This window comes from Saccharopolyspora hattusasensis (assembly GCF_050972075.1).
GTDB classification, from domain to species: domain Bacteria; phylum Actinomycetota; class Actinomycetes; order Mycobacteriales; family Pseudonocardiaceae; genus Saccharopolyspora; species Saccharopolyspora hattusasensis.
On the sequence record NZ_JBPCDC010000001.1, the window covers coordinates 3,168,789 to 3,226,459 of the forward strand.

51 protein-coding genes and 3 pseudogenes (1 of these 54 only partly in view) are annotated in these 57,671 nt (G+C 70.0%); 22 read left to right on the forward strand and 32 right to left on the reverse strand.

From position 1 onward, the window contains the following. The 3 genes from ACRXBZ_RS14345 to istA all read right to left on the reverse strand — a co-directional run. Window positions 1-48 carry the 5' portion of an IS110 family RNA-guided transposase gene (locus tag ACRXBZ_RS14345; protein WP_433879553.1) on the reverse strand. It extends 903 nt beyond the left edge of the window, so 48 of the gene's 951 nt are visible here — the first part of the coding sequence; its start codon is at window positions 46-48; its stop codon lies beyond the left edge, outside the window. A 468-nt stretch (window positions 49-516) separates the two neighbouring features. Next, on the reverse strand, window positions 517-1,290 hold the full coding sequence (gene istB, locus ACRXBZ_RS14350) for an IS21-like element helper ATPase IstB (RefSeq protein WP_433879554.1): 774 nt from the start codon (window positions 1,288-1,290) through the stop codon (window positions 517-519). Continuing rightward, a complete protein-coding gene (gene istA / locus ACRXBZ_RS14355) occupies window positions 1,287-2,759 on the reverse strand; it encodes an IS21 family transposase (protein ID WP_433883877.1) in 1,473 nt (490 codons plus the stop codon). The genes istB and istA overlap by 4 nt, the downstream gene beginning before the upstream one ends. A 387-nt stretch (window positions 2,760-3,146) precedes the next feature. Here istA and ACRXBZ_RS14360 point away from each other — a divergent pair, with 387 nt between their 5' ends. After that, on the forward strand, window positions 3,147-3,503 hold the full coding sequence (locus ACRXBZ_RS14360; protein WP_433879555.1) for an Rv3235 family protein: 357 nt from the start codon (window positions 3,147-3,149) through the stop codon (window positions 3,501-3,503). On the opposite strand, the gene secA is transcribed toward ACRXBZ_RS14360, so the two are convergent. From secA to ACRXBZ_RS14395, 7 genes are all read right to left on the reverse strand, one after another. After that, window positions 3,504-6,389: a preprotein translocase subunit SecA gene (gene secA / locus ACRXBZ_RS14365; protein ID WP_433879556.1), complete on the reverse strand. Its 2,886-nt coding sequence runs from the start codon at window positions 6,387-6,389 to the stop codon at window positions 3,504-3,506. A gap of 183 nt (window positions 6,390-6,572) precedes the next feature. After that, window positions 6,573-7,250: a ribosome hibernation-promoting factor, HPF/YfiA family gene (gene hpf / locus ACRXBZ_RS14370; RefSeq protein ID WP_433879557.1), complete on the reverse strand. Its 678-nt coding sequence runs from the start codon at window positions 7,248-7,250 to the stop codon at window positions 6,573-6,575. Window positions 7,251-7,667: 417 nt separating this feature from the next. Then, window positions 7,668-8,354, reverse strand: coding sequence for a ComF family protein (locus tag ACRXBZ_RS14375; protein ID WP_433879558.1), 687 nt, complete (start codon window positions 8,352-8,354; stop codon window positions 7,668-7,670). A 55-nt stretch (window positions 8,355-8,409) separates the two neighbouring features. After that, window positions 8,410-10,140: an LpqB family beta-propeller domain-containing protein gene (locus tag ACRXBZ_RS14380; protein ID WP_433879559.1), complete on the reverse strand. Its 1,731-nt coding sequence runs from the start codon at window positions 10,138-10,140 to the stop codon at window positions 8,410-8,412. Next, window positions 10,137-11,897, reverse strand: a complete 1,761-nt coding sequence (gene mtrB / locus ACRXBZ_RS14385; RefSeq protein WP_433879560.1) for an MtrAB system histidine kinase MtrB — start codon at window positions 11,895-11,897, stop codon at window positions 10,137-10,139. The genes ACRXBZ_RS14380 and mtrB overlap by 4 nt, the downstream gene beginning before the upstream one ends. Window positions 11,898-12,188: 291 nt before the next feature. After that, a complete protein-coding gene (mtrA, locus tag ACRXBZ_RS14390) occupies window positions 12,189-12,866 on the reverse strand; it encodes an MtrAB system response regulator MtrA (protein ID WP_433883878.1) in 678 nt (225 codons plus the stop codon). A 258-nt stretch (window positions 12,867-13,124) separates the two neighbouring features. Beyond that, window positions 13,125-13,772, reverse strand: a complete 648-nt coding sequence (locus tag ACRXBZ_RS14395) for a dTMP kinase (protein ID WP_433883879.1) — start codon at window positions 13,770-13,772, stop codon at window positions 13,125-13,127. 318 nt (window positions 13,773-14,090) lie between these two features. Between ACRXBZ_RS14395 and ACRXBZ_RS14400 the strand changes: the two genes are divergently transcribed. Both ACRXBZ_RS14400 and ACRXBZ_RS14405 read left to right on the forward strand, forming a co-directional pair. Continuing rightward, entirely contained in the window at window positions 14,091-14,354 is a 264-nt protein-coding gene (locus ACRXBZ_RS14400; RefSeq protein ID WP_433879561.1) for an OsmC family protein, read from the forward strand. 382 nt (window positions 14,355-14,736) lie between these two features. Then, window positions 14,737-17,490, forward strand: coding sequence for an alpha/beta hydrolase family protein (locus ACRXBZ_RS14405; protein ID WP_433879562.1), 2,754 nt, complete (start codon window positions 14,737-14,739; stop codon window positions 17,488-17,490). Between the two features lie 404 nt (window positions 17,491-17,894). Here the strand turns inward: ACRXBZ_RS14405 and ACRXBZ_RS14410 are convergent, their stop codons facing one another. The 7 genes from ACRXBZ_RS14410 to ACRXBZ_RS14440 form a co-directional block, all read right to left on the reverse strand. Continuing rightward, the gene (locus ACRXBZ_RS14410) at window positions 17,895-19,433 is read right to left on the reverse strand and encodes an amino acid permease (RefSeq protein WP_433879563.1); all 1,539 of its coding nucleotides are present in this window, start codon (window positions 19,431-19,433) and stop codon (window positions 17,895-17,897) included. A gap of 134 nt (window positions 19,434-19,567) precedes the next feature. Continuing rightward, window positions 19,568-20,491, reverse strand: coding sequence for a cation diffusion facilitator family transporter (locus ACRXBZ_RS14415; RefSeq protein WP_433879564.1), 924 nt, complete (start codon window positions 20,489-20,491; stop codon window positions 19,568-19,570). Window positions 20,492-20,602: 111 nt separating this feature from the next. Continuing rightward, window positions 20,603-21,859: a mannose-6-phosphate isomerase, class I gene (gene manA / locus ACRXBZ_RS14420; protein ID WP_433879565.1), complete on the reverse strand. Its 1,257-nt coding sequence runs from the start codon at window positions 21,857-21,859 to the stop codon at window positions 20,603-20,605. A 106-nt stretch (window positions 21,860-21,965) separates the two neighbouring features. Beyond that, window positions 21,966-23,045, reverse strand: a complete 1,080-nt coding sequence (locus ACRXBZ_RS14425; protein WP_433879566.1) for a hypothetical protein — start codon at window positions 23,043-23,045, stop codon at window positions 21,966-21,968. A gap of 5 nt (window positions 23,046-23,050) precedes the next feature. Next, window positions 23,051-23,266, reverse strand: coding sequence for a Trm112 family protein (locus ACRXBZ_RS14430; RefSeq protein WP_168585255.1), 216 nt, complete (start codon window positions 23,264-23,266; stop codon window positions 23,051-23,053). 59 nt (window positions 23,267-23,325) lie between these two features. Beyond that, complete coding sequence (locus tag ACRXBZ_RS14435; RefSeq protein WP_433879567.1) at window positions 23,326-24,675, reverse strand: phosphomannomutase/phosphoglucomutase; 1,350 nt, start codon at window positions 24,673-24,675, stop codon at window positions 23,326-23,328. A gap of 107 nt (window positions 24,676-24,782) precedes the next feature. Further along, window positions 24,783-25,142, reverse strand: coding sequence for a DUF3499 domain-containing protein (locus ACRXBZ_RS14440; protein WP_083822372.1), 360 nt, complete (start codon window positions 25,140-25,142; stop codon window positions 24,783-24,785). A gap of 320 nt (window positions 25,143-25,462) precedes the next feature. Between ACRXBZ_RS14440 and ACRXBZ_RS14445 the strand changes: the two genes are divergently transcribed. Then, entirely contained in the window at window positions 25,463-25,936 is a 474-nt protein-coding gene (locus tag ACRXBZ_RS14445; protein WP_168585257.1) for a metallopeptidase family protein, read from the forward strand. 461 nt (window positions 25,937-26,397) lie between these two features. On the opposite strand, the gene ACRXBZ_RS14450 is transcribed toward ACRXBZ_RS14445, so the two are convergent. Then, the gene (locus ACRXBZ_RS14450) at window positions 26,398-26,706 is read right to left on the reverse strand and encodes a hypothetical protein (RefSeq protein WP_433884145.1); all 309 of its coding nucleotides are present in this window, start codon (window positions 26,704-26,706) and stop codon (window positions 26,398-26,400) included. 769 nt (window positions 26,707-27,475) lie between these two features. After that, window positions 27,476-27,730, reverse strand: a pseudogene (locus ACRXBZ_RS14455) (GntR family transcriptional regulator); the annotation flags it as partial. 122 nt (window positions 27,731-27,852) lie between these two features. On the opposite strand from ACRXBZ_RS14455, the pseudogene ACRXBZ_RS14460 reads away from it, so the two are divergent. Continuing rightward, window positions 27,853-27,903 (forward strand): annotated as a pseudogene (locus ACRXBZ_RS14460) (carboxymuconolactone decarboxylase family protein); the annotation flags it as partial. A gap of 225 nt (window positions 27,904-28,128) precedes the next feature. On the opposite strand, the gene ACRXBZ_RS14465 reads toward ACRXBZ_RS14460, so the two are convergent. Both ACRXBZ_RS14465 and ACRXBZ_RS14470 read right to left on the reverse strand, forming a co-directional pair. Continuing rightward, entirely contained in the window at window positions 28,129-31,224 is a 3,096-nt protein-coding gene (locus tag ACRXBZ_RS14465) for a glycosyltransferase family 2 protein (RefSeq protein ID WP_433879568.1), read from the reverse strand. A 140-nt stretch (window positions 31,225-31,364) separates the two neighbouring features. Continuing rightward, complete coding sequence (locus tag ACRXBZ_RS14470) at window positions 31,365-31,679, reverse strand: WhiB family transcriptional regulator (RefSeq protein ID WP_223839945.1); 315 nt, start codon at window positions 31,677-31,679, stop codon at window positions 31,365-31,367. A gap of 490 nt (window positions 31,680-32,169) precedes the next feature. Here ACRXBZ_RS14470 and ACRXBZ_RS14475 point away from each other — a divergent pair, with 490 nt between their 5' ends. The 4 genes from ACRXBZ_RS14475 (at window position 32,170) to ACRXBZ_RS14490 (ending at window position 35,882) form a co-directional block, all read left to right on the forward strand. Then, entirely contained in the window at window positions 32,170-32,931 is a 762-nt protein-coding gene (locus ACRXBZ_RS14475) for a site-2 protease family protein (RefSeq protein WP_168585259.1), read from the forward strand. Between the two features lie 85 nt (window positions 32,932-33,016). After that, a complete protein-coding gene (gene cofD / locus ACRXBZ_RS14480; protein WP_168585260.1) occupies window positions 33,017-34,009 on the forward strand; it encodes a 2-phospho-L-lactate transferase in 993 nt (330 codons plus the stop codon). Next, a complete protein-coding gene (locus tag ACRXBZ_RS14485) occupies window positions 34,006-35,349 on the forward strand; it encodes a coenzyme F420-0:L-glutamate ligase (RefSeq protein WP_433879569.1) in 1,344 nt (447 codons plus the stop codon). The genes cofD and ACRXBZ_RS14485 overlap by 4 nt, the downstream gene beginning before the upstream one ends. Continuing rightward, window positions 35,346-35,882, forward strand: a complete 537-nt coding sequence (locus ACRXBZ_RS14490; protein ID WP_168585262.1) for an NUDIX hydrolase — start codon at window positions 35,346-35,348, stop codon at window positions 35,880-35,882. Before ACRXBZ_RS14485 ends, ACRXBZ_RS14490 begins: the two co-directional genes overlap by 4 nt. A 266-nt stretch (window positions 35,883-36,148) precedes the next feature. Here the strand turns inward: ACRXBZ_RS14490 and ACRXBZ_RS14495 are convergent, their stop codons facing one another. Both ACRXBZ_RS14495 and manB read right to left on the reverse strand, forming a co-directional pair. Then, entirely contained in the window at window positions 36,149-37,060 is a 912-nt protein-coding gene (locus ACRXBZ_RS14495) for a DNA-3-methyladenine glycosylase family protein (protein WP_433879570.1), read from the reverse strand. Window positions 37,061-37,080: 20 nt separating this feature from the next. After that, complete coding sequence (gene manB, locus ACRXBZ_RS14500) at window positions 37,081-38,178, reverse strand: mannose-1-phosphate guanylyltransferase (protein ID WP_433879571.1); 1,098 nt, start codon at window positions 38,176-38,178, stop codon at window positions 37,081-37,083. A 171-nt stretch (window positions 38,179-38,349) separates the two neighbouring features. On the opposite strand from manB, the gene ACRXBZ_RS14505 reads away from it, so the two are divergent. Continuing rightward, entirely contained in the window at window positions 38,350-38,715 is a 366-nt protein-coding gene (locus tag ACRXBZ_RS14505) for a hypothetical protein (RefSeq protein ID WP_433879572.1), read from the forward strand. Window positions 38,716-38,775: 60 nt separating this feature from the next. Here ACRXBZ_RS14505 and ACRXBZ_RS14510 read toward each other — a convergent pair whose 3' ends face one another. The 3 genes from ACRXBZ_RS14510 to ACRXBZ_RS14520 form a co-directional block, all read right to left on the reverse strand. After that, window positions 38,776-39,636 carry a glycosyltransferase family 2 protein gene (locus ACRXBZ_RS14510; protein WP_433879573.1) on the reverse strand — a complete coding sequence of 287 codons (861 nt, stop codon included), beginning with the start codon at window positions 39,634-39,636 and terminating at the stop codon, window positions 38,776-38,778. 170 nt (window positions 39,637-39,806) lie between these two features. Then, on the reverse strand, window positions 39,807-40,937 hold the full coding sequence (locus ACRXBZ_RS14515) for a glycosyltransferase family 4 protein (protein WP_433883880.1): 1,131 nt from the start codon (window positions 40,935-40,937) through the stop codon (window positions 39,807-39,809). 129 nt (window positions 40,938-41,066) lie between these two features. Further along, window positions 41,067-42,161: a glycosyltransferase family 4 protein gene (locus tag ACRXBZ_RS14520; RefSeq protein ID WP_433879574.1), complete on the reverse strand. Its 1,095-nt coding sequence runs from the start codon at window positions 42,159-42,161 to the stop codon at window positions 41,067-41,069. A 177-nt stretch (window positions 42,162-42,338) separates the two neighbouring features. Between ACRXBZ_RS14520 and ACRXBZ_RS14525 the strand changes: the two genes are divergently transcribed. The 3 genes from ACRXBZ_RS14525 (at window position 42,339) to ACRXBZ_RS14535 (ending at window position 47,063) form a co-directional block, all read left to right on the forward strand. Continuing rightward, window positions 42,339-43,286: a glycosyltransferase family 2 protein gene (locus tag ACRXBZ_RS14525; RefSeq protein ID WP_433879575.1), complete on the forward strand. Its 948-nt coding sequence runs from the start codon at window positions 42,339-42,341 to the stop codon at window positions 43,284-43,286. A gap of 218 nt (window positions 43,287-43,504) precedes the next feature. Next, window positions 43,505-46,015, forward strand: coding sequence for a glycosyltransferase (locus tag ACRXBZ_RS14530; protein WP_433879576.1), 2,511 nt, complete (start codon window positions 43,505-43,507; stop codon window positions 46,013-46,015). Then, window positions 46,005-47,063: a glycosyltransferase family 4 protein gene (locus ACRXBZ_RS14535; RefSeq protein WP_433879577.1), complete on the forward strand. Its 1,059-nt coding sequence runs from the start codon at window positions 46,005-46,007 to the stop codon at window positions 47,061-47,063. The genes ACRXBZ_RS14530 and ACRXBZ_RS14535 overlap by 11 nt, the downstream gene beginning before the upstream one ends. A gap of 173 nt (window positions 47,064-47,236) precedes the next feature. Here the strand turns inward: ACRXBZ_RS14535 and rfbD are convergent, their stop codons facing one another. Both rfbD and rfbB read right to left on the reverse strand, forming a co-directional pair. Next, window positions 47,237-48,154 (reverse strand): dTDP-4-dehydrorhamnose reductase, encoded by a 918-nt coding sequence (gene rfbD / locus ACRXBZ_RS14540; protein ID WP_433879578.1) that lies wholly within the window; start codon window positions 48,152-48,154, stop codon window positions 47,237-47,239. Further along, on the reverse strand, window positions 48,151-49,140 hold the full coding sequence (gene rfbB / locus ACRXBZ_RS14545) for a dTDP-glucose 4,6-dehydratase (RefSeq protein WP_433879579.1): 990 nt from the start codon (window positions 49,138-49,140) through the stop codon (window positions 48,151-48,153). Before rfbB ends, rfbD begins: the two co-directional genes overlap by 4 nt. Before the next feature lie 250 nt (window positions 49,141-49,390). On the opposite strand from rfbB, the gene ACRXBZ_RS14550 reads away from it, so the two are divergent. Together ACRXBZ_RS14550 and ACRXBZ_RS14555 are read left to right on the forward strand one after the other, a co-directional pair. After that, window positions 49,391-51,109, forward strand: a complete 1,719-nt coding sequence (locus ACRXBZ_RS14550; protein ID WP_433879580.1) for an LCP family protein — start codon at window positions 49,391-49,393, stop codon at window positions 51,107-51,109. A gap of 136 nt (window positions 51,110-51,245) precedes the next feature. Continuing rightward, window positions 51,246-52,427, forward strand: a complete 1,182-nt coding sequence (locus ACRXBZ_RS14555; RefSeq protein ID WP_433879581.1) for an LCP family protein — start codon at window positions 51,246-51,248, stop codon at window positions 52,425-52,427. Window positions 52,428-52,636: 209 nt separating this feature from the next. Here the strand turns inward: ACRXBZ_RS14555 and ACRXBZ_RS14560 are convergent, their stop codons facing one another. Together ACRXBZ_RS14560 and ACRXBZ_RS14565 are read right to left on the reverse strand one after the other, a co-directional pair. After that, window positions 52,637-52,846, reverse strand: a complete 210-nt coding sequence (locus ACRXBZ_RS14560; RefSeq protein WP_433879582.1) for a hypothetical protein — start codon at window positions 52,844-52,846, stop codon at window positions 52,637-52,639. Then, the gene (locus tag ACRXBZ_RS14565) at window positions 52,843-53,010 is read right to left on the reverse strand and encodes a hypothetical protein (protein WP_433879583.1); all 168 of its coding nucleotides are present in this window, start codon (window positions 53,008-53,010) and stop codon (window positions 52,843-52,845) included. Before ACRXBZ_RS14565 ends, ACRXBZ_RS14560 begins: the two co-directional genes overlap by 4 nt. A 154-nt stretch (window positions 53,011-53,164) precedes the next feature. Here ACRXBZ_RS14565 and ACRXBZ_RS14570 point away from each other — a divergent pair, with 154 nt between their 5' ends. From ACRXBZ_RS14570 to ACRXBZ_RS14585, 4 genes are all read left to right on the forward strand, one after another. After that, window positions 53,165-53,368: a DUF4158 domain-containing protein gene (locus ACRXBZ_RS14570; protein ID WP_433879584.1), complete on the forward strand. Its 204-nt coding sequence runs from the start codon at window positions 53,165-53,167 to the stop codon at window positions 53,366-53,368. Continuing rightward, window positions 53,361-53,585, forward strand: coding sequence for a DUF4158 domain-containing protein (locus tag ACRXBZ_RS14575; RefSeq protein WP_433879585.1), 225 nt, complete (start codon window positions 53,361-53,363; stop codon window positions 53,583-53,585). Before ACRXBZ_RS14570 ends, ACRXBZ_RS14575 begins: the two co-directional genes overlap by 8 nt. Window positions 53,586-53,696: 111 nt before the next feature. Next, entirely contained in the window at window positions 53,697-54,143 is a 447-nt protein-coding gene (locus ACRXBZ_RS14580) for a hypothetical protein (protein ID WP_433879586.1), read from the forward strand. Beyond that, window positions 54,112-55,392, forward strand: coding sequence for an ATP-binding protein (locus ACRXBZ_RS14585; protein WP_433879587.1), 1,281 nt, complete (start codon window positions 54,112-54,114; stop codon window positions 55,390-55,392). The genes ACRXBZ_RS14580 and ACRXBZ_RS14585 overlap by 32 nt, the downstream gene beginning before the upstream one ends. A 107-nt stretch (window positions 55,393-55,499) precedes the next feature. Here the strand turns inward: ACRXBZ_RS14585 and ACRXBZ_RS14590 are convergent. Both ACRXBZ_RS14590 and ACRXBZ_RS14595 read right to left on the reverse strand, forming a co-directional pair. Further along, window positions 55,500-55,601 (reverse strand): annotated as a pseudogene (locus ACRXBZ_RS14590) (VOC family protein); the annotation flags it as partial. Window positions 55,602-55,798: 197 nt separating this feature from the next. Continuing rightward, complete coding sequence (locus ACRXBZ_RS14595; protein ID WP_433879588.1) at window positions 55,799-56,545, reverse strand: DUF1990 family protein; 747 nt, start codon at window positions 56,543-56,545, stop codon at window positions 55,799-55,801. Window positions 56,546-56,630: 85 nt separating this feature from the next. Here ACRXBZ_RS14595 and ACRXBZ_RS14600 point away from each other — a divergent pair, with 85 nt between their 5' ends. Genes ACRXBZ_RS14600 through ACRXBZ_RS14610 form a run of 3 tightly spaced genes read left to right on the forward strand, consistent with a single transcriptional unit; the run spans window position 56,631 to window position 57,606 of the window. Continuing rightward, window positions 56,631-56,828, forward strand: coding sequence for a hypothetical protein (locus ACRXBZ_RS14600; protein WP_433879589.1), 198 nt, complete (start codon window positions 56,631-56,633; stop codon window positions 56,826-56,828). A gap of 48 nt (window positions 56,829-56,876) precedes the next feature. Beyond that, window positions 56,877-57,275, forward strand: a complete 399-nt coding sequence (locus ACRXBZ_RS14605) for a hypothetical protein (protein ID WP_433879590.1) — start codon at window positions 56,877-56,879, stop codon at window positions 57,273-57,275. 10 nt (window positions 57,276-57,285) lie between these two features. Further along, entirely contained in the window at window positions 57,286-57,606 is a 321-nt protein-coding gene (locus ACRXBZ_RS14610) for a DUF5994 family protein (protein WP_433879591.1), read from the forward strand. Window positions 57,607-57,671: the final 65 nt, after the last annotated feature.

A 57,671-nucleotide genomic window follows, 5' to 3' on the forward strand; every position in this document is an offset into this window, starting at 1 on the left:
ATCCAGTGCCGCGACCCGCTGCACGATCTCCAGGGGCTGCTCAGTCATCTCGTCCACACAACTCACTCCACTCCAGCTCGGCCTACCAGGTGGCCACTCGGGCAGCTGCGGGCATAGCAAGAGTCGGACTCACGTGCTCAAAGCAACAAGGCAGGGCCCCTCAACCAGCTGCCAGCGTCAGGCTGTTGCACGGTCTCCGCGCACCAAGGCTCTACGACGTCGGCGAGCGACCAGCCCCGATTTTCCGCCCGACACGAGCGTCTGGTGAAGACCTCGATGGCTGTTGGCGAATGGTCTGGGTAGGTGGTCGCTTAGCGGAACCTGAGAGGCTCCCCGGACTGCGGGTGCCCCTCCTGACGTATGACCAATACACGGCGGAGGGGCCGTCCTCACCAGAAAACCTCTCAGAACCCGCTGTCAACGGACGTTTGGTAGTCCGGATGGGTGGACAGTTGGCCCCCGGGGTGGTGGACATCGGTGTTCCGGGTTGATGGACAGCGGTTCTCCGGGGGGTGGTCAGTTCAACGGGATCACCCCCTTGCCGGCGAGTGCTTCGGCGAGTCGGTGGGAGTCGCCCTTGGTGGTGACGAGGTGTGCGTGGTGCAGTAGCCGGTCGACTGTCGCGGTGGCGAGGGTTTTGGGCAGGATCGAGTCGAAGCCGCTGGGGTGGATGTTGCTGGTGACTGCGATGGAGCGGCGTTCGTAGGCGGCGTCGGTGATCCGGTAGAACGCTTCGGCGGCGTCTTGCCCGGTGGGCAGCATGCCGATGTCGTCGATGACGATGAGGTCGCAGCCGCAGATCTTGCTGATGGCGCGCGCTATGGTGCCGTCGACTTTGGCTTTGCCGACCGCGGTGGTCAGGGTTTCCAGGGTGAACCACGCGACGCGCATGTCGTTTTCGATGGCCGCGTGTGCCAGGGCCTCGACGAAGTGGCTCTTGCCCGTGCCGGAAGGTCCCGCGACCGCAAGATTCTCTTGCCTGCCAACCCATTCCAGAGTGGACAGGGCGTTCTGGGTGGCCTCGGGAATCGAGGATTTCTCGGGCCGCCAGGAGGAGAACGTCTTGCCGGTGGGGAAGTTCGCGGTCTTGCGGCGTTGCCTGCGGGTGGCCGAGGCTCGCCCGGTGACTTCTTCGTCGAGCAGGACACGCAGGACTTCAGCGGGATCCCAGCGCTGGGCGCGGGCGGTGGCGAGCACGTCGGGTGCGGCTTTGCGCAGGTAGGGCAGCCGCATCCGGCGCAGGATACGATCCAGCTCGTCGGGGATGGCGGGTGCTTTGGGGCTGCTCATGCGCCGAACACCTCCCACCCCCGGGTGCCGGGCTGGACCGAGTGGTTCTCGTCGGCCCGGATGACCGTCTCGGCCGGTCCGCGGGCGGTGATGTGGTCACAGATCGAGGCGAGGTCGTCCTCGGCGAACCTGCCGGCGATCGCGGCCAGCCCCAGCGCCTCGTCGACGCGGTCGGTGCCGAGCAGGGCGGCGAGCTCGACCGCCCGGGCCATCTTGGCGCGGATGCGGGTCACGCCGGTCGCAGCCGCCTCGACCAGCCAGCGTCTGGCCCCTTCGCCCACAGCGAGGAACGCGACCTCTTCCGGGGTGCGGGCGCGCACCTTGGGCGTGCGGGGCAGGTTCCCGCCCGGATGGTGCGGGTAGTGGGCGTCGGCGATGCGCGGGTTGCCCGGGGTGGACAGCTCGTGCCGGGCGATCTCGGCCGGCCCGGCCGGGCTCCGGCCGGTGATGACCAGCTCGTCGCCGGTCACCCGGACCCATACCTTGCTGCCCTGATATCCGTCCGGGGTGGAGTAGCGCACCGACCCGAACCGGATCGTCTGATCGGTGTCCACCAGACGTTCCTCGCCCAGCGCGATCGCGTGTGGTTCGGCGGGTAGGACATGCAAATGCTGCCGTTCGGCCGCCAGCCGCTGCACCGGTGCCGTCCCGGTCTCCCGGTGCGGGCGGGCGTTGACGCGTTCACACCACTCAAAGCACGCATCCGCGAGTTCGGTGAACGAGGAGTAGTCCGGCAGCAGGTTCGCCGTCGTGGGCACCAGGTCCGCTTTAGCGATCTTCACCGTGTGTTCTGAGCCGCCTTTGGACTCCGGGTCGAACGGCTCGCATGTCTCGACCTTGCAGCCGTAGTGCCGGCCCGCGGCGACGATGTCGGGATGCCGCACCGGTACCCCGGCCACCCTGTCAATCGTCACCGTCCTCGGATTGTCGGTGAGCAGATAGGTTGGTGCGCCACCGATCCTGCGGAGCATCATGTCCACACAGGACACCAGGGTGCCCAGAGTCTGGTCCCACACCGGCAGCACCACCCGGTATCGTGACCACGACAGCCACGCGCAGAACAACTGAGTACGGCGGCCACCGACCCGCGGGCCTTCGCCCCAGTCGAACTGGCACCACATGCCCGGCTCGGGCACCCACGGCCGGTACTTGCGCCGGTGCCCGGCCCGAAACGCCGCTTTCGCCTCGGCCACCGCACGCCGCGTGGAGCGGTCGGTGCCGGTGAACCCCATCGCCACCAGACGCTGGTGCACCACATCCGCGCGCACCCTGCCCTGGGATGCCTCCACCAGCTCCTCGAGCTTGCCCACAAACGGGTCGATCGAGCGAGCCCGGCGAGTTCGCACCAGCGGATCCCGCCCGGCATCGCGGATCGCGACGTAACGCGTCACGGTCTTCTCATCCACCCCAGCCAACTGGGCAGCGGAGTGCGCGCAGCGGGTGAGGTCGAACGCTTCCAAAATCTCCATGATCTCCCTGTCAGACTTGGTCACGGGATCCCTCCAGGACGACGTCGGCATTGATCAGCAATCAGAGCCAACCCCGCCGGAGGGATCCCTCCCCGCATTACTGCTCAGGCGTGTCCCGGAGATCACACGTCCGCACACCCGGAAATCTCATGTCCGCCGATCCGGACCAAACTGTCCACCCACCCAGATTTTTCCGTGTCCGCTGACACCCGCCAACGGTCGTCCTGGCAAGGTGAACGCAAGCGGCTACGCCGCTTCCAAAGGCGCAGACGGCATTCGCCGACAGGCTCTCACACGATAGAAGTGTTCCGGGGCCGAAGGTGACCGGATCCGCAGCGCAAGTTCCTCAGTTAAGCGGGGGCAGTCCGCCGAACGCCCGGAGGTGCCATGACCGCAGTGTTGACGATCGAGACGCCGCTGGCCGAGACGGTGGCCGGTAGCAGCGCTTCCGCCGTCGCCGAGTTCATCGGCGAGCAGGTCTTCGAAGTGCTGTCCGGGCGCCGGGCCATGCAGGAGGTACGCGAGCACGTCTCGCGGGAAGTGGCCGGGCTGCTGCTGACGACCCGGCTGCACGCGACACAAGTCCCGGACTACCGGCTGCGTTCCGTTCACGCCTGCCTGGTCACCGGGTTCACGGTGGAGGCCTGCATGATCGTCGGAACGCGCTACCGGGTCCGGGCCCTGGTCATGCGCGTCGAACAGGACGACGGGCGCTGGGTTTGCACCCTGTTGTCCCTGGTCTGATCAGCGCTTCTTCTGCTTCTTCGACTCGGCTCGGGCGGCCGCCCGGCGCTCGCGACGGGTGCCGCCGCGCGCCTCCGGGCCCTGGTCCGTGTCGCTGCTGGTCTCCACGCCGCCGGTCTCGTCCGGCCCGGAGTAGCTCAGCCCGTGCTGCTGCGGCGAACCGAGGCCCTTGCCGCGCAGCGCGGACGGGACCTGCTCGCCGTCTCCCGCCGGCGCGAGCTGGCTCAACGCGGGGCCGGCGGACGCATGCCGGGCCCGCTTGGGCCGCGGTTGCGCGGCCTGCTGCGGGGCCGGTTGCGTCGGCTGCGGGGTCTGGGGCACGTCCGGAGTGCCGCTGCCGACCTGGCTCACCGACACCGGCACCGCCGGGGCATCCGGCGCGGGCTGCGGCTCGGCCGCCTCGACCTGGACGTTGAACAGGAATCCGACAGACTCCTCCTTGAGCGCCTCCAGCATCGCCCCGAACATGTCGAAGCCCTCGCGGCGGTACTCGATCAACGGGTCGCGCTGCGCCATCGCACGCAGCCCGATGCCCTCCTTGAGGTAGTCCATCTCGTAGAGGTGTTCGCGCCACTTGCGGTCCAGGACGCTGAGCACCACCCGGCGCTCGAGCTCGCGCATCGCGCCCGGCCCGACCTTGCCGTCGACCTCCGCCTCGCGCTTCGCGTACCCGTCGCGCGCGTCCTCCAGGACGAGTTCCAGCAGGCGCTCCTTGGACAGGTCCTCCTCATCCTCGACGAGCGCTTCCCAGCCGATCGACACCGGGTAGAGGGCCTTCAGCGCGGTCCAGAGCTTCTCGAAGTCCCAGTCCTCGGCGTAGCCCTCGGCGGTCTCCGCGTCGACGTAGGCGGTCACCACGTCGGTGAGCATGTGCATTACCTGCTCGTGCAGGTCCTCACCGGCCAGCACGCGGTGCCGCTCGTCGTAGATGACGGTCCGCTGCTGGTTCATGACCTCGTCGTACTTGAGGACGTTCTTGCGGATCTCCATGTTCTGCTGCTCGACCTGGGTCTGCGCGCTGCGGATGGCGCGGCTGACCATCTTGTGCTCGATCGGCACGTCGTCGGGCACCTTGAGCCGGGTCATCACGGTCTCGACCATCGCGGCGTTGAAGCGCCGCATCAGCTCGTCGCCCAGCGACAGGTAGAACCGAGACTCGCCGGGGTCGCCCTGCCGTCCGGAACGGCCGCGGAGCTGGTTGTCGATGCGCCGCGACTCGTGCCGCTCGGTACCCAGCACGTAGAGGCCGCCGACCTCGCGGATCTCCTCGCCCTCGGCCTTGGCCTGCGCGGTGATCTTTTCAACCACCGCAGGCCATTCGGCTTCGTACTGCTCGCGGTTCTCCACCGGGTCGAGGCCGCGGCTGCGCAGTTCGGCGTCGGCGAGGTGGTCGATGTTGCCGCCGAGCACGATGTCGGTACCGCGACCGGCCATGTTGGTGGCGACCGTGACCGCGCCCTTGCGGCCCGCCTCGGCAATGATCGCGGCTTCCCGCGCGTGGTTCTTCGCGTTCAGCACGTTGTGCGGGATGCCCTTTTGGGTGAGCAGCTTCGACAGGTACTCGGAGCGCTCCACGCTGGTGGTGCCCACCAGGACCGGCTGGCCCGCCTGGTACCGCTCCTCGATGTCCTCGGCGACCGCTTCGAACTTCGCCGGCTCGGTCTTGTAGACCAGGTCCGGCTGGTCGGCACGGGCCATCGGCTTGTTGGTCGGGATCGGCACCACGCCGAGCTTGTAGGTGGTGTGGAACTCGGCAGCCTCGGTCTCGGCCGTACCGGTCATGCCGGCCAGCTTGTCGTAGAGGCGGAAGTAGTTCTGCAGCGTGATCGTGGCCAGAGTCTGGTTCTCGGCCTTGATCTCGACGCCTTCCTTGGCCTCGATCGCCTGGTGCATGCCCTCGTTGTAGCGGCGCCCGGCCAGGATGCGGCCGGTGAACTCGTCGACGATCAGCACCTCGCCGTCGCGGACGATGTAGTCCTTGTCACACTTGTAGAGCTCTTTGGCCTTCAGCGCGTTGTTGAGGTAGCCGACCAGCGGGGTGTTGGCCGCCTCGTAGAGGTTGTCGATGCCGAGCTGGTCCTCGATGAGGGTGACGCCGTCTTCGGTGACGCCGACAGTGCGCTTGCGCTCGTCCACCTCGTAGTGCTGGTCGCGCTTGAGCATCGGGGCGAGCCGGGCGAACTCCTGGTACCAGCGCGAGGACTGGTCGGCGGGACCGGAGATGATCAGCGGCGTCCGGGCCTCGTCGATCAGGATGGAGTCGACCTCGTCGACGACGGCGAAGTTGTGCCCGCGCTGCACGCAGTCGGCCAGGCTCCAGGCCATGTTGTCGCGCAGGTAGTCGAAGCCGAACTCGTTGTTCGTGCCGTAGGTGATGTCCGCCGCGTAGGCCTTGCGCCGCTGCTCCGGCGTCATGTCGGCCAGGATCGCGCCGACTTCCAGGCCGAGGAAGCGGTGCACGCGGCCCATCCACTCGGCGTCGCGGCGTGCCAGGTAGTCGTTGGTCGTGACGACGTGCACACCCTTGCCGGTGATCGCGTTGAGGTAGGCGGGCAGCACGCAGGTCAGGGTCTTACCCTCACCGGTCTTCATCTCGGCGATGTTGCCGAGGTGCAGGGTCGCGCCGCCCATCAGCTGCACGTCGAAGTGGCGCTGGCCCAGAGTGCGCTTGGCGCCCTCCCGAGCCACCGCGAAGGCTTCGGGCAGCAGTTCGTCGAGGGCTTCACCTTCGGCGTGCCGGCGTTTGAACTCGTCAGTCTTGCCCCGCAGCTCGGCGTCGGACAGTGCGACGACGTCCTTTTCAAGCTCGTTGATGTGCGCCGCGATGTTGCGCAGACGCTTGAGCATCTTGCCCTCGCCGGCGCGGAGCAGTCGGGACAGGACCATCCGGTCGACCTCACTAGCTGATCGTGACGCGTCCGTCACGGACGCTTTGTGGCCATCGTATTAGAGCTGGTGATGGGGACCCGCGATACGGTGCGGCCCCGGCGGGCCCTACACGCGGCTGTCCCCCGCGAACCACGGTACGCGGGGGACAGCCGTTCGGGTCGGCGTTGGCGCAGACTCGCCCTACAGGGCGTCCGCCAACCTGATCACGCCGTAGTCGAATCCCTTCCGCCGGTAGACCACGCTCGGCCTACCGCTATCGGCGTCGGAGAAGAGGTAGAAGTCGTGTCCGACCAGTTCCATCTCGTAGAGGGCCTGGTCGACGGTCATCGGTTTGGCCGGGTGTTCCTTCTCTCGGACGACCCGACCAGGTTCGTACCCGTCCTCCGCGGCCATCCGCTGTTCCGGTACCTCGGCGGCGTGCTCGTCCACCTCCCGGGGCGCTTCCAGCAGCGCGGTCCGGCCTTCGGCCGCGGCGGCGCCCTGGCCCATCACCACGGGCCGGTCCGCCATCGCTGCGGTCGCCTCGGCCACAGAAGTCGGGTTGTGCTGTCCGTAGTGCACCTTTCTACGGTCGTGCATGCGCCGGAGCCTGCTCTCCAGCTTGGTCGTCGCGGCGTCGAGTGCGGCGTAGAAATCGCCGGCGCAGGCCTCGGCACGAACGGGCGTGCCCTTGCCCATCAGCGTGATCTCGACTCGCTGGCAGTTCTTGGCCTGGCGGGGATTCCGCTCGTGGAACAGTTCCACATCAGCCCGAATGGCCTTCTTGTTGTACCGCTCAAGCCGGGTCAGCTTTGAATTGACGTGCTCCCGGTAGTGCTCGGGAACCTCGACGTTGCGACCCTTGACGACGATGTCCATTCACGACCTCCGTTCCTTGCGTGCCGTAGGCGAGGTGTGCTCGGCGGGCGCCGCGGAAGGCAATCAGCTCACTTCCGGCGCCAGGGACATGGACTTTCGCTCCTTCCCTCCGCCTCGGTTGGCTGGATTGAGTGGCACGTTAGCTCGGTTTACCGATTTGTGACACCCCCCTTGTCGGGCGAAGTCAAGCGGCCACCGAGAGTGATTGGTGCCACCGTTCGAAGCATGAAGCAGGGTGAACCATCCGTACCCGTGGAACCCCATCGGACTCAATTTTCACCCGTTCGGAGGCTACGCGCAGTAGCTCCGCGCCGGGTCGCCGAAGGACCGGGTTGTGCCTGCTCACAACGGGAAAACGTGTGGACGGCAGGTGAAGTTCCCGAGGCCGTTCGGCCAACCGCAATCCACCCGAATGCTTCAGCCCGCCGTCGCGGTCAGGCTGAGCACCGCAGCGACTTCGACACCTGCGGTTCCGAGCACCGCCACGCAGCTCGCGGCTGTCGCCGCGGTGGTGATGACGTCGTCGATCACGGCTACTTGCGCCGTCGGAGGTGGAATTCGACCTGTCCGGCCGAGCACTCGGCCGGACAGGTTGCGCACTCGTTCGGCCGCATCCAGACCGGCCGAGTCCGCCGCCCCACGTGCGGTGATCAGGCAATCCGCGACGACCGAGGGTTGACCAGAGGCGGTCAGCGCGGCCGCCGCCCGGTGCGCGATGCGGGACATGTGCGCGCCACCCCGGCGACGGGATGCGATCGCCCTCGACGGCGCCGGCACCAGACACCACGCCTGGTCGAGCCGGTGCTCCGCAGCGATCGCGCACAGCCCGACCGCGAGGTGCCGGGCCAGCGGCTCGGCTAGGTGGCGGCGACCGGACTCCTTGTAGGCGAGCACCGCACGGCGGGCCGCGCCCCGGTACCTGCCGAGCGCGTACGCCGGTGGACCCGGTTCGAGCAGCGGTCGTTCGACGCGGCGGAGCCCGCCCAGCTCGCGCGAGCAGTCCCGGCACCAGGCCGTGCCCGCCACGTCGCAGCCCGCGCAGCGCAGCGGCAGCATCAGGTCGACCAACCCGGAAAGCCCGGCGCCGAGCCAAGGAACGCGCATCGGCAGATCGTGCCGCAGATCGCTCGCCCGACTCACCGACGCGTGTCGGGTCCGGTCAGCCGGGGAAGAACGGGATGGAGCCACCGCGGATCGGGACCGGGAGCAGCGACCAGACGTCGTCGGTGTCCCGGGACTCCCAGATCCCGCTGCGGTCGCCGACAACCACCCGGCCACCGCTTGCGACCGTCACCGCTTTCAACGGCTGGCCGAGGTTAGCCGCGGTGAACGGGGCCCAGCGGAACCCGTCGACCGACACCTCGAATACCGGCGTGGTGTTGCTGTCGGTGACCGCCACCAGCGAGTCGTTCTGCAGCCACTCGACGCCGGTGATCCGCACTTCCTCCGGGGACGGCAGCTCGATCGGCCGCTGCAGCACCACCCGATCGTCCTGATCGGACACTCCGGCCACCACGAGCCGCCCGTTGACCACCGCCGCGACCCGGGTGCCGTCGCGGGACAGCCGCAGGTCGTTGATCGGCCCGCGACCGGAGAGCGCCCCGGCATCCACTTGACGCGGCACCCAGCTGTTGCCGCTGGCCAGCGCGCGGACCACGTCGCGACCGTCCACAACGGTCCACACTTCGAATTTCCCGCGCCAGGTCGGTTTGCTCATGTCGGCACCGGTAGTCGGGAGTTCGGGCAGGTGCCCGCCGTAGCGGCCGACCCGCAGCTCGACACCGACGCCACCGGGGCGTCGGGTGACCGCCGCGAGCTGTGCGCCGTCGGGCGACTGCCCGGCCCGGAGCACGTCGTACTCGCCCGAGCCGGCCGGGCCCGGGATCGGCGGCGCGTTCTCGTTCAGGACCACCAGCCGCTCGTCGACCACGGCCAACCCGGGCAAGTCCTGGCGCGGGATGTTGTTGGTCTCGTAGGACCCGAGGTCGGTAGGCCACAGATCCTTCCCGTCCGACAGCAGCGGCGAGCCCTCCACCTTCAGCCGCACGCGTGCGTTGCTGACGCTTTGCAGGGTGAACACGACCTGGGCCGCGATCAGCCGACGGTTTTCGCGCGGCAAAGTTCCGAGATCGCTGAGGTTGACCTCCAGGGCACCGTCCCTGGTTTCGGTGGGGTTGGTCTTCGGATGCACCCCGGCGGGGATGGCCGTGTGCATCGCAGACTGCAGACCTTCGGACGGCCCGCTGGTCAGCAGGTCGACGACCCGCCTGGGCAGCGTACTCGCCGGCTGCGACACCACGTACCGCAAATCCGGGACGACGCCGGTCGAGTCGTGGTCCATGAAGTAGATCGGGACCGCCCGGTACACGGCGTTGAACGAGCTCCGGCTGGTGACGAGTTCCGGTGGCGGCGTCGCGATGCGCCACTCGCCGTTCGGCTGCCGCTCCACGCGCACCTGAGTCTGGTACTCACCGGTCTCGGGCACGAAGGACGAGTCCGGCAGAAGCCGCCCCACCTTGTCGGCCTGCAGGCCGACCACCTGCGCACCGTTGGGTAACGGCACGGCAGGCTGCGCCGGGATCGTGTCGACGTTGTCCACGATCAGCAGGCCCGGCGGCGGGGCCCAGGCCCGACCGGCCGGCGGGGTGAGGTGCAGCCGCGCCGACTCGTGGTTGCTCTCCGGGACGGCGGACGAGTTGACGAAGCTGCGGACCAGGGCGAGCGGGTCGGTGCCGCTGGGCGGCTGGGGCACCGGCGCGGTCGCGTTGCTCTCGTCGACCGCCCGGACCGCCTTCGGATCCGAGCTCTCCGGGATCGATGCGCACGCCGACACCGACAGCAGCAGGGCCAACAGCACCGCCACCCGGCGGACGAGACGCACGTCCCTCACTTGTCCTCCCAGGTCTCCTCGGAGAGCCGCGCCGGTCCGAGGTCGCGGATCTCCCGCTCACCGGCCTCCCCGGCCTCGCCATCCTGCGGCGGACCGACGCCGGCTGCGAGCAGCGCCTCCGGCGCCGCGATGCGGCGGTTGCCGGACAGTTGCAGCGGGCTTTCGTCGAACGAGTCCCCCGGCCGTCGGGGCAGGGTGAGCCGGAAGCAGGAGCCCTCGCCGGGCTCACCCCACGCGTCCAGCGTGCCGCCGTGCAACCGGGCGTCTTCCTGGCTGATCGACAGCCCGAGGCCGGTGCCACCGGTGCGCCTGTTCCGGGACGGGTCGGCCCGCCAGAACCGGGTGAACACCAGCTCGGCCTCGCCCGAGCGCAGCCCGACGCCGTAGTCCCGGACGGTCACCGCGACGGCATGCCCGTTCCCGCCGAAGCGGATCTCCACCGGTCCGCCTTCGGCGTGGTCGATTGCGTTGGCCACCAGGTTCCGCATGATCCGCTCCACCCGGCGGGCGTCGGCGACGATGGTGAGATCGGCGCCCGCGGTGGACGGCGCGATCACCCGCAGCGCCACACCGCTGGTGTCGGCGATCGCGCGCAACGACTCCACCGAACGCTCCGCCAGCTCGGTGAGGTCCAGCGGCTCGGCGGCCAGGTCGGCGACGCCGGCGTCCAACCGGGAGATCTCCAGCAGGTCGGCCAGCAGCGATTCGAACCGGTCGAGCTCGTCCACCAGCAACTCGGTCGAGCGGGACAGACCGGGCGGGAACTGCTCCCGGGAGGCGTGCAGCACGTCGGCGGCCATCCGCACCGTGGTCAGCGGGGTGCGCAGCTCATGGGAGACGTCCGAGGTGAACCGGCGCTGCAGCTGGCCGAACTCCTCGAGCTTCGTGATCTGGTGCTTGAGGCTGTCGGCCATCTCGTTGAACGACTCGGCCAGCCGGGCCACATCGTCCTCGCCGATCACCCGCATCCGCTTGTCCAGATCGCCCTCGGCGAGCTGCTCGGCGATCTGCGCGGCCTGCCGCACCGGGCGCACTACCTGGCGGGTCACCAGGTTCGTGATGGCGCCCAGCAGCACCAGCAGCACCAGCGCGCCGAGCAGCAGGGTTTGCTGCACGACCCGGAGGGTGTTCTGCTCGGCGGTCAGCGGGAACAGCAGGTAGACCTGCAGCGGCCGGGTCGCGGTGCTTACCGGGGTGCCCACCGCGAGCATCGTGACAGCACCGGTCTCGTTCGTCACCGTGGTGATCTTGGTGGTCAGCTGGCCGCGCTCGACGAACTGGCGCAGGTCGTCCGGCACGTAGGAGATCGGGCCCGCGGCCGGTTGCAGCCGCCGGTCACCCGGCGCGCGACCGTCGACCAGGACTGGCTCGAACGCCCCGGCCACCGTGTCGGTCGTGGACTGCCCGGAGGACGTCGTCGTCAGCCGGTTCAGCGCGGCCTGCAGCTGTTCGGCGACGTTGTCCGCGTTCGGGTCGACCGCGGTCAGTTCGCGCTCCAGGATCGGCTGGCTGACCTCGACCTGCGAGATCGCGGCGGCCTCCTTGGCGGTCAACAGCTGCGAGGTGATCTGCCACTGCAGCACCATGCCCAGCACGAAGACCACGGCCATCGACAGGGCGAGGGTGCTTACCACGACGCGCAACTGCATCGAGCGCCGCCACAGCGCCTCGAAGCGGCGCCACCGGCTGCGGGCCTCTTCGCGGACACGGCTGATCAGCCGCTGAACCAAGCGGCCTCGACGCGTCCACACGCTCACGGCAACCGTCCCCCGGGCCCCTCCGCGGCTATGACCCGGCTAGCAACTTTGTCAAAGGCTCGACCGACGACCTACACCGGTGTCCGCAACCGGTCGCGAGACCACTGCGCTCGGTGGGAGGTCTTGCCGCCCAAGCCGCTTCTTCCACCACACGCATCTCGCACCACCCCGTCCTCCAGGGGCGGGCCGGGGACGGTGCGGTCTCCGGGGCTGCGACACCACCCCGGAACTTCGCTTGGAAGAGTCGGGGCGCCTGCTCGCGAGCGGGCGCCCCGACTCTCGATCACGACATCACGGGGGGCCGGCCTTGTAACCGACGCCACGGACCGTGAGCACCACCTCGGGGCGCTCCGGGTCGCGCTCCACCTTCGACCGCAGGCGCTGGACGTGGACGTTGACCAACCGGGTGTCGGCGGCATGCCGGTAACCCCACACCTGCTCCAGCAGGACCTCGCGGGTGAACACCTGGCGCGGCTTGCGGGCCAGCGCCACCAGCAGGTCGAACTCCAGTGGGGTCAGCGCGATCGGCTGGCCGTCGCGGGTCACCTCGTGGCCGGGCACGTCGATGGTCACGTCGCCGATGGTCAGCACCTCGGCCGGCTCCGCATCGGTCCTGCGCAGCCGGGCCCGCAGCCGGGCGATCAGCTCCTTCGGCTTGAACGGTTTGACCACGTAGTCGTCGGCGCCGGACTCCAGGCCCAGCACCACGTCGACCGTGTCGCTCTTCGCGGTCAACATCACGATCGGCACGACGGACTCGGTGCGGATGGCCTTGCAGACGTCGATGCCGTTAATCCCCGGCAGCATCAGATCCAGCAGGACAAGGTCCGGCTTGAGCTCCCGCAAGGCAGGCAACGCCTTGGTGCCATCGTTGACGACGGCGGTCTCGAACCCCTCGCCCCGGAGCACGATGGTCAGCATTTCGGCCAGGGCCGGATCGTCGTCCACCACGAGCACGCGTGCCTTCATGGCCAACATGGTTGCACTTGTCACCCCGCCGCCGTGCATCCACCCGCTGATCGTCGTCGCAGGTCGCGGCACAGCGACCGGTTCGACCCAACCGATACCGCCGAATGGAGTACTCACAGCAGTGGTTTTGCACACCGCCGGAACTCCACCGCGGGTGTCGCTCGAATCACACCGCGTAGCAACGAGAACTCGGCCTGGACCTGCACCCTCGGGCGAATGTGCACTTAGGACCGTTCCGCGCGCGGGACCGCCTGCCGCTCACCACACCAGGACGTGCTTGTCGACGAGAGCCGCGAAGTCCACGTGGTTCACGCCGTCTACCACGACCCATGGCGACCACCAGTTCTCCGCCGCAAGCTGCTCGTAGACCTTGCCGCAGCGCTGCTGCAACGACGCATCCGACTCGAAGGCATCGCGCTGGCGGTCCACTTCGGTCCGTTCCCGGTGCTCGGCGCGGGCGGCCGCCACCTCCGACGGAACCTGCAGCAGGATCTGCAGATCCGGTTTCGGCAGCGCGAAGCGCGTCACCTCCAGCTCGTAGACCCAGGCGATGAAGTCGCCGTGTCCGTCCTGGTGGAGCCGAGCGGCGCCGTAAGCGGCGTTCGAGGCGACGTAGCGGTCGAGGAGGACGACGTCGTGCGCGCGGAGGTCCGCGCGTAGCGAGTCCGCCGCGGCACGGCGGTCGAGCGCGTTGAGGACGGCCATGCCGTGGACGGAGCCGCCGAGGTCGCCGTGGCGACCGCGGAGCGCCTCGGCGAAGAGCTCGGCGTGGACGTTGTCCGCGTAGCGCGGGAACGCCGAGCGGGCCACGGAGCGGCCGCGAGCGGTCAGCTCCGCCGCAATCCCGTTGGCGAGCGTGCGCTTGCCAGCGCCGTCCAGACCCTCGATGACGATTAGTCGACCCACGCCAACGACGGTAGTCGAGTCTGTCACCTCCCCTCCGGACGCCCTCGACCACTCGCCCGATTGCACGAATCCGGTTCTACCGCAATCGATTCCATAGTATACAACAAGTATGCCGTAGACGCATTCCTATCGAACGACAGCCACCTGGACCGGCAACACCGGCGACGGACCGCTTCGTACCGCGGCTACAGCCGCGAACACGTCGTGGACATCGACGGCAAGCCGCCGCTGAAGGCGTCGGCCGATCCCGCTTTCCGCGGCGATCCCGAACTCCACAACCCGGAAGTCCTCCTGGTCGCGGCTTTGTCCCAGTGACACATGCTGTGGTACCTCGCGCTGTGCAGCACCTCGGGCTTCGTCGTCACCGCCCACCAGGACGACGCGAGCGGAGACATGGTTGAAGACCCCGACACCGGTTGGCACTTCACCGAGGTCGTGCTCCGCCCACAGGTGACGATCGCCGACGCGGCGATGCTGCCGATGGCCGAGAAGCTGCACGAGCAGGCGCAAAGCAAGTGCTTCATCGCCAACTCGGTCAACTTCCCGGTCCGCCACGAGCCCGAGATCACCACCGCGCAGTGACGTTTGCCGGGGGACTCCGCCGCCCGGCGGCGGACCCCGGCGCAGGTCACCACCGGACCGGCGCTGCTCGCTAAGCCTCCCCTCATCAACACCCGCCCCTTGTCCCAGGAAAGCGATCAAACTTGCTGGTCAGCGCGGCGAAACCGGCTCCGCCGATTGCCTTGCGCGCAGCCGCGGCCGCCTCACCCGAGCCGGGACCAGCTGCTCCCGACGGGCCACAACCCCACCGCCGCGCCAAACCAGCCCAGAAACCTGCGAGGAATCCGGGACATGGGGTACTCCGGGCGATCACAATCGGAGGGGCATAGCTCGCCAGATGTCGATCAGCGGTGGAGAATCGCCACCGACATTTCGACGATCAACAACCGCTCGGGAGGATCCAGTGCAAATACCCGGGCCCGACACCCGCGTCGTCGAGCTGCGGGTACACGGCATCCTCGGCACCACGGGCGACGAGCTGACCGATTCGGTGGCCTCGGTGGACGTCGCCGGCGACGGCATCGGTCGCATCATGCGCCCGGCCGACCGGCTGCGCCGTCCCGTTCCCGGACCGATGCTGTCGGCCGGAGACCGCGCGGTGCCCCGCATCGTCGAAGGCTACGTCTGGGGCGGCATGACCTCCGGCGGCCTGACCAAGGCGACCTGGGCCCTGCTGTTCCCGTTCGCGCTGGCCAACATGGCCCACTGGATGCTGCCGCCGGCCAAGACCGGCAACCCGCTCAGCAGCGCACTCTCGTCCGCGCTGCGCGCGCTGCTCCGGATTTCCGCCGTACTGCTGACGATGCTGTTCGTCGCGCAGTTGACGGTCGTCACCCTGGACCTGGTCGCCGCGCAATGCCTCCAGCCCGGCGTGCCATGCATGGAGTTCGTCCCGGACGCCGTCCGGCGCATCGACATCCTGCGCTCCTCGGCCGCCCTGCTGCCTGTTGGGCTCGTGATCCTCCTAATGCATCGCTTGTCCACTGTGTCCTGGCAAATCTCCGCTCCGAAGACCGACAAACCGCAGCACTCGGCCCGAGCACCGATGCTGCCCGGCGCGAATGTCGTCGCAGACCCGGACACGCCCGCACTGCGCGCACTGCACATCGTCGCCGCACTGTCCACAGTGGCTTTGGTCGCGCTCGGTGGGCCGTTCGCGATCAGCGCCGATCCGCGTTGGCTGGTCGCCGCGGCACTGCTCGCCATCGCCTTGACCGGAACCGTCGCGCTCGACGACCCGGCCCGAATGCAGCTCAACGGCAAGGAGAAGGCGCTGCGGAGCGTTCTCGGTCGCACTCCGCGCCGCGCACTGATCTCCACCGCCGTAGTGCTGTTGTGCTCGGTCGCGTTCCTCCCCGGACCGCTGGCGGGCGAGCTGCCGGGCTCGGGCGCCACGATCGACGCGATCACCGGCGCGCTGGTGATCACCTGCCTCGCGGTGGCCGTCCTGCTCGCGCCCGCCGCACTGCTGGCACGGCCCGGCTGGAAGGCTTGCCCGCCTAGGCTCCGCCCATGGGCTGGTGGCTGGATGACCGCTCCGGTGCTGATGGTCGCGTGCATGCTCGGCAACGGGTTCGGCGCGGGCCTCGGGCTGAGCGTGAGCAAGGCGCTCGGCGCCTCGGAGGAGCCCGGCGACCCGGTGCTGTTGCTGCCCGCCGCGTACGACGACGTGACGATCTTCTGGGGCACGACCGCCGTGCTGCTCCTGGCCGCCGGGATCATCGGAACCCCGTGGATGCTGGTGAAGCGGTGGCGCGCGGGGCTCACCGACAACGACGGTCCCGGCGGGGAGGGCCCGGACGGTCCCTTGGGAGCCGACGACTCGATCCCCGACGAGGTCGCCCTGCTGCACGCGGGTCGACCCGCGGACCAGCGCGCGGCGGCCAATGCCTGGAAGTGGGCGGACCTGCAGCGCCGCTATTCACATCTCGTCCTCCTCGTGATCGCTGGGGTGCTGGCGGTCAGCGCCGCGTTGGCCCTGGTGGCGCGGGTCGCTGAACTGCCGGGCTTCGCCTGGTCCGGCTGGCTGGTCGGAGTGGGGGTCGCCGCGCTCGCGACGCTCGCCGTTGGGTTGCTGCGGATGGTGTACCTGGCCGCCACCAAGCGCGACACGGCCCGCTACCTCGGCGTGCTCTGCGATCTGGCCCTGTTCTGGCCGCGCGAGGCGCATCCCGTGGTGCCACCGTGCTACGCGCTGAAGGTGATCCCCGAACTCGCCGCCCGCGCCACCGTGCACCTCGCCGACCCGAATACCCGCGTGGTGCTCGTCGGGCACAGCCAGGGCAGCCTGCTCGCGGCCGTCGCGACCGCCCGGCTGCTGGAGTCGCTGCCCGAGGCCGACCGCGAACGGGTCGGACTGGTGACCGCGGGCTCCCAGCTCCAGTGGGCTTACCCGCGCGCGTTCCCCGGCGTGGTGCCGCACGCGTCGCTGCGCGACCTCGCCCGCGCGCTCGGCGGTCGCTGGCGCTCGCTGTGCCGCGGCACCGACCCGATCGGCGGCGCGGTGACCACCTGGAACCGGCAGGTATACGACGGCATGCTGATCGGGGTCGGGCTCCGAGCCGACGGCACCGAGGGGCCGCTGCCAGCCGCCACTCGCGGACCGACCGGCGCCCTGGTGCTCGGCGGCGACCACTGGCTCCCGGACCCGCAGCGCGGCCCGTTCTCCTGCCGCCGCTGGGTTCCCGGCGTGCTCGGGCACACCGACTACAGCGGCGACCCGGAATGGGACCGCGCCGTCGCGATGGCCGCAGGCCTGGAAACCCCGGTCCGCGGGGCCGCGCTGCCGCTGCGACCGCAGACCCCGACCCCGGCCCCGGCCCCGGCCCCGGCCCCGGCCACGACACAGACCCCGGCACAGACCCTGGCCACGACGCAGGCCCCGGTGATCACGCCGAAGGCGCCTCACCTGACGGCGCAGGGCGGTGACGGCGGGTCCCTCGGCGAGACCATCGAGGAATTGGCCCGCAAACCGGTCGACGACGAGGAGACGGAGACGGCTTGGGTCGACGAGCGGGAGCGGGCCACCGCAGCGGTGCCGCGGCAGCAGGACACGAGGCCCCGACCGGAGCCGTCGGTGCTACCGGAGATCACCGAACCCCGCGGCCGCACCGCCCCGTGGGAACGCGGCATGCCGCTGCGCTCCTCCGATCGCTGAACGGCGTCGGGCGGCCGGCCACCGGACGTCGGGGATCCGAGGGGCCACCACGACAGCACGCCACGCTCCATGCCTGGCCGAGGGCCGCCTCCGCCAGGCATGGACCAACTCGGCGGCGGTCCACCCGAAGACCTCGCATCACGCACGAAGTCGGCGCACGCGAAGCAGCCATCAGGGCCTCCTGCGCCTCTCCGCCACCCGGATCCCTCCGCTCTGCTGGACGAGCGCGCGGCGGGGTGAATGTTCCTAGTCACAGCTGATTTCGATGTCATGCATCCCATGATCCAGGCCCGAGTCCGGAAGATCATCACTCAGCTAGGTGAACGTTTGTTCGAATGAGGATGCAAAAAGCGGCGCCGCCCTCATGAGGCGGCGCCGCTTCGATCGATCAGCGCGTCACCGGACTACTCGGCCGATTCCGCGTCGCGGGGCACTGCGCCACCTGCGGCCACCTCGTCGGCCTGGCGCTGGCCCAGCCGTGAGTGGGCGCGGCCGTACAGGAAGTAGATCACCACGCCGGCCGCCATCCAGACCACGAACCGGACCCAGGTCAGCGCGGTCAGGTTCAGCATCAGCCAGATGCAGGCGATGATCGCCAGGATCGGCACGAACGGCACCAGCGGGGCGCGGAAGCCGCGCGGCAGGTCGGGCCGGGTCCTGCGGAGCACGATCACGCCGAGCGAGACGAGCACGAAGGCGAACAGCGTGCCGACGTTGACCATCTCTTCCAGCTTGTCCGCCGGGAAGAACCCGGACGCGACGACCACGACCGCACCGACCAGCACGGTCGCCCGGACCGGGGTGCCGGTCTTCGGGTCGGTCTTGGCCAGGCCGCGCGGCACGAGGCCGTCGCGGGACATCGCGAACAGCACGCGGGTCTGCCCCAGCAGCAGCACCATGACGACCGTGGTCAGACCGGCCAGGGCGCCGACCGAGATGATCGCCGCCGCCCAGTTGATGCCGTGCTGGGCGAACGCCGTGGCCAGCGTGGAACGGGTGCCGTCCTCGGCGGTGGCCAGGTCGGAGTAGGGCACCATGCCGGTGACCACCATCGCGACCGCGACGTAGAGCACGGTGACGATCGCCAGGCTGCCGAGGATGCCGCGCGGCGCCATCTTCTGCGGGTTGCGAGTCTCCTCAGCGGTGGTGGCCACGATGTCGAAGCCGATGAAGGCGAAGAACACCAGCGAGGCCGCGGCCAGCAGGCCGAAGACACCGTAGGTGCTGGTCTCGCCGCCGAGGATCAACGACAGCAGGGACTGCTCCAGCTTCGGGCTGTCCTCGGCGGCGGCCTGCGCCGGCGGGATGAACGGGCTGTAGTTCGACGCGTTGACGTAGGCCAGGCCGACCACGATGACCAGCAGCACCACGGCCACCTTGATCAGCGTGATGACCAGGCTGACGCGGGCCGACAGCTTCGTGCCGATGGCCAGCAGGGTGCACAGCACCACCGTGAGCAGCACGGCGCCCCAGTCGAACTGGAGCGGCCCGAGCGGCAGCACCGTGGGCACCTCGAGGCCGATCAGCTTGAGCACCTGCTCCAGGTAGATCGACCAGCCCTTGGCCACCGCGGCCGCCGCGACGGCGAACTCCAGGATCAGGTCCCAGCCGATGATCCAGGCGATGAACTCGCCGAACGTGGCGTAGGAGTACGTGTACGCGCTGCCCGCGACCGGAACGGTGGAGGCGAACTCGGCGTAGCACAGCGCCGCCAGCCCGCAGGCGATCGCCGCGAGCACGAACGCGAGTGATACCGAAGGACCAGTGACATCGCCTGCCGTTCTCGCGGCGAGGGTGAAGATGCCGGCACCGATGACCACGGACACGCCGAAGACGATCAGGTCCCAGGTGCCGAGGTTCTTTCGTAGCTTGGTGTCCGGTTCGTCGGTATCCAGAATGGATTGTTCGACCGACTTGGTTCGCCACAGCCCAGTGCCTGGCACTGTCGCCTCCCTCAGTAATCCCAAATTGTGGATCGCACCTTAACCCTGGAATCTCTCGATCGGTACTCGCTGACTTAAGTCCGGCACCCGATTCGTTAACGCTTCGTGATGCTCCCCCATCGTGCAGATGGGTGTCACCCGGTCGTAGCCCGGCCCCGTTCCAAGTCCGGTTCGAGGTAGATGAGGCGCGCCGCGGGCACCTTCGCCCTGATCCTCGCCTCGGCGTCGTCGATCTCGGCGGCCACCTCCCGCACCGACAACGATGGGGCGAGGCCGATCTTGGCGGCGATCAGCAGCTCGTCCGGACCGAGGTACTGGGTGCGGATGTGGATGACCTTCTCGACGCGCTCGGACTCGAGCTGCGCCACGATCTCGTCGAGCACGTCGCGGGCGGCGCCCTCGCCGATGAGCAGGCTCTTCGTCTCGACGATCAGCACGATCGCGATCGCCCCCAGCAGGAGGCCGATGCACACGGTGCCGATGCCGTCCCACACCGGGTTGCCGGTCAGCACGGTGAGCCCGACGCCGCCGAGCGCGAGCACCAGGCCGATCAGCGCGCCGAAGTCCTCCAGCAGCACCACCGGTAGCTCCGGGGTCTTGGCCTGCCGGATGAACTGCCACCAGGACAGCCCGCCCTTGAGCGCCTTCGATTCCTTGATCGCCGTCATGAAGCTGAAGGTCTCCAGACCGATCGCGATCAGCAGGATGACCACCGCCACCCACGCCGACTCCAGCGGCTCGGGGTGCTGGACCTTGTGGGTGCCCTCGTAGAGCGCGAACACCGAGCCCAGGCTGAACAGCAGCAGCGCGACGACGAAGGAGTAGAAGTAGCGGTCCCGGCCGTACCCGAAGGGATGCTCCTCGGTTGGCTTGCGCCGCGAGGTCTTCTGCCCCAGCAGCAGCAGGGCCTGGTTCGAGGTGTCGGCGAGCGAGTGCACCGATTCCGCCAGCATCGACGAGGACCCGGTGAACAGGAACCCGCCGAACTTGGCGACGGCGATGCCTGCGTTGGCGGCCAGCGCGGCCACGATGGCCTTGGTCCCGCCTCCTGCTGACACGATGTTTCTCCCGATTCGGTATGCGAAAGCGGCCGGTGGCCGGCCCGATGACGGAAGAAATCTACCCGCTGGTTCCCGCGCGTGGGATAGAGTCCGCGGAAACGCGGGGTTTCAGAGCGTGCCCGCGGCGGCGCGGAAGACTTGGGCGTTGCCGTCCGCGTCGAGCTTGACGGGGTGTACCTGCACGGCGGGGTCGGACGCCGCCAACCACACCGAGTGGCCGCGTTCCAGCACCAGTTCGCGCGGCAACGACCCGTTGCCGCCGTGCGCGCCGCTGGTCAGCCGGACGCTTCCCCTGGTGCACAGCAGGATCTGCGGACCGGCGGAATCCAGCAGGACTGGGCCGGATTCGGCCGGCGTCCAGTCCAATCTGGACAGCTCGAACTCGGCGGCTGGGGTCCGGTAGGCGGTCAGGTTCGCGTCCAGCGACTCGCCCTTGAGCACCCGCATGTTGCCGCAGGCGAAGTCCAGCACCCGCAGCAGCTCCGGGACGTCGACGTGCTTGGGCGTCAGGCCGCAGCGCAGGATGTTGTCGGAGTTGGCCAGGATCTCGATGCCGGTGCCGTGCAGGTAGGCGTGCAGGTTCCCCGCGGGCAGGAAGATCGCCTCGCCCGGCTGGAGCACGAGCCGGTTCAGCAGCAGGCTGGCCAGCACCCCGGCATCGTTCGGGTAGGCCTCGCCCAGTTCGAGCACCGTCCGGCATTCGAGGGCGAACTCGCCACGGCCACGCACGTGCGCCACGCAGGCGTCCAGCAGGTCCGGCAGCACTTCTCGCAGGTAGCGCTCGGGGAGCGTGATCCAGGTCGTGAACAGGGCGCGCAGCCCGTCGGCATCGGGTTGCGCGGCGAGCAGCTCGCGGTGGGCGCGCAGGCTGGGGAGGGCCAGTTCGTCCAGCAGCCGCACGGTGCGTTGCGCGTCGCGGAACCCGGCTAGCGCGTGGAACTCGGTCAACGCGCAAATCAGCTCGGGTTTCGCAGTGGGGTCCGGGTAATTGCGGTTGGGGGCGTTGCGGGCGATGCCCGCTTCTTCCTCCCGGTGGAAACCCTCTGCGGCCTGCGCCGCCGACGGGTGCGCCTGCAGGCTCAGCGGCTCGTCGGCCGCGAGTACCTTGAGCAGGAACGGCAACCGGCCGCCCCACCGGTCCACGCACTCCGGGCCCAGGTGGTGCGCAGGGTCGCTGTCCAGCAGGGACAGCAGCGACACCTCTGCCCCGTCGGACCGGACCACCCGCGACGGGTCTCCGGGGTGGGCGCCCATCCACAGCTCGGCTTCGGGGTGCGGTGTCGGGACAGGCCGACCGAGCAGATCAGCAATAGCGGTACGCGAGCCCCACGCATAGGGGCGCACCGCGTTCCGCAGTAGCTCCACAGTCGTTTCTCGCTTCCTCGTCCTCGCGTCTGCCCGTGCTCGACGCCCAGCACAGCACACCGCGCCGGACCGGCGGGCGGCATCGGGGCATCCCCTGAACGTTCCCTCAGTGCATCGCCAACGCCGGCCAGCCGGGCCCGTTCAGGGTTCCGGCGGCCAACCCCAGGTAAACGGCGGCCAGGTCGAACCGGGCGGCCAGCGCCGCGGACCGCAGCACGGCGTCGTCGCTCACCGACTCGCCGGGCGTGACGAGGTCCGCGCTGGGCAAGTCGCGCACAGCGCCTCGTTCGATGGCCTCCCCGTGTGCGTCGTGCCGCAAGCTGACCAGGAACGCGCGCAGCAGAGCACCTGGGGCGTCCTCGGGGTCGGCGAACAGGTCCGCCTCGGATCCGACCGCCGCAGCGGCTCGGTGCAGCGCCCGCTCGGTGACCGCCTGCGGGTAGTCGGCGACCTCGCAGGGCACTCCGGCGTGGCAGCCGAGTGCGAACGCGCCGTGCGCGGCGACTGCTGTGGACACCGGGTCGAGGCCCCAGAGCAGCGGGGTGCGGTCGGCCAGGCGCAACGCCAGCGACTTCGCGGGGTTGATCAACGACTCGTGGTTCGGGTGCGCGCGTTCGGCTTCCCGGTCGAGCACGTCGGCCAGGTGTTCGGCGTCGAATCGCAGCAGCCCGAGGGCGCCGAGCGTGCTGAGTCCGGCCGCGAAGACATGTGCGAACGACAGCGCCGGCGGTACCGGGATGCGCGGCGGGAGCACCTTCGCGCGGCCCGCACCAGCGGCGGCGACCGGGCCGTCCGCCGGGACCGCGAGCACGACCGTCGCGCCGCGGCGGCAGGCCACCGAGACCGATTCGGCCAGCACCGCGTCGCCGACGTCGTCGGTGTGCGCGAAGACGACGTCCAACGCGCCGACCCATGCCGGGACGGCTTCGGCGATCACCATCGGCACCGGGCACCGCGGCCCTGCGAGGGCGCCCAGCAGGCTGCAGACGGCCGGCCCCACGCCCGGCCGCGCCAACAGCACCACGGCGCGCGGGCGACCGTCGGCGAGGTCGTCCAGCCGCGCCTCGCTCGCGGTCTCCAGCGCGGCTCGAACCTGCGCTCCAGAGAGGGCGGCGAGCCGCAGCAAGCCACCGGAGTCCACGTCGGCCAGCCTGGCCGGATCGTCGAAGAGACTGTCGTCCAGCACGAACGTCACCCCTCCCCGGCAGCGACCGGGGCCGGGCCCCCGACGGCCTCGTCCAGCAGCAGCACCGGAATCCCGTCCCGGACGGGGAACCCGCGGCCGCAGGAGGTGCAGGTCAGGTAGTCGGCCTGCGCGTCCTCCCCCAGCCCCGGCCGCAGCGACGCGTGCTCAGGGCACGGGCAAGCCAGGATCTCCAACAGCTGCGGTTGCAGGTCAACTGCCACTTTTCCTCCCAAACTCACCCGCACCGACCTCGCGGGCACGCACTCCGACCGCAAGGACGTCATCCGCGGACGATCGCCAGCACCTCATCGCGCAGCGCGGTCATCGTGTCAGTGTCCCTCGCCTCGACGTTGAGCCGGAGCAGCGGTTCGGTGTTGGACGGGCGCAAGTTGAACCACGAGCCGTCCGACAGCTCCACGGTAAGCCCGTCGAGCTCGTCCACACGAGCGCCATTGCGGTCACCGAAGGCCGTCGCCACGGCGCGCATCCGGCCCTGCTGGTCGTCGACCGTGGAGTTAATCTCGCCGGAGGCGGCGTACCGCGAGTAGTCGGCCATCAGCTCCGATAGCGGCTTGTCCTGGCCGCCGAGCGCGGCGAGCACGTGCAGCGCGGCGAGCATGCCGGAGTCGGCGCGCCAGAAGTCGCGGAAGTAGTAGTGGGCGGAGTGCTCCCCACCGAAGATCGCCCCGGTCTCGGCCATCGTCTGCTTGATGAACGAGTGCCCGACGCGGGTCCGCACCGGCCTGCCGCCGTGCTCGGCGACGATCTCGGGCACGACCTTGGAGGTGATCAGGTTGTGGATGATTGTCCCGCCGGGTTCCTTGGCCAGTTCCTGGACGGCGACCAGCGCGGTGATCGCGCTCGGCGAGACCGGTTCGGCGCGCTCGTCGACCACGAAGCAGCGGTCGGCGTCGCCGTCGAAGGCCAGCCCGGCGTCGGCGGCGACCTCGCGGACCTTGGCCTGCAGGTCGACCAGGTTCGCCGGGTCCAGCGGGTTGGCCTCGTGGTGGGGGAAGGTTCCGTCCAGCTCGAAGTACATCGGCACGAGCTCGATCGGCAGGCCGTCGAAGACGGTCGGGACCGTGTGCCCGCCCATCCCGTTGCCGGCGTCCACCACGACCTTCAGCGGGCGGATACCGCTGATGTCGACGAGTTCGCGCAGGAAGGCGGCGTATTCGTCGACCAGGTTCCGCTGCGTGGCGGTGCCCTTCGCGCCCAGGAACTCCGGCACGCCGTGGGCGACCAGCTCCTGGATCTCGGACAGGCCGCTGTCCTGACCGACCGGGGCGGCCCCGGCACGGCACAGCTTGATGCCGTTGTAACGGGCCGGGTTGTGGCTGGCGGTGAACATCGCGCCGGGCAGGTCCAGCCGCCCGGAGGCGAAGTACAGCATGTCGGTGCTAGCCAGGCCGATGTTGATCACGTCGACGCCCTGTCCGGTGACGCCTTCGGCGAACGCCTCGGCCAACCCCGGTGAGGATTCCCGCATGTCGTGCCCGATGACCACCGCAGGGCCACCTACGAGCCGGGTGAAAGCGGCGCCGATCTCCCGCACCACGTCGGCGTCCAAGCCGTCGCCGACCACGCCCCGGATGTCGTATGCCTTGACGATCCCCGACAGGTCTCGCACGCTGCACCCTCCCCGTTCCGCGTCCGACGACGTGGTCCGAAGCCTACCGGCGATCGAGTGCCCGGTGGAGCCAGCTTGGCCCGCGCGAGCCGTTCGTCACGATCTATTCATTCGTCGATCGGATCGGGCAGCGCCCGCAGGTGTCCGCGGCGGCTCCCGCCCGGGGTGAGGCCCTGGGCCTCGACCGGCCGGTCCGGGCGACCGGCCTCCCGCACCGCCTCGGCGAGCGCGGTCAGGTCGTCGTCGGAGGGCTCTGGGGGCGCGAACTCACCTTCGTGCCGCACGACCTCCCAGCCCTTCGGCACGGTGAGCCGCAGCGCATGCGCTTCGCACAGGTCGTAGCTGTGGGGCTCGGCGTAGGTGGCCAGGGGGCCGACGACCGCGGTGGAGTCCGCGTAGGCATAAGTGAGCGTGGCGACGGCCGGGTTGGTACACCCGGTCCGCGAGCAACGCCTCACGCTCCGCACGACACGCACGATAGCGCCCCCGCTCCGGCGTGCGGCGCAGGCACGCGGAAACCGCTCGCGATAGGCGCCGCTAGCGACTGTTTCCGGCCTGTCTGCTCTGCGCGAACAGTCCGGGTCGCAGTGGTTGTTCCGGGCTGGCGGGAGGAGGTCGAGGGCCCGCCGGTCGAACGGCTTCACACCGCCACGTGATCCCGAGTTGTGCCTGGACAGGGTGGCCGCTGCTGCCGTCGGGGCATCGCGCGGAGTCAGTTGGGAGACAGGCACCGAATCCTCCGTGACGCTTGTCCCGACCTTGACCGCCGAAGGCGTACCCTCGGCCCGTGGTGACCGCACGTGGATCTCGGCGTCGAAGCCGCTTCCGTCGGGACCGGCGGGGCCGTGGCCTGCGCGGACCGCTGTACCCGTCCTCGGTTCCGGTGTCGCGCAGCCGCTCGCAGCGGTTCGACGCGCTGGTGCTGGAGGCCCTCGAACCGATCGAGCAGCGCTGGCACGCCGAGCTGACCCAGCTAGACGTAGCCGTCGACGAGGTACCCGAGATCACCAGCACCACCCCGGAGAAGCTGGTCTGGGACGACGATGTGGTGGTGGACGCCAACGTGCCGCTGGCCCGGCTCGTCCCGGCGGGCGTCGACCGGCGCGGGCTGCCGACCCGTGCGCGCATCGTGCTGTACCGGCGGCCGCTGGAAGCACGGGCGCGCGACGGCATGGACATGGCGGACCTGCTGCACGACGTGCTCGTCGAGCAGGTCGCGACCTACCTCGGGCTGGACCCCGACGTCATCGAAGGCCAGTGACCAGCGACTCCCGGCGGTGATGGGCGCCTAGAGCCTGCTGGTGAATGGTCTAGGTGGGTGGTCGCTTAGCGGAACCTGAGAGAGGTTCCCTGGACTGCGGGTGCCCCTCCTGATGTATGTCCAATACGCGATGTATGTCCAATACGCGGCGGAGGGGCCGTCCTCGCCAGAAAACCTCTCAGAACCCGCCGATGGTCGTCTTGGCAAGGTGAATGCAAGCGGCTACGCCGCTTCCAAAGGCGCGGACGGCATTCGCCGACAGGCGCCTAGGTGGCTGGTGTCGAACGGCCTCATTTTCATCGAAAGACCGACCCGGACAAATCGTGCGGGGCTGAGATCGCCGTAGACGGTCGGAAAGACGGTCGCCGATCGAATCAGTCCACCCTAAGCCTCGAAGTTCGAGGCACCTGCCGGGTACTTCCCGAAAAACACCAGCCTCCTAGCGGGGCATGTTGGCGGCCTCAGCTGCCGCTCAACGCTGCCGCCAGCGCGTCCAGCGCTGCGGCGTAGGCGTGCTCGGGCGGCGTGGCGTAGCCGACGACCAGGCCGTCCATCGCAGGCATCGTGGCGTCCGGGTGGCGGAAGGCGGCGAGCCCGTCGAGGGCGACGCCCAGCCGCGCCGCGGCCGCGACAGCGGAGCGCTCGGAGCCCGGCGGCATGCGGAGCACGGCGTGCAAGCCAGCGGCGACGCCGGTCGCAGAGACGTGCGGAGCACGTTCGAGGAGCTTCGCGACGAGCTGGTCGCGGCGGCGGCGGTAGCGCTGCCGCATGCGGCGGACGTGGCGGTCGTACTGCCCGGAGTCGACGAAGTCGGCGAGGGTCAGCTGGTCGAGGACGCTGGCCCAGCCCTCCCTGCACCGCGCCCACCGGTTCGCGGTCGTAGCGGAACTCGCCGTCGTAGTCGTCCTCCAGGACCAGCCCGTCGCGGGACCTGGCCCAGTCGACGACGGCGGCTCTCCTCGTCGGGTGCAGCGGGCCGCCGGTCGGGAACTGGTGCGCGGGCGTCAGCAGCACCGCCCGCACCTCTTTCCGGGATGCCAGTTCCTCGACCCGGGGACCGTGTTCGTCGAGTTCGAGCGGGACGGTCCGGACCGACGCCCGGTGCAGCAGTTGGCGGTGGAAGGCGAGGCCGTAGGACTCCACGGCGAGGGGGCCGCGCTGGACACCCGGGAACAGCAGGCGCAGGGCGTGGGCGAAGCCGGAGCAGATCACGATCTGGTCCGGCCGAGCCCGCACGCCGCGAGCCCGCGACAGGTAGTCGGACAGCGCTCTCCGCAGCTCAGGCCTGCCCCGCGGGTCGCCTGGACCGAAGGCCTCGTTCGGCGCGATGTTGATGGCACGCCGGGCTGCGGCGAGCCAAGCGGTGCGCGGGAACGATGCGGCGTCCGGCTGGCCCTGGCGCAGGTCGTGGACCGGAGTGGTGATGCTGCGCGCCTTCTTAACCGCGCGGATCGGTGTGCGGGACTCGGTGCGCTGCGCGACGAGGGTGCCCGAGCCCTGCCGCGCGGTCAGCCAGCCCTCGGCGACAAGCTCGGCGTAGGCGCTGGCGACCGTGTTGCGGGCGAGTCCGAGGTCTACGGCCAGCGAGCGGTACGGCGGCAGGCGGGTGCCCGGGGCCAGCCGCCCGGATCGGATCGCCTCGCGCAGGGCGGTCATCAGCACCACCCTGCGGCTCCCCGGGCCCGAGAGGTCCAGGTGCAGGTCGCTGCCGGTCCGCTCGGCCGAATTGACCCAGGAATCTGACACGGAAATGCACTCTACGGCGGGTCGATTCTGTCCTAGCGTGATGACCATGGCGAACAACGACACGAAGCGCCTCAACTTCGCGAAGTCCGCGCCGAAGGCGTTCAAGGCCTTGATCGGGTTCGACCGCGGCGCGGGAAGGACTCGACCCCGAGCTGGTCGAACTCGTCCAGATCCGCGCGTCCCAGCTCAACGGCTGCGCGTACTGCCTGCACATGCACACCTCCGACGCCCGCAAGGCCGGGGAGAGCGAGGAGCGGCTGCACATGGTGCAGGTGTGGCGGGGGACCTCGAGCACCGAATCGCGCTCAGGACGGCCAAGATCCCGGGCACCGACGAGCGCGCCGCCGTCTGACACGAGCCGAAACCTCCGGGCAGCAGGCGGAATCGGAGCGGGCGCTGCCACATCAGAACGCCGAGTTCAGGCGAAAACGGGAATCCTCCGCGCGTCAGGTGTTTCCGGATCGAGTCCGGCGGCGTTCGGGGAGCGCCGCGATGAGGGTGAACAGGATGAACGCCAACTGCAGGCCCAGCAGCGCCGTGCGGGGGGTCCCGGCGTAGCCGACCTGGACTTTGGCCGCGTTCCCCGGCAGCGGGATCGCCACCTGGTGGCCCCAGGCGGTGGCCAGCGGGAACGGCCGACCGTCGATCCGGGCGTACCAGCCGGGCTCGTTCTCCGCGCCGAGGACCAGCGCCCGACCGGCACCGCCCTCGGACACCCGGACCGTGAACAGCGGCAGCTCGGCGGCGACCGGCAACGGCCTCGCCTCTGGTGTCGGGGCAGGCTCGGTTCGCGCCTGCCGCGCGAGGTCCGGCCCGAGCAGCTCCACCTGGCTGTTCGGCATCTGCAACTGCAGGACGCGCCGTCCGTCGGGCAGTCGCTCGTGCTCGGTGGCCAGGCCTCCGGAAAGCTCCGGGATCCGGGAGTCGGCCGGAACCGCGATGAACCCGGTGCCGCGAGCCGCCGTGGCCGCGAGCGCGCCGCGCACCCGCGCGGCGTTGCCGGACTGCAGGTCGTCGTCGACCTGGCGGAGCCAGTCGACGGCCGTGCCGACCGACGCGAGGTCGTCGTCGCCGAAGCGGGGCCCAGTGCCGTCCACGAGCCTTGCGGGTTGCGGCCCGGGATCGAGGATCAGCAGCGAACCTGGCAGATCCGCGGTGGTGTTCTGCTGAACGCGCATCGGCCCCCCGATCGTGGCGAACGCGGCGCTGATCGCCAGGCCAAGCAGGCCGATGACCAGCACCGGCAGCAGGATCTTGGCTGGCACGCGCGGCTTTCGGGCCACCAGCACGATCCAGCCGCACCCGGCCGCGACGATCACCAGCGGTCCACCGGTCCAGCCAATCGTGCTCACGCCGCCGATGATCGGTTGAGCGGGGACATTGTCCACCGAAGCCGCCAGCGCCCAACCGAAGATCGCGACGGCCGCACCCGGCAGCATCCGCGGGGACCAGGCCGTGACCAGCGCGACGACCGCGGCGAGGACGAACAACGCGCCGACCAGGCTCGTCGGTGATCCGTCCGGGCTCAACGCCAACAGCCAGGCCCCGGCCGGATCTTCGGTGACCCGCGCACCGATCCCGTGCAACGCCATCTTCGGGTTGCGCAGCAGGACGGAAGGCCACGGCAGCAGGCACGCGACGGACAACAGCGCCACCGCCACCAGCCCGGCCAGCCGGCGTCGATCACGCTGCCCTTCGCTGGGCAACACGACGAAAGTCAGCAGGGCGAACACGACCAACGCGATGTGCAGCAGCGGCGCGAACGCACCCAACGCCGCGAGGCCCAATGCGGTCAGGCACGCCGTCCCCAACCAATGCCGGTCGGACCGCCCGACCACCGAGGCGATCCCGGCCAGCAGCAACGGCACCAGAATGTGCGCGACCACCACGTCCAAACGCCCTTGCCCAGCGGAAAGCGACGCCGCGGGCAGCAAGGCGTAAGCACCGGCGGCGAGGGCTCGCCGCAGTCGGGACACCGGAAGCGCGCGTGTCGCCAGGTAAGCGCTCAACCCCGCGAGCGGAGCACCGGATAGCAGCAGGATCGACACCACTACCGACGGTCCACCTAGGACGGTGCCGATCAACGCGAGCACCAGCAACGACGGGGACGCTGGCGCGCCGGTGCCACCGTTGACCGGATGCCAGGCCGCCAGGTAGTCGCGCCACGTGGTCGCCAGATCTGCCACCGGTAGCAGCCTGCCGCCTTGCAGGCCGGCCCCGAACCGGTCCGCGAGCAATCCATTGGTCAACAAGGCGAATACCGCCAGCAGGACCGCGAGCACCACGGGCGGCGTCAGCAACAGCTCGCGCAGCACCCGCCAGCGGTCGACCGGAACGACCAGCAGATCCGGCCGCGCCGCGTCCCGCTTCGACGGCGACGGCTTCGGCCCCCCTGTCTCCGGCACCGGCACCACGACCAGGCCCGGCCGCCCTGGCTTCGCCATCTGCGGCGGCCCTTCTGGAACGGCCTTGATCCGCCAGCCTTCCGGTTCCCGCCCCAAGGCCAGATCCCGCCGCACCCGCTCGCGTACCAAACCCTCGAACCCGGCGCGCGCCCAATTCCGAAGCCGCGCCAACCGACTCGTGAACAGGCCGCGGACGCCGTGCCGGATGGAGATCGTCCCGGCGCGCGCAGCCCTTCCTGCCAGCAGGTTCAGCCGCCCGCCGAGCAATCCGCGCAACATCGCGAGCTCGGCGCCCGACTCGCTCCACCGCCGCAGAGCCGCGAAACCGCACATCCGCAACAACGTCAGGAGGAACAGTCGCGGCAGGCCGAGCAAGAACGCCCCCATCGGAGCGTTGACCAGGAACGTGCGGACCTGGTCGGCGCGTTCCCCGGCCCGGGGACTGCGCCTCGCGACCGCATGCCGCATCCGCGCGGCGGGAGCCCACCGGACGCCGTGCCCGTCCAGGTTGATCCGCCAACCCAGGTCGATGTCCACGTTGTCGGCGAGATCGAGGTCGAAGCCGTTGAGCTGCTCGAAGACATCGCGTCGCACCAGCGCACCGGCCGTCGCCACCGCCAGCGCACCGGACGCCGGTGGCGCGCCGCCGACCAGCTCGGGGTCCAGTTCGGACCGTCCGATGCCGGTCTGCCGATGCCCGGAAGCATCGGTGCTCAGGCCCGCATCCACCACCAGCCGGGGATCCGCCCAGTCCAACCCGAGCGGGCCGAGCAGCGCGGCGGACGAATCTTCCCCGGCAGCGCGCAGCAAATGCTCCAGGCACTCAGGCTCGGGTGCGGAATCGTCGTGCAACAGCCACAACCAGCGCCCCGGATCGGCCCAGCTCTTCGTCGCGTGCGCCAATGCTTCCGCGACGGCGGCGCCGAACCGGGTTTCGCGCGGCATCGTGAGCACGTCGTCGACGACGCGATCCGTGCGCGCTCGCGCGAGCAGTTCCGGGGTGCGGTCGTTCGAGCCGGTGTCGACGGCCACCACGTGCCGCGGTCGTTCCGTCAGGTCGCCCAGCGCCGTGAAGACCTCCGGCAGCCAAGTCTCCCCGTCGTGACAGACCAACACCGCCAGCACCGGCGCGACCAAATTGCCCTCCCGCTAACTGATCCACTACCGCGCAACGGTAATGCACCAGGAGCGGAAGAAACCCCCGGATGAAACAGCGTTCACGGGGTGGGCTTTCGCTGGTGGTCGCAGCGGAACCGCGGCCGGCGAGGCCCGACCGGTCAGACCGCGCTGCGCTTGAGCTTCCGGCGTTCCCTTTCGGACAGTCCGCCCCAGATGCCGAAGCGCTCATCGTGCTGCAGCGCGTACTCCAGGCATTCGGAGCGAACTTCGCAGCCCGCGCAGATGCGCTTTGCCTCCCGGGTCGAGCCGCCCTTCTCCGGGAAGAACGCCTCCGGATCGGTTTGCGCGCACAACGCACGCTCCTGCCATTCCTGTTCTTCGTCCGTCGCCTCGAACAGCTCGGCCAGGACGTCGAGTTCCACCGCGGTGGCGTCCCCACGCTCCGCGAGGCGGCCATCTCCTGATTCCCACATCGTTGGTCCCCCGATTTCTCCCGTTCCCACCGGCCCTCCCCAGGGCCGGAACAGGACGCACTCCTGCTCGCAGGTCGCCGGTCCCCGCTGCGGGGACTCCGCGCTTCGACGGCGGCGGTGCCGTCGCCGATCGGCCGCGCTGCCTGCCTCTCACCGCCGGCGGCGCCTCGATCGACCGGTACCCGACCGGGTCTCCCGCACCCGATCGGCCGCCGCCACAACGATCCAACCGGCTTCCACCCGAGAAACGATCATTTCAGCGACGAATGACACTGCTGTGATTACACCCGTGTAGCTCCTTGCGGTCAAGCGGAGACCTTCCGTAGGGGGACATCCCTCTCCGCCTCGGGGATGAGCTCAATTCGGCGGATCGCCGGTACTCCTTGTGCCGCACCGCCAAGCCCCCACGATCATGAATACCACCCGGACATCATCTTCGCCGGGGCACAAGCCCGGACGGCCACCGAGTCGTTCGTGGACACTGGAGGGCGTGACCAAATCCGCTCTGCGCGTAAGCCCCCTGTTCCTCGGCCTCGTCGGCTTGACCGTGCTCGGCGGCGTGCTCGCCACGCTGGAGAACAACGCCGCCCAGGTCGGCGGCGTGGTGCTGATCGTGCTCGGCGGCTGGGCGACCTCGTTGTGCCTGCACGAATTCGGCCACGCGATCATCGCATTCCGCGGCGGCGACTGGTCGGTACGCGCGAAGGGCTACCTGACGCTGGACCCCCGGCGCTACACCGACCCGGTCCTGAGCATCGTGCTGCCGCTGCTGTTCGTGGCCCTCGGCGGCATCCCGCTGCCGGGCGGCGCGGTGTGGATCAACCACCACGCGCTGCGGTCCCGGCGCACCGAGTCGATGGTGTCGCTGGCCGGGCCGCTGACGAACCTGGTGCTGGGCCTGCTGATCTCGATCGCCGTGGCCGTCGTGCCGACAATGCCGACTGCCTTGTCGGCGGGCCTGTCCTACCTGGCCTTCCTGCAGGTGATCGCGTTCGTGCTGAACATCCTGCCGATCCCCGGCCTGGACGGGTACGGCGCAATCGAGCCGTGGCTGTCCGGTCCGGCCCGCCGGTTCGGGGAGAAGGCGCGGCCGTGGGCGCCGCTGGTGCTGTTCCTGCTGCTGATCGGGGTGCCGTTCGTCGGCAGGGCGTTCTTCGGGCTCGCCTACTTCGTGTTCGGCCTCGCCGGCGGCGACGCGCTCCAGGCCTTCTTGGGCCAAGGGATTTTCCGCAGCATCTTCGGTTTCCTGTGATCGTCCGCCTGACTGGCCGTGAGCGCTTTCGGGTGCCGTAGCGCCCAAAAGCACTCACGGCGGCGGGCGTGCGAGGATCGGGGCCGTGAAGGTCGTAGTTCTGGTCGGCGGGGTCGGCGGCGCGCGGTTCCTGCTCGGGGTCAAAGCGGCGTTGGGCTTGCCCGCGATCGGCGAACCGCAGCAGGAGTCCGAGCACGAGGTCACCGCGGTGGTCAACGTGGGCGACGACGCGTGGATGCACGGGCTGCGAGTCTGCCCGGACCTCGACACCTGCATGTACACCCTCGGCGACGGCATCGACACCGAGAAGGGCTGGGGCCGGGTCGACGAAACCTGGTCGGTCAAGGAGGAGCTGGCGGCCTACGGAGCCGAGCCGACCTGGTTCGGGCTCGGCGACCGCGACATCGCCACCCACCTGGTGCGGTCCCGGATGTTGCGCGCGGGCTACTCGCTGTCGGCGGTGACCGAGGCGCTGTGCGACCGCTGGCGGCCCGGGGTCCGGTTGCTGCCGGTCACCGACGAGCGGGTCGAGACGCACGTCGCGATCGACGTCCCCGACCACGGCGACCAGCGGGCGGTGCACTTCCAGGAGTGGTGGGTTCGCTACCGCGCGGAGCCGGAAGCGCACGCGATCGTGCCGGTGGGAGCGGACGAGGCGAAGCCGACGCCGGCCGTGCTGGACGCGATCGCGCAGGCGGACGTCGTGCTGCTGGCGCCGTCGAACCCGGTGGTCAGCATCGGAACGCTGCTCGCGGTGCCGGGCTTCCGCACCGCGCTGCGGGAGACCTCCGCTCCGGTGGTGGGGCTGTCGCCGATCATCGGCGGTCGGCCGCTGCGGGGCATGGCGGACGCGTGCCTGACCGCGATCGGGGTGGACAGCTCCGCCGAGGCAGTCGGTCGGCACTATGGCTCCCGGCAGGACGACGAGGGCATCCTGGACGGCTGGTTGGTGCACACCGGCGACGAGGCCGACGTCCCCGGGGTTCGGGTTCGCGCGGTGCCGCTGTTGATGTCCGATGTGGACGCCACCGCCGCGATGGCGCAGGCGGCATTCGACCTTGCCCGGGAGGGGCGATGAAGGATCACGCGGCCGCGGGCGGGTTGCAGCTGTTCGCGGTGGGCGGGCTGCCCGAGTTCGGACCGGGCGACGACCTGGCCGCGTCGATCGCGGCCGCCGCGCCCTGGCTCAGCGACGGCGACGTCGTGGTGGTCACCAGCAAGGTGGTGTCGAAGGTCGAGGGCCGGATGGTGTCCACGCCCCGCGACCCGGAACTGCGCGACAAGCTGCGCCGCGAACTGGTGCTGGCCGAGGCCACCCACGTGCTGGCGCGCCGCGAGCGGTTCATGATCACCCAGAACAAGCTCGGCATCGTGCAGGCGGCCTCGGGCGTCGACGCCTCGAACGTCGCGCTGGACCAGATCGCGCTGCTGCCGGACGACCCGGATGCGTCCGCGCGCAAGCTGCGGGCCGGGCTCGCCGAGCGCCTCGGCGTGCAGGTCGCGGTCGTGGTGACCGACACGATGGGCCGCGCCTGGCGGGTCGGGCAGACCGATGTGGCGATCGGCGCCGCCGGTCTGCGCGTGCTGCACCGCTACGCGGGCGCCACCGATTCGCAGGGCAACGAGCTGGCGGTTACCGAGGTCGCGGTGGCCGACGAGATCGCCGGGGCGGCCGACCTGGTCAAAGGCAAGCTGGGGGCGGTCCCGGTCGCCGTGGTGCGCGGGATGACCACCACCGACGACGGGTCGAGCGCCCGCGACCTGGTGCGTCCCGTCGAAGAAGACCTGTTCCGGATGGGCACGGCGGAAGCGCTGGCGCAGGGTCGCCGCGAGGCGGTGCTGCTGCGCCGCTCGGTGCGTTCGTTCGCCGACACCCCCGTGGACGCCGACGCGATGCGCCGCGCCGTCGGTGCCGCGCTGACCGCGCCCGCGCCGCATCACACCCGCCCGGTCCGGTTCGTCTGGCTGCGCGATCGTCCACTTCGGACGAAACTGCTCGACGCGATGCGTACCGCCTGGCTGGAAGACCTGCGCGCCGACGGCCTCTCCGAGGAGGCGGCGCAGCGCCGGGTCGGGCGCGGCGATCTGCTCTACGCGGCGCCGGAGCTGGTGCTGCCGTTCCTGGTCCGCGTGGGCTCGCACGACTACCCCGACCCGAAGCGCACCGAGGCGGAACTGCAGATGTTCACCGTCGCCGGCGGCGCGGCGGTGCAGGGCTTGCTGGTCGCGCTGGCGGCCGAGGAGCTCGGCTCGTGCTGGGTGTCCTCGACGCTGTTCTGCCCGGAAGTCGTGCGGGCCTCGCTCGACCTGCCCGAATCTTGGGAGCCGTTGGGCGCGGTGGCGGTGGGCCACGCAGCGGAGCCCGTCGCCGGCCCCCGGGAGCCGCGGGATCTCGACGACGGATTGGTGGAGCTTTGAGCGGACTTCACGCGGACGCGCTGCGCGTGCTCGATGAGTGGCGAGCGGACGATCCGCAGCAGGAGGCGCTGCGCCACTCCTTCCTGACCTTGCTGGACGCCCGCCAGGACGCCTGCCTGCGGGCGTGCGAGCCGGGCCACGTGACGGCGTCGGCCGTACTGCTCGACGCCACGGGCGAGAACGTGCTGCTCACGCTGCACCCCCGGGTGGGCAGGTGGTTGCAGCTCGGCGGCCACTGCGAGCCAGCGGACACGTCGCTGGCGGGTGCCGCGTTGCGCGAGGCGACCGAGGAGTCCGGTGTGGACGGTCTGGTCGTGGATCCGGAGCCGGTGCACCTGGACGTGCACCCGATCACCTGCTCGCTGGGCAAGCCGACCCGCCACTTTGACGTGCGCTTCATCGTGCGAGCCCCGGAAGGCGCGGAGCCGGCCCGCAGCGAAGAGTCCCTCGACCTCCGCTGGTGGCCGGTGAACGCGCTCCCCGAAGACACCGACCTCGGCCCCCTGATCACCGCGGCCCGAGCCCGCGGGTAGTCGACGACGGCACCGAGTGCCCGGGTAGCGGCCACGAGCAGTTCCGGGTTGGGGTCGCGAGGCCGCTAGGTGGGCGTACGGGGCGGAATGCCGGACTCATGACGCTCCTCACCGGTCTTGGAGCGGGGCGCTTTCCCGGGCTCCCGCGGACGTCGTCGCGGCGATCGCCGCAATTTCAATGGAAATCGGACCTACGATTTCCATTGAAATTGCGGGCCTCCGAACGGGTGGGCCTCCGAACGGGCGGGCCTCCGAACGGGCGGGCCTTACATGGTGCGGTAGTTGCGGATCGGCATTCTCGGGGCGTAGCGGGGACGGTTGATACCTGCCGCTCCGAGGTAGCGGACCGCTCTGTGGCGCTGGCCCTCGTACGGGGCCAGGGCTTCGAGCATTCCTTCGTCGTCCACGGGGTGGCCGACCAGGGCCGTGCCGACGATCGTCGGCAGGTGGAAGTCGCCGACGCTGACCGCGTCCGGGTCGCCCCAGGCCCGTTGGGCGACTTCAGCCGCCGTCCACGGGCCGATGCCCGGCACCTTCTGCAGCAGCTCCCGGCCCTCGACTCCGCGCAGCTCGACCGCTCGCTCCAGGCGTCCGGCCACCGACGCGGCGGCGATCAGCGTGCGGCGGCGGGCTCCGTCGATGCCCGCCCGATGCCACTCCCAGTCCGGGATTCGGCGCAGCTGCACCGGATCAGGCACCACCCAGAGCTTCGCCACCGGTCCCGGGGCGCGGCTGCCGAAGCGCCAGCAGAGCTCCCGCCAGGACCGCCACGCCTCCCGGTTGGTGACCTTCTGCTCCAGCACCGCGGCGACCAGGACGTCCCAAACCCGCCCCGAAGTGCACAACCGCACTCCCCGCGATGCGCGCCGACCGCGCTCGACGACGTCGTGCACCGCGACGAAACCGGTGTCGTCATCGGAATCCCCGAGCAGGTCCGGGACGTTGTCCAGCACGGAACGCGCGCCCTGCCCCCACGCCGTCGCGGTCACCGTTGCCGTGCCGTCCTTCTGCAGCCGCAGCGTGGTCGGGCCGGTCGGGGTCGTGGTTGCCCACCAGACCTCGCCCGACGCATCCACCCGCGTGGTCGGATCACCGCTCCCCCGGCGCAACGGCGCCAGCACCCGCGGCAGGTCCAGCGGGTACGACGGGCGCCAGGTTCGGGTCAGGGCATCGCTCATGCTGCTCCGAAAGTACGCCGTCAGTCCGCGGAGAAGCGGACGCCGCGGTCGGGCAGCTCAACGCCCGGCCACACCCGCACCCCGTTCAGCAGTTCGCAGTCCGCACCGATCCGCGCGCCGTCGCCGATGATCGCGTCGCGCAGCACGGCACCCGCACCGATCGTCGCGCCGCTGCCGATCACGCTCCGCTCGATCACGGCATTCCGCTCGATGCGAACCCCATCGAAAAGCACGGATTCGACGACGCGCGCCCCGGGCTCCACCACGCTTCCCTTGCCGACCGCGGTCCCGCCGCAGACTTCCGCATCGGCGGCGACCTCCGCGCCGTCCAGCACCAGCGCCTCGCCGCCTTCACCGGGCAGCGCGTTCGACGGCGCCGTGCCCAGCACCAGGTCCGCCGAGCCGCGGACGAACGCCGCCGGGGTTCCCATGTCCAGCCAGTACGAGGTGTCGATGTAGCCCTGCACGGTCGCGCCCGAGGCCAGCAGCTGGGGGAAGGTCTCGCGCTCCACCGACACCGGCCGCCCCGCCGGGATCGTGTCGATCACCTCGCGGCGGAACACGTAGCAGCCCGCATTGATCTGGTCGACCGGCGGGTCCTCGGTCTTCTCCAGGAACGCGGTGACCCGCCCGTCGTCATCGGTAGGCACGCAGCCGAACCAGCGCGGGTCGGCGACCTTGACCAGGTGCATCGTCACGTCCGCCGCGGCGCCGCGGTGGGTTTCCAGCAGCTTCGCCAGGTCCACCCCGGAAAGGATGTCGCCGTTGAACACCAGCACGTCGTCGGCGGTGAGCCGATCCGCCACGTTGCGGATCGCGCCCGCGGTGTCCAGCGGCTCCGGCTCGACGACGTACTCCAGACGCAGGCCGAACTCGGAGCCGTCGCCGAAGTGCTCGGCGAACACCTCCGCCTTGTAGGACGTGCCGAGCACCACGTGCTCGATGCCGGCCGCCCGGATCCGGGACAGCAGGTGGCTCAGGAATGGGACTCCGGCGGTCGGCAACATCGGCTTGGGCGCCGACAGGGTCAGCGGCCGCAGCCGCACGCCCCGACCACCTACCAGCACTACCGCTTCCGCCGTCGGCGACGCGGCCGGGCCCTGCGAATCCGCGGACATCGGCGTTGATCCTCCTCTACCTGATGGACTTCAGTGACGAAAACCCATTAGGGGGAATACTCTGGCAGGGGCAACGGCATAATGAACACCGGGCCCGCCCACAGTGGCCGTGCCCACCTCGACGCCAGCCCACGCGAACCACCGACTGCGAACGACTGAGAGGGCATCCACATGGACCCGCGTCGCCGAGCCGACGAAGCACTTGCTCGCGCGCGGGCACGTGGCGCGTTCGTCGTCACCCCCGACAATGCCACCTCGCCGATGGACGCCGCGAGCACCGTTCGCATCCCGCGCGAGGTCGTCAACCAGGCCGACTCCGCGGACACCACGCAGGTGCTCCCGCCGCAGGGCCAGCAGCCCCAGCAACACCCGCAGCAGCAGTCCCTGCGCCAGCGGCTGGAGCCGCAGCACGGCGGCTGGCCGACGGAGGATTACGGGCAGGGCCAGCAACATCTGCCGCCGAACCCGTACCACACGCAGCGCGGACCGAACGAGTTCGGCCCGCTGGGTTCGCAGGCGAACCAGTACCCCCACTGAGGCCGCGCTGCGAGCGCGGGACTGCGGCGGCAACTCCCGCGCGGAGGACGCCACTCGAACTCAGCGCGTCGCGATGCGCGCGCGAGCGGTCAGCGCCGCGCGAAACGCGAACCGTAGCGGGGCCCAGACCGGCCCCTGGTAGCGGTCGGCGAGGTAGCGGTAGGCGCTGCGGTGGTGTTCGACCAGCATCCGCTTCGAGGAGCCCGAGGTCGAGTGCCCGCCGATGTGCATGATCTCCGCGCTCGGCACGTAGACGTTCAGCCAGCCCTTCTTGCCCAGCCGGTCGCCGAGGTCGACGTCCTCGAAATACATGAAGTAGCGCGGGTCGAAGCCGTCGATGGAGTCGAAGGCCTCGCGGCGCAGCAGCAGGCAGGAACCCGACAGCCAGCCCGCCGGGCGCTCGGTGATCGCCGCCTCGGACTGGCGGTAGGCGCTGGACCACGGGTTCTTCGGCCAGATCTTGCCCAGCAGCGCGTGTCCGGCGCCGCGGCCGATCGACGGCAGCAGCCGGGCCGACGGGTAGACGTCGCCGTTGGGTTCCTTGATCAGCGGGCCGAACGATCCCCCGCGCGGCCAGTGCTTGGCGGCGGCCAGGAGTTCGTCAAGCGAACCGGCACTCCACTCCAGGTCGGGGTTGGCGACCACGACCCAGCCGTACTCGTCGCCGAGTTCGGCCATGCCGCGGTTGGCGGCGCTGCCGTAGCCGAGGTTGCCGCCGGTGGGCACGAAGTCGACGTTCGCGCGTGCTGCGGCGGCCTGTTCCGGAACGCCGTCTGTGGAACCGTTGTCGGCGAGAATCACCCGGACCGACCGGTCCGTCGCCTTGTCCAGGGTGTCGAGGAACCGCTCCAGGGTCTCGCCCGGGGAGTAAGTCACGGAGACAACGGCGAGTTCGTCGCCGTAGGTGCGCGCGTCGGTCACGCCACCATATTCTGCCGAACGCCGCCTACCGGACAGCCACCCGACCGGAGTTCCATGTGGAATTCATCGTCCGCGCACCGGCAGAAGCCCCGTTTGGCCTGGTCAGGGCTCGTGCACGTTTGGGGTCGCCAGGGCACCCCAAAGCACTCACGAGTCGAGGCTGCTCGTGGTCAGCGGGTGCGGGTGTGGATGTGGTGGGCTCTGGCGAAGGCCGTGCGGTGCTGGGTCGCGCAGGACGCCCAGGTGAACTCCTTCGCGCGGAGTTGGGCCGCCGTGGCCAGCACGGCTCGGCGGGCCGGGTCGTCCAGCAGCTCCGTCAGGCCAGCCGCGATGTCGCCCGCGCCCACGCCGCAGTAGGCGACGGCGTCGCCGCCGACCTCCGGGAGGCTCAGCCGCCGCGTCGTTAGGACCGCGGCACCGCAGGCCATCGCCTCCAGCACGGGCAGGCCGAAGCCCTCGCCGATGCTCGGGTAGGCGACCAGGTGGGCGCCGCCGAGGAAGCCGGCCAGCTGCTTGAACGGCAGATAACCGGCCCGGATCACCCGGATCCGGTGCGGCACGGCCTCCAGCGCCCGTTCGACGCGGGTATCCCAGCCCGGCTGACCGGCCAGCACCAGCGCCGGCGAGTCGGTGCGGCCCTGGCAGGCCAGCATGAAGCCGCGGATCAGCGCCGGCACGTTCTTGCGCGGTTCCAGTGCGCCGAGGAACGCCACGTACGGCTGGTCGTGCAGGCTCAGCCGCTCGCGCACCTCCCGGATCTCCTCCGTTGTCGGCGGGTGGAACCGGTCCGGGTCGACGCCGTGGTACATGACAGGCATGCGGGCGCGGTCCGCGCGTACGGCGCGGGACAGCTCGGCCGCGGTCGCCTTGCTCGGCACGATGCACAGGGTTGCGCGACGCAGCGCGGTGCGCGTCCACGCGCGGAAGAACCTGGCCTTGACCGGCGAGTGGACCGCCGGGTTGGTGAAGAAGGTCGCATCGTGCAGGGTGACCACCGACGCGGCCGGGTTGGCCAGCGGCGTCGTGTAGTGCGGCGAGTGCAGGACGTCGATCCCGAGCCGGCGCACCAGCAGCGGCAGGGTGGTCTGCTCCCAGGTCAGGCGGGCGGTCCGGGTCGCGACGGCTTCGGTGGCGGGCACGACTTCGGTGCGCGGCGCGCTGGTCGCGTACAGCTCCGCGTCGCGCGGTTGGCAGGCGACGGTGAGCCGGGCGCCGTCCGCGTCCAGGGCCGCCAGCAGGGAGTCGACGTACCGGCCGACGCCGCCTCGATCCGCGGGGACTGCGGTGGCGTCGATGAGAATGTGCGGCTCGCCTCTGTGCACCTGAGCAGATTACGGTGCGGATGCCCGGGCCCGTGACGAGTGGACGAAAATGTGTTCTGCCCTGCTTTGCCCGGTGCGCCAATGCCCGGGTTCCCGGCTTGCGCGAAATCAGCCGACGATGTCGAGGTGCACGCGCCAGACTTCCAGCGCCGCCTGCTGCCAGGTGAAATCCGCGACCCGCCGGGTTCCGGCCGCGATCAGTTCGTCCCGGCGAGCGGGAACGTCGACGACGGTGCGCAAGGCTGCGGCGAGCGCGGACGGGTCGGCACGCGGGACAGTTACACCGGCTCCGCCTGCGACCTCGACCAGAGCCGGCGCATCGGAATGCACGATCGGCACGCCGAGCGCCATCGCCTCGACAAGCGGGAGGCCGAAGCCTTCCGCGAGGCTCGGCGCGGCCAGCGCCGTCGCGTTCCGCAGCAGGGCGGCGAGTTCTGCGTCGGAAACCGACTCCAACACGCGCACATGTGGCAAGCCGCACTCGGCGGCGATCCGCGGCACGTCGACGTCGCCCCAGCCTCGGCGGCCGACGATCAGCAGCGGCACGTCCGGGGCGGTGGGTTCGGCCATCGCCCGCACCAGGTGTTCGTAGCCCTTGCGCGGCTCGACCGTGCCGATCGCCAGCACGTACCGCGCGGGCAACGCCAGTTCCGCGACGGTGGCAGGGTCGGGTTCGACCAGCAGGGATGGGGTGACGCCTTCGCCGATGACCTGCAGGCGAGCGTTGATCGGGATGCGCTTCGCGAGATCGCCGGCCACTGCAGCGGTCGGCACGACCAGCGCGTCGGCGTGCCGCGCGGCGCGGCTGATCGCCCGTCGGTGCCAGGAAACTCCGCGCGGCGTCAGCGTTTCCGGATGCGTCCACGGAACCGTGTCGTGCACGGTCACCACCAGACCGCGCCCGCTTTTCGCGGGTGGCGCGAGGGGCGTCATGGCGTGCACCGAGTCGCCGCCCGGCCAGAACGGGAACCCCCGCTCCCAAGCGGCGATCAGCGCGCGGCGCGGGACCGGCAGCACCCGCGGCCCGTGGACGCCGGGAACCCGGGCCGCTTCGGGATCGCCGCCGCGGCTGACGACGCTGCTCAGCTCCCACCCGCTAGGCGCGGTTTCGGCCATCGCGCGCAGCAGCTCCCGTGTATAGCGCCCGGTTCCGCCGGGAACCGGTGCGAGCAGCTGTTCGGCGATCGTGACGAGCTCGGGCACCCGCACAGCTTCTCGCACCCGCAGGCTGGGGCGACCGCCGGTTCCCGAGCTCGACGTCCAGCGCCGCCCCCACGAAGCCGCCGACCGGGCCGTTAACGCAGGTGGTCAAGGCTGTGCGAAATCGAGGACCGGGGACTGCGAGCAGCTCGGTGGCGCTGGTGCGTAACGTCTTCGGGCGTGACGGCGTCGGAACGGGTGCGCAGCACCGTGGTCGTGGTGACCTGGCGAGGGCGGGGCCACATCGAGGCGTGCCTGGACGCACTGGCGGCCCAAGACCGTCCTCATCGGACGCTCGTGGTCGACAACGCCTCCGACGACGGCACGGCCGACCTGGTCGCCGCCCACCCGTCGGCGCCGGAAGTGCTGCGGCTACGCCGCAACACCGGCTACGCCGGCGGAATCGCCACCGCGCTCGACCGCATCCGCACTCCTTACGTCGCGTGGCTAAACGACGACGCTGCGCCAGCCTCCGGCTGGCTCGCGGCGCTCGAGGGCGCGCTCGACGCGGACGGCTCCGCCGCCGCAGCGTCCTCCGTGCTCCGCACGCCGGACGGCCGCGTGCAGTCCGCCGGCGTGCGCCTCACCGCCGACGGCCACGGCGCTGACGCGCCTGATGCCTCCGGCGGCGTGTTCGGCTTCTGCGGCGGCGCGGCGCTGCTGCGCACCGCGCACCTCCGTTCCGCTGGCGGCGTGCCGGCTCACTTCTTTTGCTACTACGAGGACACCGACACCGCGTGGCGGCTCCGCCTAGCCGGGCATCGGATCGTCCCGGCGCCCGACGCCGCCGCCTCGCACCTGCACGGCGCGACGACGCTGCCGGGTTCCGCATTGTTCCACCGCTGGAACGAGCGGAACCGCCTGCTCACGCTGCTTCGCTGCGCTCCCGCTGCGGTCGCGGCGCGAGAGCTCGCCCGCTTCGCGGCGATCACCTTCGCCGTGCCGTTGCGGCGCGCAACCGGGGGTCGTTCCGTTCCCGACGCAGCGAACTTCCGCGTCGCCTTGCGGCTCGGCGTACTGGCCGAGGTCGTCGTGTGCCTGCCCGCGGCGCTCCGCGCCCGGCATCAGATCGGCCGGGCGGCCCGGGTTCCGCGGCACGAAGTCTGGGAGACGTGGGCAGGCGCTTGAATCCAGCACCCGCCCTCCCGCAGGGCTCGTGAGTGTTCCTATCGGTAAGAACCGGAAACGATCACTCACGAGCCCTACCCAGTCCGTTCGCTCCGCCCAACACACCCACCCGAACCGACACGCCCCGACATGTCGGTCGGCGGCTCGAGGTGTCGGGATGGTCGCGATTTCTCCGACACCCCGCAGGCCGTGCCGGGCGATGGTGCACGCTTTAGGACGTGGCTGAATTGTCCGACCGCAGCAACCTGCCCGTGGTGTCGGTGATCGTGGTCAACTACCGCGGCGCGGACGACACCATCACCTGCCTGCGCGCGCTCCGCGAGGATCTCGACTACCCGGCCGACCGGCTGGAGGTGATCTGCGTCGACAACGCCTCCGGTGACGGCAGCGCCGAGCAGATCCGGGCCGCCGCGCCGGAGGTGCGGCTGATCGAGTCGGACACCAACCGCGGTTTCGCCGGCGGGTGCAACCTCGCGGCGCGCAACGCCACCGGCCAGGTGCTGGCCTTCCTCAACAACGACGCCAGGCCGGACCGCGACTGGGTTCGGGCGGCCGTCGCGGTGCTGCGGTCGGAGCCGACCGTGGGCGCGGTCGCCAGCAAGGTCCTGGACTGGGAGGGCCGGCACATCGACTTCGTCGACGGCGGCCTGACCTGGTTCGGCATGGGCTACAAGCGCCACGCGGGCGAGGTCGACGACGGTTCGCACGACGCGGCGCGGGATGTGCTGTTCGGGACCGGTTCGGCGCTGTTCGTGCGGGCCGAGCTGTTCGCCGCCCTCGACGGCTTCGACGAGCGCTTCTTCATGTTCTACGAGGACGTCGACCTCGGCTGGCGGTTGAACCTGCGCGGCTGGCGCGTCCACTACGAGCCGCGCTCGCTGACGTTCCACCGCCACCACGCGTCGATGGCCGAGGTGTCCTCGGCGCGGGAGCACTACCTGCTGGAGCGCAACGCGCTGGCGGCGCTCTACAAGAACGTCTCCGACGAGACGCTGGCGAAGGCGCTGCCCGCCGCGATGGCGCTGTCCGTACGGCGGGCCACCGCGCGCGGCGAGATCGACCCGACGCAGCTGGAGATCACCCGGCGCGGCGACCACGAGGACGACAGCCCGGTTCCGATCGACCGCTCCGCGCTGGCCGGGATGCTGGCCATCGACCAGTTCGTCGAGATGCTGCCGTCGCTGAAGCGGTCCCGAGAAGAGGAGCAGCAGGCGCGCGTGCGCACCGACGCGGACCTGGTGCCGCTGATGCGCAAGGCGATGGAGCCCGCCTACCCGCTGCCGCGCTACCTGGCCGCGCACGACGCCCTGGTCGAGGCGTTCGAGCTGGACGGGGTCTTCGGCCGCCCGCGGAAGGTCGTGGTGATCACCGGCGACGCGGTCACCGAGCGGATGGCCGGCCCGGCGATCCGCGCGTGGCACATGGCCGAGGTTCTCTCCGCCGAGCACGAGGTCCGGTTGGTCAGCGTCAACACGCTGGTCAGCCCGCCGGAGTCGGGTTTCGCAGTGGTCGCGGCGAAACCGCGCGAGCTCGGTGCCCACGTCGACTGGGCGGACGTCGTGGTGCTGCAGGGCCACGTGCTGGAGATGGTGCCGGCGCTCAAGCACGTCGGGTCCACCAAGGTCGTGGTGTGCGACGTCTACGACCCGATGCACCTGGAACTGCTGGAACAGGGTCGCGACACCGACGACGAGCGCCGTGCGAAGGACCTGGCCGGCGTCACCAAGGTGCTCAACGCCCAACTGCAGCGCGGCGATTTCTTCCTCTGCGCCTCGGAGCGGCAGCGGCACTTCTGGCTGGGCCACCTCGCCTCGCTGGGGCGCTTGACCCCCGGCCTGTACGACAACGACCCGACGGTCCGCTCGCTGCTCTCGGTCGTGCCGTTCGGCCTGCCGTCGGTCGCGCCGCGCCGCACCGGTCCGGCGATCAAGGGCAACCGGTCCGGCATCGCGTCCGAGGACAAGGTGGTGCTGTGGGCCGGCGGCGTCTACAGCTGGTTCGACCCGCTGACGCTGCTGCACGCGATGCACCGGCTTTCCCAGCAGCACGACGACGTCCGGCTGTTCTTCCTCGGCATGAAGCACCCGAACCCGGACGTGCCGGAGATGGGCATGGCCGAGCAGACCCGCGGGCTGGCCCGGCGGCTCGGGCTGACCGACAAGTTCGTGTTCTTCAACGAGACCTGGGTGCCCTACGGCGAGCGGCAGAACTACCTGCTCGATGCGGACTGCGGCGTCACCACTCACTTCGAGCACGTGGAGACGACGTTCGCGTTCCGCACTCGCGTACTGGACTACCTGTGGTCCGGGCTGCCGGTGGTGACCACCGACGGCGACTCGTTCGCCGACCTGGTGCGTGCGGAGGGCATCGGGGTCGTGGTGCCAGCCGAGGATCCGGACGCGCTGGCCGCGGCGCTGGAGAAGGCACTCTACGATGAGGAGTTCGCCGCCGAGTGCCGCCGCCGCATCGCCCCGGTCCGCGAGCGGTTCACCTGGGAGTCGGTGCTCGCGCCGCTGACGGAGTTCTGCCGCGACCCGCGCCCGGCCGCGGACCGGCTCAAGGCGAGCGCGCCGCTCGTGCGCAGCCCGCAGCTGAACCGGGTCGAGACGGTGCGCCGCGACATCGCGCTGCTGCGCGAATACCTCGACGTGGGCGGGCCTTTCGAGGTCGCGAAGCGGGCCACCGGCCGGCTCCGGCGGCTCGCCGGCGAGCGGTTCCGTGGCCGCTGATCTGCGCGTCCTGCTGGACGGCACCCCGCTGCTCGGTCGGCGCACCGGGATCGGGCGCTACACCGCGTCGCTGGTGGCCGAGCTTGCGTACCTTGTGGACGTTCGACTGATCGGGCTCACCACGCGCGGCTGGCGGGAGTTGCGTTCGCTGGCCCCGGCCGGAACGCGCGCGGTGGGGCCGCCGATCCCGGCGCGTGTCGTGCGGAAGCTCTGGCAGCGGGGAACTTTCCCGCCGGTGGAGCTGCTCGCCGGGGCGGCGCAGGTGGTGCACGGCACGAATTTCGTGCTGCCACCGTCGATCCGAGCGGGCGGGGTGGTGACGGTGCACGACCTGGCGTTCCTGGACGACCCGTCGCTGGCCGGGCCTGACTTGCCCGAGCTCGTGCGGAGTTCCGCCCGGCGGGCGCGGGTGGTGTGCACGCCGACGGCTGCGGTCGCCGATGCCGTCAGCTCCCGCCTCGACGTTCCGCGGGGCAAGGTCACGGTAACTCCGCTCGGCGTCGATCCGGAGTGGTTCTCCGCAACACCAATGCACTCCGACCTTCTGGTCCACTATGGACTCCCGTCGGAGTACCTGCTTTTCGTCGGCGCCGAGGGCCCCCGCAAGGGACTCCCGGGGCTGCTGGAAGCCTTGGAAGCCAAGGGGTCCGGCCTACCGCCACTGGTCATCGCGGGCCCCGGCGAAGCGGGAACCCATAACGCGGTCATCCGCACCGGCTACCTCCCGGAAGACCACCTGCGCCGCCTGGTCGCCGGAGCCAGCGCCCTCGTCCTCCCCTCCCGCGACGAGGGATTCGGCCTGCCGGCCCTGGAAGCACTCGCCTGCGGCACGCCGGTGGTGTGCTCGGACATCCCAGCCCTCCGCGAAGTCACGGGGGCCCAAGCGATCCGCTTCCCCTACGGCGACCCGATGGCGCTCAACGAAGCCCTGCAGCAAGCCCTGACCAGTCCCCCAGACGCGGAAAAGGGCCGTGCCCAAGCAAAAACCTTCACCTGGCGGACCTGCGCCGAAGCAACCCTGAACGCATACCGACTCGCCGCAGGCTGAACGCCCCAGACAAGCGTCAGGCCAGGCTCCCAGTCATGCCCCCGGGCGGCCTGGCCTTTCTTCCGTCTCCCCGGATCAGGCAATGCTCCTTGTGCACACCGCGCCAGGCCGCACCAGCCGACATCGCGTCGAAGCGGCCCTGCAGGGGCGACTCGCGCCCTTCGGGTGACCGGTCAGCGGGGCCGGAGGGTTTCGCCGTCTTTCTCGAAGGCCGCCGCCAGGGCTTCCCGCCAGGTGCGCATCGGGGTCAGGCCCGCCTCTCGCCAGGCCGCGTCGGACAGGACCGAGTAGGCCGGGCGATGCGCCGGGAGGGGGAAGTCCGCCGTCGTGCACGGGTGGACGCGGTTCTCGTCCAGGCCGAGTGCCGCGAAGATCGCCCGCGCGAACTCGCACCAGGTCACCTGGCCGGAATTGGTGCAGTGCAGCACCTTCTGCTCCGGTCCGCGGCGTTCGGCGACCCGTTCGGCTAGTTCCAGCAGGCCGCTCGCCAGGTCCGCCGCCCACGTCGGCGAGCCGATCTGATCGTCCACAACGGACAGCGTGTCGCGCTCCCCGGAGAGGCGGATCATCGTTTTCAGGAAGTTCTTGCCGCTCGCGCCGTACACCCACGCCGTGCGCACCACCCAGGCCCGCGCGCCGGACTCCAGCACCGCCCGTTCGCCTTCGAGCTTGGTGCGCCCGTAGACCGATCGCGGTCCGGTCGGGTCCGTCGGCTCGTACGGCCGGGCCCCATCACCGGGGAACACGTAATCCGTCGACACGTGCACCAGGGGCAGACCGCTGCTGCGGCACGCTTTCGCCAGCGAGGCCGCGCCTTCGGCGTTGATCCGGGCCGCGCGGTCCGGGTCGGACTCGGCCGCATCCACCGCCGTGTACGCCGCCGCGTTGATCACCACCGGTCGCAACTCGGCGTCCTTCGCCGTCTCCGCGAAGGATCCCACCGCGTCGGCGACCTCCTCGGTGTCGGTGACGTCCAGTTCCCGGGAACCCGGCCGGTGCACCAGCGTCCCCGCCCGCGCGGCGAGGATCCGGGCCAGCTCCGAGCCCAGCTGGCCGCGGCCGCCGGGCACCAGCACGGCGAGGCGGCTCATCGCGCCACCGCCGATCGGGCCTTCAGCGGCTCCCACCAGTCGCGGTTGTCCTGGTACCAGCGGATCGTCTCGCGCAGCCCGGTCTCGAAGTCGACCTGCGGCGCGTACCCCAGTTGCTCGACGATCTTGCGGTGGTCCACCGAGTAGCGGCGGTCGTGACCCTTGCGATCGGTGACCGGCCGCACCACCGACCAGTCGAGGCCAAGCTCCGCCAGCAGCCGCTCGGTCAGCTCCTTGTTGGTCAGTTCGGTGCCGCCGCCGATGTTGTAGATCTCGCCCGCGCGCCCGGACTCGGCCACCAGCTGGATGCCCCGGCAGTGGTCGCTTACGTGCAGCCAGTCCCGCACGTTGAGCCCGTCTCCGTAGAGCGGCACCTGGATGCCGTCCACCAGGTTCGTGATGAACAGTGGCAGCACCTTCTCCGGGAACTGGTAGGGCCCGTAGTTGTTGGAGCAGCGGGTGATGCACACCGGCAGGCCGTGGGTGCGGTGGTAGGCGCGGGCCAGCAGGTCCGAGCCTGCTTTCGCCGCCGAGTACGGGGAATTCGGCTCCAGAGCGTGGTCCTCGGGCCACGAGCCGTCCTCGATGGAGCCGTAGACCTCGTCGGTGGAAACGTGCACGAACTTGCCGACCCCGGCGTCGAGTGCGGCCTGCAGCAGCACGTTGGTGCCGACGACGTTGGTGGTCACGAAGGCGTCCGAGCCGGTGATCGAGCGGTCGACGTGGGTTTCGGCGGCGAAGTGCACCACCACGTCCGCGCCGGACATCAGGCCGCCGACCAGTTCGCGGTCGCAGATGTCGCCGCAGACGAACTTCAACCGGGGGTTGTCCGCGACCGACGCCAGGTTCGCCTCGTTGCCGGCGTAGGTGAGCTTGTCGAGCACGACCACGTCGGCGTCGGCGAACGCGGGGTACGCACCACCGAGCAGCTGCCGAACGTAGTGCGAGCCGATGAAGCCGGCTCCGCCGGTGACCAGAATCCGCATCGTGCCCTTCCTCGCCGGGATTTCGCGGCCCGCTGCAGGTCCGCGTGCGCAGTCTGGCATGACACACCGAGCTACGAAGCAGGCTCCCGCGTTACGCAACGTGACACAGTCGGTTCACCCTTATGAGTGATATCACCACTGTTACTGGGACCTGCCCAACCGCCCCGAGAACACCGCTAACCTGCATCCGGAACACGAGCAAAATCACTTCCCGAACGTGTAACGCCCGCCGGCAGGCCAAGGAGGATTCGTGGAGGACCGGCCGAGGTGGCCAGGCGGCCCGCAAGGTCAGCCCGGCAGACCCGTTCCGCCCCGCGGACCCGGTGCCCAGGGTCGCCCCGGGGTCGGCGTCACCCCGCCGAGCAGTCGTCGCGGCGGAGCCGCCCCACCTCCCGGCGGCCCCGGTCGCCGGTCCGCCCAGAGTGACGCTCGTCGCCGTTCTTCCACCCGTTCGGGGAATGCGCAGGTTCCCCCAGAAGGCGATGTCTGGCAACGGCGACGCAACCACCGGGGCGCGCGCACCTTCGGCCGGACGCTGTTCGCGCTGCTGTCCGTGCTGGTGCTGAGCGCCACCGGGTTCGGCTGGGCGATGTTCCGGCCGGGCGGCGGCAACACCTCCACCGCCGACGTCATCGGCGAGGGCCTCAGCGCCCCGGACGGCGCCACCGACATCCTGCTGATCGGCAACGACAGCCGCACCGACGCCTACGGGAACCCGCTGCCCGAGAACGTCCTGCGGGAACTGCGCACCAGCTTCGACGGCGGCGACCTCACCGACGCGATGATCCTGGTCCGCATCCCCAACGGCGGGCAGAGCGCCAGCGCGATCTCCTTCCCCCGCGACACGCTGGTCGACATCGGTCTCGGGGAGGGCAAGACCAAGCTCACCGAGACGATGAACCGCGGCAAGCAGGCCGAAGTGGCGAAGCTGAAGAAGCAGGGCATCACCGACCAGAAGGAACTCGACGAGAAGTCGAGGCTGGCCGGGAAGCAGTTGCTGCTGCACACCATCGAGAACATCACCGGCGTCAGCATCGACCACTACGCCGAGGTCAACCTGCTCGGCTTCTACGACGTGACCAACGCCATCGGCGGTGTCGAGGTCTGCCTGAAGGACGACACCAAGGACTCCATGTCCGGCGCGAACTTCCGCAAGGGCCAGCAGACCATCCAGGGCGCCGACGCGCTGGCCTTCGTCCGCCAGCGGCACGGCCTGATCAACGAACTGGATCGCGGCAAGCGCCAGCAGGTCTTCATGTCTGCGCTCGTCCGCAAGGTCATGTCCACCGGGACGCTGACCAACCCGGCCAAGCTGACCGAACTGGTCAACGCCATCCAGAAGTCGGTGATCCTGGACCCCGGGCTGGCCAGCGATGTGCTGGGATTCGCCCAGCAGATGCAAGGCATCGCGAGCGGCGACGTGCAGTTCTTCACCGCCCCGGTGCACCTGGTCGGCTCCTCCGGGTCGGAGGACGTCACGACCAACATCCCGGAGGTCAGGCAGTTCGCCGCAGATCTGCTGCTGTCGCCGCAGGAACGGCAGCAGAAGCAGATCGCGGTGCAGGCCCGGGCGGACATCTCGGTCAGCGTCTTCAACTCCTCCGGCGTCAGCGGCCTGGCCGCGCGGGTGCTCGACGAGATTTCCGGGCAGGGCTACAAGGCCGGTGGCAGCTCCAACGCCGAGACCATGGACCGCTCGGTCATCTACTACGCAGCCGGTGAAGAGGCGGCCGCGAAGCAGGTCTCGGACGCTCTCGGCGGGGTGCCCACGGAAGCACGCTCCAGCGTCAAAGCCGGCAGCGTGCAGGTCTACCTGGGCAAGGACTACAAGGGCCCGGGCACGCAGAACTTCGCCGGTGCCCAGACCGTTCGGCTCGACGGGCTGCGCCAGGCCGCGCCGCTGCCGGCTCAGACGGCACCCGACGAGGAGCCGGTTATCACCGCGGACGGCGTGCCCTGCGTGCGATGACCGGCATCACGCGGGCGATGTGAGCGCGTCTTCCCCGCGAGGTTTCAGCCACGGTTAACCGCCGTGCTGCCGCCAGGGGGTTTCCCGGGCGGCTAACCTAGCTCGTCGGCAGGACAAACGGTTGGGGGAGAACGAAATGGGCGAACCGGAACAGGAACCGGAAGCGGCGGCATCGAGCGATCCGCGCCGGTCCGGGGTCCGCATCGCCGGGCGCAGCGCGATCGCGCTGATCTCGGCCGTCGTGCTCGCCCTCACCGCCATCGGCTGGATCGTGGTGGACCGGCTCAGCGACGTCAGCTCGGCGAAGGTTCTCGCCGAAGTGCCGCAGACGCCACCCGCCGACGACGGCGCGACGGACGTTCTGCTGGTCGGCAGCGACAGCCGCACCGACGCGCAGGGCAACCTGCTGCCGGAGAGCATGCTGAAGCAGCTGCGCACCGAGGCGGACCGGGGCCTGAACACGGACAGCCTCGTGGTGATCCGGATCCCGCACAACACCACGCAGCCGACCGCCGTGTCGATTCCGCGCGACACCTACACCAATGTGCCGGGCAGCCGCCCGGAGAAGATCAACGCCGTCTACGGGCTGACGAAAGGAGCCACGGCGGCGAAGCTGCGGGCCGACGGCGTGCCGGAGGCGGAGGCCGAGCACAACGCGCGGCTGGCCGGGCAGCGCGCGCTGGTGCAGACCGTGCAGAACCTCACCGGGCTGCGCATCGACCACTACGCGGAGATCAACCTGCTCGGGTTCTTCGAGCTCACCGAGGCCGTCGGCGGGGTCGACATCTGCCTGCAGCAGGCCACCAGCGACAAGGATTCCGGCGCGGACTTCACCGCGGGACGGCACACCATCTCCGGCGGTGACGCGCTGGCGTTCGTGCGGCAGCGGCACGGCCTGCCGCGCGGCGACCTGGACCGGATCGTGCGCCAGCAGGTGTTCATGGCCGGGCTGGCCAACAAGGTGCTGTCCGCTGGCACGCTTACCGACCCGGGGATGATCAACGACCTGGTGCAGGCCACCCGCCGCGCGGTGGTGCTCGACGACGGCTGGGACCCGCTGGGCTTCGTGCAGCAGATGCAGGAACTGGCCGCGGGGCGAGTCATGTTCGTGACGATGCCGGTGATCGACAACGGCGCCCGCGACGACCGCGGGCAGTACATCGTCAGCGTCGAGCCGGCGGCGGCGCAGGCCTTCTTCGGCAAGCTGATCACCCCGGGACCGCCGCGGCTGGCCGCGACGCCGCGGCTACGCCTGGACGGCACGGCGCGCACCCAGCAGCCGATCACCTCCGACGGCGGAATCCCCTGCGTCAACTAGCGCCGCGACTACGGCCTCGACCACGTCGTTGACGTGCCCGCACTCGCCCGCCATCCATGATGACGCAGATTTCCCGCCGCCCTCGGTACTGTGCGACATCCCGTGAATCCGGTGAATCGTCGTGGTCGGCCAAGGCGGCGAGTACCCAGTGGTAGGTGTCGGATTCCTGCTGACCCCACGGGGCGCAGCATCCGGCGGCGGGGTGGACGTCAACCAGGCGCACGGGTCCTGGGGTAGCCGCCCGGACAACGGTGGGGCTCGTCGAATCCGGTGATGCCGAGCTCGGCGGCGAGCACGGCGCCGGCGAGGTTGCGGGGGCGGTTCTTCGTGGGCTTCTGACGCTGAACAATGGCCAATGACCAGGGTGGAATCACGGTCATCGACCGAACCTGGTCGAGGTCGGCGGCGGTCTTCGTCATCGTTTCCTCTCCGGGGCGTTGAGCTGGGTCATGAGTTCGCGGTTGGCAGCGCGAGCGGCTTCGAGCTGCTGGCCGGTGTTTTCGAGTCGGCCGGTGACGTCGGCGAGTTGTCGCTCGAGTTCGGTGATGCGCCACTTGAGCTGTTCGATGTCATCGCCGGACATCTCGCGGTGTGAGCAACGTTTTGGGTCCTGACCAGCGCTGACGTAACCTCGGTGTGGGCTGGTGGTTGGTAAGGCGTCATGATGTCGCTCGGTTGATGATCTTCGGGTGACGGGTGACGGGTGACGGGTGACGGGTGACGGGTGACGGTGCCTGGTGGCCACGCAGTTCTTCTCTTCCGCTGAGATTCAGGAGTTGGAGTCCTGGCCTGCCGAGTTCGGCCGGGACGAGTTGGTGCGGTACTTCCGGTTGACGGCCGAGGATGTCGACTGGGTCAACCGCACGGCCCGCGGTGCGCCGAACAAAAATCGGGCTAGCTCTGCAGCTGTCTGCGTTGCCGTGGCTTGGCTTCGTGCCTGATGACGTGAGGGCAGCACCGTCGGCTGCGGTGGCGCGGTTGGCCACGCAGCTCGGCGTTGAGGCCGGGGCGCTGCGGTACTACGGCTCGCGGGAGAAGACCCGGACCGATCACCTGCGGCTGGTGGCCAAGCGGTTGGGTTGGCGCGCGGCCGAGGACGACGGGCGGGCCGGGTGGAAGGCGCTGCGGGAGTTCCTGGTGGACGGGGTGACGGGGTGACGGGGTGACGGGGTGACGGGGTGACGGGGTGACGGGGTGACGGGGTGACGGGGTGACGGGGTGACGGGGTGACGGGGAAGAGGTTGTCACCAGCCGCAAACGAGCAGATCAATGCTGGTCATACGGCCGCCGGTTCATCGGAGTCCGCGCGGTGCGCGTAGCCGGTCAGGCCGCACCCGGCGCGTCGGCCTGCTTGTCGTGGTGGACTGCAAGTCCTCCACGTGCCGCGCGAACTGGTCGGCGAGATCGGCCAAAGGCAAGAGCCTGCGGGTCTGGTTGCGACAGGCGCAGCACGGCGTCGAGCGCCGCACGGATGGTTTCCCCGCCGGACTGGTCAGCTTGCCGGCGTGCACGGCCAATCGGTCGCGGGAGATCGCCTGCGACCCCGCCTCGGCGGCGTGGCTGCAGCGGGACACCACCTGCAGGATGACCTCGTCTTGCGGACGTGTCTGGGCCGCGCTGAATCGAGAGAATGGGGAGGCGGTCATCCGCGGCGAGGGCGAGCGTGTCGGAGGGGATGGTGGTGATGAAGACGTGGCGGTTGCGGGAGTTTCGTGACGAGGATCTGGACCAGGCGATCGGGATGTGGGATCAGAGCCGACTGCCCGACGAGCCGCTCCCGGTGTTTTCGGTGTCGGAGGTGATGGCCGCGGCCCAGGCGGGCCAGCCTGCGGTGGTGGCGGTGGTTGGTGAGGAACTGGTGGGCATGGCCGTGGCACAGACTCAGGGCGACCGGGCGTGGGTACTGCTGGTGGCGCTGGCGGCCCGCTGGCGAAATCGAGGCATCGGCAGTGCTCTGCTCGCCGAGCTGGAGCGGCGGCTGCGAGGCCTGGGGGTGCGCCGTATCAGCGCGCTGCTGCCCGATGAGGCAACCGGGGCGAAGGCACTGGGCAACTCGGGATACCGGGCTCGGGGAGGACTTACCTACTACGAGAAGGTCGAGCCCCACGGCGCGGGCGACGTGGGCCTGCTGGCCGAACTCGGCGGCCAGGTGTTGCCGGCCGGCATGTGGGACGCGGTGGCCGGGATGGTGCAGGAAAAGCAGATCATCGAGAAGCAGATTGTGCTGCCGCTGGCAGAACCGACTGTGGCCGATCAGTATGGAGTGATCCAGCCTAAGGCGGCGATCCTGTTCGGGCCGCCGGGCACCGGCAAGACCAGCTTTGCCAAGGCAGTGGCCTCCCGGCTGGGCTGGCCGTTCGTCGAGCTGTTTCCCTCCCGTCTGGCCACCGGTGCTTCTGGTGGCCTGGCTACCTCGCTGCGCGAGGCATTCGCCGAGCTGGCCGAGCTGGAGGCGGTGGTGCTGTTTATCGACGAGGTCGAGGAAATCGCTGGCACCCGCTCCGGGCTGGCCGTCGACCCCGGGCACGGGGTGACCAACGAACTGCTCAAGCTCATCCCCAACTTCCGCGAGCATGACGACCGACTGTTGATCTGCGCCACCAACTCGGTGCGTTCCCTGGATACCGCATTCCTGCGCCCCGGCAGATTCGATTACGTCCTCCCGATCGGTCCGCCGGATCCTGACGCGCGTGCCGCGATCTGGTCGCGCTACCTCGGTACTGCAGCCGAGACCCTCGACCTCTCCCGGTTGGTGGAGGCCAGTGAGATGTTCACCCCCGCCGACATCGAGTTCGCCGCTCGCAAAGGCGCCCAGGCTGCGTTCGAACGCGAGATGCAGCACCGCCAAGGCGAGCCAGCCACCACCGACGACTACCTCGCCGCCATCACCGATGCTCGCCCCAGCCTCACCCAACAGGCCATCACCGACTTCGAAGAAGACATCAAGCACTACACCCGAATGTGAGAGACCGAGATGTTCCGGCACGCCCACCGGGTATCTCGGTTGTCGATCCCTTAACGGACGGCGCGTGGGTGACCAGGGAAGGGCTGTCGGCCGCTACGGGCTGCTAGTTAGCTGAGCTGCTCGACCAGCGCGACGATGATCCCCTCGGGGCCGGGGACGTAGCAGAGCCGGTAGCTGTCCTCGTACTGGGCCAGCTCACCGACGAGTTCCGGGGTTACGTCAGCGCTGGTCAGGACCCAAAACGTTGCTCACACCGCGAGATGTCCGGCTACCTCTGATCCGGTTGGCCTGACGTGTAGCCCGTTCCTGCGCGGCGGCCAAGTCGGCTTGGAGGGATTCCCGGCTGACCAACGGATTCCCGTCCGGTCCGGTGGCCGGTTCGCTCGCGGCGGTGTGCAGCCCTGGCTCAGGGACATGTCGACGTTGAATCCGGACCCGTTCTCGGTTCCTGGGCGCATGTGGTCGTGCGCCGCGTGTGGATATGGACGCCTCCGCGTGCTTGGCCGTGGGCAAGGTCGGCGGCGCGCAGGCAGCAGCGCACCCACATGTTGAGTTGCATTTCCTTGGCCAGCCGCGCTCGTGCGTAGAGCAGATTCACCAGCCGGGTGCTGGGGCGCGCCCAGGCTTCGATCTCGAATCGAACCGCATCTTCCTCCGGCCGGGCGCGGAACTCGATCTGCCCGGCTTCCAGGTGCCCCCGCAACGTCACCATCCGAAACGAAGCGTCCTCGCAGGCCACAACCCGGACCGGCGCGTTCCACGGCCCCGGCATCCGGACCACGAGCTCGTCACCGACCCGCAGACCACCTCCACTACCTCTGGTTCGCTGCACCGTCGCGACCTCACGCGGGAAGGCTCGGTTGAGATCAGCCATGACCACCGCCATCAACATGGGAGCGTCGAGGTCGCCGGCCTCGATCCGCACGCTGAAGGTGCGGTGGAACAGCTGGCCGGTCCCATCACCGACCAGCTGGCAGCGCTCGTCGATGAGGTCATCGGGCACCGCCGGGGGCAGGTCCGACTCATCTCCGCACTCCTCGCTCCGGTGCAGCGGTGTGATCTGCCACAGGTAGCGCCACGAGATCAAAGCCATGCCAAACAGCAAACGCGCGACCGCGAGCGCGCGGCGGACGAAAGAAACCTTGGAACCCACAACGGCACTCCTTTCGCGCGGATTGCCCGGGCCGGGCATGCTCGTGTCATGCCCGGAAAGGCCAGCGATGACACGGGGAGGACCAGTGGTCGTTCGGGCACTGCACCAGGTCGGGCTGCGCAGCACCCACCTACAGGTGCTGTCGCTGGGGTCAGTCCTGCTGTGCTTGGGTCTGTGGGTCAGGGCCAAGACCGTCGACGAGGAACAGCGCGACAACGCCGAGCGCCGAGCCCTGTCGAACTCGAACGAAGTCGCGATGCGCTCGACTGCTCCGCAGCGTTGACTACGTCTCAGCTCTGGGGAAATTGCGGCACCGCCAGGTGAAATGCGTGTGACCCATGTGGTCGACGAGACGCGTGCGGCTCGCAGCAGGTGTGGGGCTGGCTTACGCGACCCTCGAAGGCCACCTCGAGCGCGGCAGGATGAGCTCGAACTCGTCAAGGATCTGGCGTCCGGGGCGGTCGAGTTCGTGATCACCGGCTTCTCGCAACGTTCGCCCGCTCTGGGCCCGATCGCCCGGCTGGGCTGGCGGCTGTTCGGCCGCCGCATCCAGCTGCACTTCTACCGCCAGTGCGGCGCACGCCTGCGCAGGCTGGTGCAAGACCGCCTCGCAGGCGCCACCGCAGCGGCGAGCGTCCTGCACGAGGGAGACCTGGTGCTTGCGCCCTCCGGCATCCACCCCACCGCCGGTGATCTGCTCACCGTACGGTGGCACCATCCGGGTACCTGAACGTCACGAATTGCCGACAGTCCCTCGGAAACTCCGCGTCGAGGGGCACCAGGTACGGCTCGAAGGCTTCCACACACTCGATCAAGACACGGTCAGCCTGACCGACCCGAGCGGACACCGAATGGTCCTGCTGGTCATCCCCGCGGACACGACCGAACTTTGCGGGAACGCGGTGCTGACGAGGGCGTCCGAACCGGACAACGTCGCCACACCCCACGATCTGCTCGCCGATGCCCCGAATTCCGTTCCTGCGGTCATCCCGCAGCCAACCGAGGCGTCGCCGGAAGCCCGCTGGGAGACCGACGGCGGCCACCTACTCACCGTCCGATAGACCCCGGTGGGTTGTCGTCTGCGGCCGTCGGGCGGCACGGGTCGGCCACCGAACGGGGGCCTCGC

Bases quoted from the DNA above. Each gene is read 5' to 3' on its own strand.
- ACRXBZ_RS14360 (WP_433879555.1), top strand. From the start codon at position 3,147: ATGACCGCAGTGTTGACGATCGAGACGCCGCTGGCCGAGACGGTGGCC.
- ACRXBZ_RS14565 (WP_433879583.1), bottom strand. From the start codon at position 53,010: ATGTCCGGCGATGACATCGAACAGCTCAAGTGGCGCATCACCGAACTC.
- ACRXBZ_RS14400 (WP_433879561.1), top strand. From the start codon at position 14,091: ATGCTGTGGTACCTCGCGCTGTGCAGCACCTCGGGCTTCGTCGTCACC.
- ACRXBZ_RS14495 (WP_433879570.1), bottom strand. From the start codon at position 37,060: ATGAGCGATGCCCTGACCCGAACCTGGCGCCCGTCGTACCCGCTGGAC.
- ACRXBZ_RS14585 (WP_433879587.1), top strand. From the start codon at position 54,112: ATGAAGACGTGGCGGTTGCGGGAGTTTCGTGACGAGGATCTGGACCAG.
- ACRXBZ_RS14555 (WP_433879581.1), top strand. From the start codon at position 51,246: ATGGGCGAACCGGAACAGGAACCGGAAGCGGCGGCATCGAGCGATCCG.
- istB (WP_433879554.1), bottom strand. From the start codon at position 1,290: ATGAGCAGCCCCAAAGCACCCGCCATCCCCGACGAGCTGGATCGTATC.
- ACRXBZ_RS14485 (WP_433879569.1), top strand. From the start codon at position 34,006: ATGAAGGATCACGCGGCCGCGGGCGGGTTGCAGCTGTTCGCGGTGGGC.
- ACRXBZ_RS14470 (WP_223839945.1), bottom strand. From the start codon at position 31,679: ATGTGGGAATCAGGAGATGGCCGCCTCGCGGAGCGTGGGGACGCCACC.
- ACRXBZ_RS14505 (WP_433879572.1), top strand. From the start codon at position 38,350: ATGGACCCGCGTCGCCGAGCCGACGAAGCACTTGCTCGCGCGCGGGCA.
- ACRXBZ_RS14580 (WP_433879586.1), top strand. From the start codon at position 53,697: ATGCTGGTCATACGGCCGCCGGTTCATCGGAGTCCGCGCGGTGCGCGT.
- rfbB (WP_433879579.1), bottom strand. From the start codon at position 49,140: ATGCGGATTCTGGTCACCGGCGGAGCCGGCTTCATCGGCTCGCACTAC.
- ACRXBZ_RS14560 (WP_433879582.1), bottom strand. From the start codon at position 52,846: ATGACGAAGACCGCCGCCGACCTCGACCAGGTTCGGTCGATGACCGTG.
- rfbD (WP_433879578.1), bottom strand. From the start codon at position 48,154: ATGAGCCGCCTCGCCGTGCTGGTGCCCGGCGGCCGCGGCCAGCTGGGC.
- secA (WP_433879556.1), bottom strand. From the start codon at position 6,389: ATGGTCCTGTCCCGACTGCTCCGCGCCGGCGAGGGCAAGATGCTCAAG.
- ACRXBZ_RS14450 (WP_433884145.1), bottom strand. From the start codon at position 26,706: ATGCGGCAGCGCTACCGCCGCCGCCGCGACCAGCTCGTCGCGAAGCTC.
- ACRXBZ_RS14375 (WP_433879558.1), bottom strand. From the start codon at position 8,354: ATGCGCGTTCCTTGGCTCGGCGCCGGGCTTTCCGGGTTGGTCGACCTG.
- mtrA (WP_433883878.1), bottom strand. From the start codon at position 12,866: ATGAAGGCACGCGTGCTCGTGGTGGACGACGATCCGGCCCTGGCCGAA.
- hpf (WP_433879557.1), bottom strand. From the start codon at position 7,250: ATGGACATCGTCGTCAAGGGTCGCAACGTCGAGGTTCCCGAGCACTAC.
- istA (WP_433883877.1), bottom strand. From the start codon at position 2,759: ATGGAGATTTTGGAAGCGTTCGACCTCACCCGCTGCGCGCACTCCGCT.
- manB (WP_433879571.1), bottom strand. From the start codon at position 38,178: ATGTCCGCGGATTCGCAGGGCCCGGCCGCGTCGCCGACGGCGGAAGCG.